Source organism: Seonamhaeicola sp. ABD4_175 (assembly GCF_056160885.1).
This window is the reverse complement of the sequence record NZ_JBSWYC010000003.1, coordinates 173014-230684: the sequence shown is the minus strand read 5'-3', so window position 1 is coordinate 230684 and position 57671 is coordinate 173014. Positions and strand designations below refer to the sequence as shown.

Genomic DNA, 57671 nt, shown 5'->3' with positions numbered 1-57671 from the left:
TTTTTTCTGCAATGTGAACTTGCCCAATACTTGCGCCACTAACTGCGTTTAAGTTAAAGGTGTCAAACAATTCATTTGGGTTTTTACCAAAGTATTTTTTGAAGGTTTTTTTTACTAAAGGAGCCGATAATGGTGGCACTGAAAACTGCGATAATGAAAATTGCTCAACATACGCTTGTGGTAAAATACCTTTTTCCATACTAAGCATTTGGGCAACTTTTAAGGCACTACCTTTAAGCTGTTTTAAGCCATCATAAATATCTTCAGCATTGTCTTTATTTAATTGTTCTTTAGCTTCATCTTCACCATTAACCAATTTACTACCGTAATATTTAAGGTAGTTTACACCAACCTTTGCTCCTGTTTGCACAAGCTTTGAAGCACGTTGTATTTTTGATGTTGGAATATTATCTATTGTTTTCATTAGTTTTTCATTTTTTCTTTAAATAGAAATTTACCTAAATCAATTACACTTTTAACAGGTGTAATATTTATGATATCAAAACTGGCATTTACTGATTTTTCAATAAACAAATCTGTTTTTTCAAAGCCAGCAGAACTATCATCTAACCAAAACTTAATAGTTAAAACCAATTGTAACCAAGCAGTTTCACTTAATGCTTTGTTTTGAATTTTTTCTAAACGCTCTTGCTTTACATCTAACTTTTCTATGTTTAAACCATCAATAAACTTTGTAAAACCGTACTTTAAACCTTTCAAGCTTTTCATGACTTCTAATTTGTTTTTTTGTTGGTTTAAAGCATACACTACGTAACTACGGTTGGCCGTAAGAATTTCGAAAAACGTGTAATAAAAACTTAAAAGCTGATTTCTGGCATCAAAACTTTCAAACTCATCACTTTTATGAAGTAAACCTAAAGTGTTTTCAAAAAAAACGGTGAATATTTCATTTTTTATGGTTTCAAATGAAGTAAAACTTTGATAAAACAATGCTTCATCAAAATTGTTGTTTTTACTGAATTTGTATACAGATTTTGGGTCTTCGTTGTGCTCTAAAACATAATCCATATACATGGAAATGATGTCTGTTTTTGTAATATTTTTTTTCTTTGCCATGATAAAACTTAATAGGTTAAAAAGGTAATCTACTTCAAAGATACAATATTTTGTTTAACTTATTTTTATTTTAGTTAAACAAAAATTATTTAGGCATAAGAAAATGTTATGGTTGCTTGATTTTGAAGTAGTGCTTGAGGATACATTACACTAAGTAACTTTAGTTTTAAACATAAAAAATCCCCACTTTAAGAATGAGGATTTATAATAATTTCACAAATATAATTACATTGAAACACAGGAAATTATTCTTTTATTATTCTAATTCCTGTGTAATTACTTTTTGTTAAGTATTCCGTACTATTTACATCAAAATAATCATAGGCGCTGTATCCGTAAATGCCATTGCTGTAAAATTCTGCTACATTACCACCTAAATCATAAATTTCAGCATTACCTATTTTAACAGCTTTAAAACTTCCTACGGGCTTTAATAATGACACTTTAACATCGTTTAATTTTTCTTGTAATTTTTCATAATCGCTTGGTATTAATTTATAACCCGCCCAATAGTTTATAATATTTTCTTTTGAAGCCACTTTTACGGCATGTTTATGTAAAGCTTTAGCTTCTTTTTTATTGGGTAATCTGTAAACATTTCCGGTTAAATTTGATAGCCACGTAATGTAATTTTTAGCTGTTTCTAAATTTACAACCGCTGGATAATTTTCATGACCAACTGCAAAAGTATGATTTTGTTTAAATGCTTTTAACTGGGCATTAGTTACTTCAAAACGACCAATGGACGTTGAATCTTTTTTAATGCTAACTGTTTCAGGGATTAATTTATTATCTTTTAATTCACCATATAAACCATTTTGAGATTTTACAGTTTGAAGCTTTAAAATATCACCCAAAGGACTTTCTTTTTTAAATGCTTCATTTTTAGTTTTAGGCTTCTTAAGTAAATAGGTTTCTATCCAAGTAATTTCTTCTTTCATTTTACGTAACTGATGCGTAATTTTACCTAAACCGTGTGGCTGATTAGGAAACCAAAGAAAACGCACTGGTGCTTTACCAACTTGTTGTAAGCCTCTGTAATACTCCCAACCTTGGTCTCTAGGCACTGCTCTATCTGCACTACCGTGAAATATTATGGTTGGTGTTTTAATTTTTTCAATTTCAAATAACGGTGATTTAAGTATGTAGTTTTCATTGTAAATTTTGCCATTAACATCATCCCAGGGTGCTCCACCAAAATAATGCTGATCAAAACTTACACCAAACCTACACGTTCCGTAATCTGATGTCCAGTTAACATCACCCGCGCCCGGAGCTGCTACTTTAAACATATCTGGATATTTTACCGTAAGCATGGTACTAAGTATAGCACCATTAGACCAGCCCATTGTTCCTAATTTATTTTTATCTATTTTACCAGCAGTGTGCAATACTTCTATACCTTTAATAATATCATCCATTTCTGGTACATAATAATTTTCTTTTATGCTCTCTACATGCGACAGCCCGTGGTTTGACGAGCCGTGATAATTAGGTTTTAAAACAAACATGCCTTTTTGGGCTAATAAATTAGGATAAGTGCTCCAACGTTCAGACCACGAATCTAAATCTTGACTTGCTGGCCCACCATGAATAGAAAGCATTAACGGATATTTTTTACCTTCAACATAGTTTTCAGGATAATAAAGAATACCTGTAACTTCTTCATCGTTATAGCCCTTCCAAACCATAACTTCACTTTTGGTAATGTGCTTTTTTAGTAAATTTTTATTCAACTTAACTAATTCTGCTTCATTTAAAATTTTATGTTCTTTTATATCTGAAATAAGAAAACTTGGTAATTTTGATGCTGTTGAATAGGTATAAACCATTTTTGAACCATCAATAGAAACTGCATTTACAGATACGTGATCATTCTTTTCATTTAAATCAATTTTTTTCTTTGTCCAAAAGTTATCATTCTTTTTATAGTATGCTAAACGTCTTGTTGCTTTATTTGCTAGAGAAACTATAACATCATTACCAACAACATTATAACCGCCTGCATGACCTAAACTCCAATCTAAATTTACTTTAGTGTGCGTCATGGTTTCTAAATTGAAATAATACAACTCATTAATTCCTGCGCCATTATATTTTGGGTTAGAACCATAGGCCGAAGAAAAATAAAAGCCTTTGGAATTATTGGTAAACTGAAAGCTATATGTTGGATATTCAAATTCTGCAAGTATTTTTTCAACCTTACCTGTTTCTAGGTTTTTTAAATACTGGAACGGATCTTTTTGCGCATCTGAAGCATAAGCAATATTACGCTGCATACCATAAATTAACCATTTTCCATTTTTAGATACTTTATAACTTGTTAGCGGTTTTTTATTAAATGTAAGCTTGCTTGTAGTTTTATTTTCAAGATTAAATGCATAAACGTGGTTAGGTTTCCAGCTTAAGGTATCTTCAACAATAATTACGTCATCTTTACTTTTTTCATTGGTAATTTCTTGCAACGTTTTTCCATCATTAGATTGAAATAATAATGTTTCATCATCTTTCCATTGTAAATTAGAAATTCCGTTTTTAAATTCTTTTACTTCTTGAGCTTCTCCTCCATAAATACTTAATTTCCAAAGTTTTTTGCCTTTATCTCTAGTTGATAAAAAATAGATATATTCCCCATCTTTTGAAAAAATTGGGCTGTAATTATTGTCTTTACCATTGGTTAATTGAATGGTTTTAAAAGCATCATTTTTCTTAATATCTAGTCTTGTTAAATAGATATCAGACACAAAATGGTCTTTTTCTTTAACGGCTTTCTTCTTTGTCCATACTACCATAGTATTATCTGGTGATATAGAAACAGAACGCATGTATTGAGTGTTTATAATATCTTCGGGCGTCCAAAGTGATGAATCTTTAGCGTTTTGACTGTAACTAAATTTAACCGAAGCCATCAATAAAAAGATGAGATAAAAATTTTTAATACGCATTTTATAAAAAACTGTAAGATTAATAAAGGATTTAATTGTTTTATGTAATTTGGTTAAATTACAAATAACTTTAGTAATTAAATAGGCTATTATAAGTTTTATGGATATAATAATTCTACTATAAAATTTATTTGAATTATTTATAAATCTGGTTTTAAAACATAAATAATTGACGTATTGTAACTTTCTGTGATAGCTTTATAGTGAAAGCTTGAGTAAAACAAAAAAATCCCCACTTAAAAAAGTGAGGATTTTTTCAGTTTATATTTTTCCTAAAAACAAATTAACTATAAATAAACCTCTAAAATTTTGGCGTTGTTTCCTTTTAAAATAACTTGACATATACTTGCTGGTAGTAAAACCGTTTCACCTTTATTTACGTTAAATTCATCTTCATTATAATTTAAACTAAAATTACCTTCAACACATATAAAAATCACAAATGAATCTAAAGTATTATAATCTAACTTTAACTCATTGGTTAATTCAATTATATTAGTTTTAAAGTAAGGTGAATGCACTAACTTTGCTGGTTTATTTTGAATGGTATTGTAATTTGTTTTGTAATTATTACATGCATTAAAATCAATAGCGTTTAATGCTAATTGCGTGTGTAACTCTCTTTGTTTTCCTGTTTTTTTATCTACACGTTCATAATCATAAATTCTATAAGTAATATCAGACGTTTGTTGTATTTCTGCCAAAACTGTACCAGCTCCTATAGCATGTACTCTACCGGTTGGTATGTAAAACACATCTCCTGTTTCAATTTTTTCTGTATTTAGAACATCTAATATTGTTCGGTTTTGTAGTGCTAAAATGTATTCATCTTTAGTAATTTGTTTATTAAATCCAACTATTAATTCGGCATCTTCTTCACAATCCATTATATACCACATTTCATTTTTTCCAAAGGAGTTATGACGCTCTTTTGCCAACTCATTATTTGGGTGTACCTGAATAGAAAGTGGTGTTTTAGCATCAATAAATTTTATTAAAACAGGGAAATTATCTTTAAACGTTTTATAAACTTTATTTCCAACAATACTGCCTTTATAAGTTTGCAGAAGCTTTTTTAATGTTTGCCCCTTTAATGGGCCATTTGCTACTATTGAAACGTCTCCCTTAACACCTGAAACCTCCCAACTTTCTCCTATATTGGTTTTATTTGAATTCTTTTTAAAAGTTGATGTTAATTTTTCTCCTCCCCAAATTCTTTCTTTTAAAATGGGTTCAAATTTAATTGGATATAATTGCTTCATTTGAGTTTTTGTAGGTATTAATTAATGTTATTATTTTTAAACTACTTTTAAATTTTTCAACATCAATTTTCTTATTAGAATTGAAATTGATGTGATATGCTTTATTTGGAATGATATCAAAATAATTATTTGAAAATTGCCCTAGTTCATCTGTAGTTAAGCGTACACTTTTAGCTAAGGTATTGGCTTTAAATTCAATTGTAATATTATTGCCTTCAACTTTTAAAACTGTAAAATCAATTTTAGGTTCTGGTAAATTTAAGTTTTTAGGTGTTTCAAAATAATGAATACTCTCATCAAAAACGTTATAATTATTTCCTATTAATTCGGCAATTATAAACGTTTTGTTTTTTTCTTCTTCGGAAACTAATGCGCTAATGTCTTTACTTAAATAAACTTTACTTGTATTTGCCTTAATGGTTACAGCCTGTGTAACTGTTTTAATCACTTTCCCTTCAAAATCTAAAACACGTAATTTAAGATATGCTTTTTTGTCTTTTACTTCATCTGAAACAATATGCACTTCTAATTTCTCTTTGTTCTCATAAAACATTACTTTAACTGCCTTATATAAATCTTTTACTTTGTAGTGAGCTGCTTTCCAATTACCATAATAATCAATGGTAGACCATGAGGCCACTGGCCAGCAGTCATTTATTTGCCAATATAAAGACCCCATACAATAAGGCATGTTTCGCCTATGTGCTTCAATAGCTATTTGCATGCCTCTTGCTTGTAATAACTGACTAACATATAAAAACGCCTCAAAATTCTTTGGTTTTTTATATAGCGGTTTCATGTAATACTCTATATTTTTATTGCCTATTGGGTGACGTTGATGGGATTTCATAACTTCTGAATACACATCCCAATCTTGTGGTTCTGTAAATTTTTCTACTGAACTAAACTCCGGAAATGACTGAAATCCGTATTCAGACATGAAACGCGGAATGTATTCATTAAAAGTTGAAAACGGTTCTTGCTGCCCCCAAACGCCCCAATAATGATAATCTCCCGATGTTAATGTGGCATCTTCTCCTCTTGCTGAAGTTGGTGATGACGCCCAATAGAATGTATCACTATCAAATTCTTCAACTACCTTGGGTAAAATTTTATGGAAAACATCGGTATACCCTTTCCATATCTTATCTACTACTTCTTTCCCTTGGCTGTTAAGAATCTCAGGAATCCACCCCCAATTTTTCCATGCGGTTAAATTTTCATTATTACCACACCAAAGTGCAATACTTGTATGATTTCTTAATCTTTTAACATTATAAATAGCCTCTTCTTTAACGCTAGTTAAAAACGCTTCATCTCCAGGGTACATGGCACATGCAAACATAAAATCTTGCCAAACTAGAATACCGTATTTATCGCATAGATTATAAAAAATCTCTTTTTCATAAATACCACCACCCCACACGCGTATCATGTTATAATTGGCATCTACCATATTTTTTATAATTGTTTCATAATCTGTTACCGTTACTCTTGTTAAAAATACATCTTGAGGAATGTAATTAGCCCCTTTCATAAAAACTGGTCTTCCGTTTAATTCAAAATAGAAGCTTTCTCCATATTCATCTTTATTTTGAACAACTTTTAATGTTTTGATACCAATATTCCGCTCTTCAAAAGACACAATTTTACTTTTGTGTTTTAACTCAACTTCAACGTTATACAACTTTTGGTTTCCTAGTCCATTTGTCCACCATAATTCAGGGCTTTCAATTGTGAAAGGAATTTCAATTTTGTTAAAACCTAAATTTAAGTTTATTTGTTTCTTTATATGTAAGTTTTGGTCAACCTTAATGTTTAAAATAGCATTAATTTTTTCTGTAGACTCAATTTCTAATTCTGCTGCTAAAAAAGCTTTCTTGTTTGTTAAACTTTCTTGTTTTATATAAACATCTCTTATAATGGCTTTGTTCCAAGACCGCAAATCAATATCTTTCCATATACCACTTGTAACGAGCCTTGGCCCCCAATCCCATCCAAAATGATACCCGGGTTTTCTACTAAATACGGCTACTTGTTTTTTGCCTAAGCCTCCATTTACTGACTGGTCATTTACCGCATTAGGCAAGTTATAACCTAAAGATTTGCGTTTTTCTAAACCTTTTTTTATTGGTGATTGAAACACTATTTTTAAATGATTTTCTCCTAATTTTAAATACGGTTTAACGTTTACTTTATACTCTAAAAACATATTATCTGTTTTTAATAACAAAGCGTTATTTAAATATATACTGGCATAAGTATCTAAACCATTAAATATTATTTCAAGGTTTTCATTATTTAGGGTAGCTTTATTTACTTCAAATTTTGTTTTGTATTCCCAGTTGTTTTTATCTATCCATTGTAAATCTTTTTCATTAATTCTGTAAAAAGGATCTGCTATAATCTTGTTTTCTAGCAAATTTGTATGCACAGTACCTGGCACACTGGCTTTTAACCAACTAGTATCTTTTTCTGTTTTAAATAGCCAATTATTATTTAAGCTTTTATGCGTACTTTTTATCGTTTTACACGAGGTTACTAGCCATAAACTGATAATAACTGTTGCAAAATGGATATATATTTTTTTCATAAAAAACTTTAAAATTACAAAAGCACTACACCAAAAGTTTTGTGCAGTGCTCTTAAACAAAACTAAAACTAACTATTTTTTTATAAACTTTTTAACACTTACCTCACCATTAGTATTTTGAATAGACAAAAAATATAACCCTGGTTTTATTGAAGATACATTGGTTACGTTGTTAGTAAATGTTTTTATTAAATTTCCTGATGTATTGTAAATTGTTCCTTTAATAAATTGAGTATTATTAACAAATAAATTATCTGTAACCGGATTTGGATAAATATTTAAATAAGTTAAAGAATTTTCCTTTACACTAAGTGCATTGTTATTAACTATAATATCATCAAAATACCAGACTTCACCTCCATCATTATCATTAACATTAAAAAAGAAAGTAAATTTATCATATGTAGCGGTATTAACATCTACTCCAGCTAGTGGTGAAAAATTAAGTGTAATTTTCTGCCAATTTGCATTTGCTGTTGGTGTTGCATAGGCCTCTGCCACACCACCAACGCCATCAAGCTCTAATTTAGAATACATTTGCGTACCAGAGGGTGCAATTATGCTAAACTCTAAATTGCTTAAATCTTTTAAATTTAAAGGTGTATTTATTATTACAACTGAAGCATTAGACCATGCATTTCCTTCAGGAATAGTGTATTTACCTACTGTAGCCGATGTGTTTATGCCTGTGGTATTAGGGTTAGCCACCACTTCTGGTGTGCCATTCCATGCTAAATGTTGATATTCTGAAGGGTTTTCAAAATCCACAACTGTTGTTTGAGAAAGTACTGTTGCCGTAATAAACAAACTTCCTAATAATAAACATAGTGATTTTTTAATTTGTGTAATTTTTTTACTCATAATTCAATGTATTAAGATTAATTGGATTTAGTAAAATTAACACTCAAAAAGAATATTCTATTCCTGTATTTTATTGATTACTTACTATTTAATGAAGTAATTAATTAGCCATAAACCACTAATTTTTAAGTTCAAGCATTTTTAAGGCATAACGTTTACCCAACGCTCTAACACCTTTAGAATTAAAATGTACATTGTCTTCTCTCACATCACAACCTTTAGACGAAATTATGTGAGAGGTTGGAATAACATTAGGCAATGTATTTATTATTGGATTCATACTGGCACAAAGTCCATTTTGATCTTCATGTACTAACTCACCAGCCAATAATGGTACCTCATCCGCTTTAAGATTTAGATCTTTTAGTATATTATTATAAACTGCCTTAACATATTGGGGCCAATTTTTATCATCTTTATTTGTTTCTCCTTGATGTAAAAGTATGCCTTTTATAACGCCATCTTTTTGAGCCAGTTTAGCCAGTTCTATAAAGTGTCTATACGGATTGCCACCGTAATCATTTATTTTCTTTTGAAACCAATCTTCTGGATAAGTTTTGGTGTAATTTTTATAAATTTCTTTATCAAACAATCTAATATCACTACCGCCAACAGCCACATTTATTACACCTATTTTAATACTATCTGGTAAATGTTTTACCATGGTTTTTCCAAAATAGTCGGCAGGAGATAATCCTGTATAGCATTGACTTAACGGTGGTGAAGCAGGATACCAAATATTCTTCTTTCTCAATAAATTATCACAATCTAGAGACTGAAGTACCAAAAACCTACTATTCTCTATTCTGTCTTGTTCTTCTATTTGAGCAGATCCTTCCATATTAGATTGCCCGAAACATAGATAAATATGAAAATTTGGATCTTGAGCTTTTGCTTTTATAGAATAGCTCGTAATGATTACTAAAATCAAAACGGAATAGGTAGTTTTTAAGGTTCTGAACATTATATTTTATTTAAAAGTTTTTTAGCTAAGGTTTCGAGTTCAACACCTTTAGTTTCTGGCATTAAGAATATTACAAAAAGTAATTGCAATACCATCATAAAAGCAAAAAACGCAAATACAGTTCCTGCTCCTACACTGGTTATTAAAACAGGAACTAAAGATGGTATTATGGCAGCCAATATCCAGTGTACTGACGAGCCAAATGCTTGTCCGCTTGCTCTTAGTTTATTGGGGAATATTTCAGAAATAAATACCCAAATAACTGCTCCTTGCCCAATAGCATGTGAGGCTATAAACAAAAACAAAAATCCGGGTACTGCCATTCCTTCCCAATTAAGAAAAAATGCCACTGCAACCATACCCAAAGAGATTATATACCCAAAAGAACCAATGTACATTAAAGTTTTTCTACCAAACTTATCAATCATGGTAACTCCTATAATGGTAAAAACAAGATTGGTAACTCCAATTCCAATACTACTTAATAGTGCTGCTTCTTCAAAAATTCTTGGAGCATAATATAAAAACGCATTAATTCCAGAAAATTGATTAAAAAATGCAATAAGAAATGCTAAAATTAAAGGTAATCTGTACTTTTTTAGAAAAATACTTTCATTTCTTTCTTCAGCTTTATCATCATTGCTTTCTGTAACAAAGTCATTGATATTGCCATTTGGATTGACCACTTGGAATATTTCCTTAGCCTCTTCAACTCTATTTTGAGATAACAACCACCTTGGGCTTTTGGGTATTGTAAAGGCTAAAATTGTATATAATAACGCGGGAATCGCTTCTACCCCAATCATCCACCTCCAAGCATTAAATGTAATTGAACTTAGTAAATAGTTAGACAAAAAAGCCATTAATATTCCCAGCACAATATTAAATTGATAAAGTGACACTAAACGACCTCTATCTTTTGCTGGTGCAATTTCTGAAACATAAGCTGGCGCTGCAACCGTAGATGCTCCAACACCCAACCCCCCTAAAAACCTAAAGAATGCAAAAGTATACGGGTCATTTACCAAAGCGGAACCTAAAGCCGAAACAAAGTAAAAAACGCCAATCCAAACCAGTGTTTTTTTTCTTCCAAGCTTATTTGTGGGTAGACTACCAAAAATAGCTCCAACAACAGTTCCCCATAAAGCCATAGCCATAACTACAGAGCCATGAAATGCATTCGAAGAATTCCAAAGCGCTTGCAATTCCTTATCTGCACCAGATATTACTACAGTATCAAACCCGAACAAAAATCCGGCCAAAGCCGCTGTAATAGACCAAGAAAGAATTTTATTCATTATTTAGAATAAGGTTATTGGTAGATGTATAAAACTAAAAAGCAGAAGAGAATGAGGATCACAGACCATACTCTAAAATTCTTATAGAATGGTACGCCTATTAAAGCTTTAGATTCTTCTTGATATATCTTTTTAGTCCAAATTAGCTCTTCAATTTCAGTTTTGTTATCAGGTTTAGATAACAAACTAACCACGATGATTATAACCGCACTAAACAAAAAGTAAAACGGTACTTTTAATAAAAAGTGAATATCTCCTAAAAGCTCATAATTAAAGGCTACTTTGGCAACAACCGTAACTACGGCAGCAAAGGCACCACCTATAAGTCCCCAGAATGCCCCGTGCTTGTTAATACGTTTCCAAAAAACACCTAAAAAGAAGACCGCCACTACAGGAGGCGCTATATACGTTAGCATTTCTTGATAGTATTTTAGCAGTGAATCAAATTTTGAAACAAAAGGCACCCATAATACGGCCAAAACCAATACAATAACTGAAACAATTTTACCAACATAAACTTGTTCTTTTTGAGATGTTTCCTTTTTCATTTTGGTATAAAAATCCATTGTAAACAAGGTCGCAACAGAATTCAAAAGTGCACTAAGCGTAGACGTTAAAGCTGCAACCATAGCTGCTAACATTAGTCCCAACAAACCTGTTGGCATAAGTTCTATTACCAACTTTGGATATACCATATCATTCTTTGGTAGTCCAGGAAATAAATGCTTCCCTATTACAGCAGGAAAAATGATGATAAAAATAAGTGACACCGTTAAAAATCCTACTAACAAGATACCTTTTCTACCATGGTCTATAGATTTTGCAGTAAGTACGCGTTGCACTAAAACTTGATTATTTCCCCAGAAGTAGAACCCTAAAATTGGAATTCCAACAATCATTCCTAACCACGGTACTGAGGCATCATCTAGTGGCCTAATTAATTTCATCATATAATCACCGTCAAGAAGTAAACTCTTTAGATAGTCTAAACCACCATTGTTCATGGCTAAAAATGTTAAGATAAATGTGCCTCCTAATAATAAAATGCCTTGTATTAAATCTACTTTTATTGCAGCAGAAAGCCCTCCTGGAATGGTATAAGCTGCCACTATTAATGCAAAAATTATAGATAAAGACATTATTGACATTGAGGGAAATACCAATTTCATTAATAATGATGCGGCATATAATGCACCTGCAGCATCAAGAAATGTAGACCCCATTAAAGTGATAAAGGAAAAATAATACCTAGAACGTTTATCAAAACGCTTTTCTAAAAATTCTGGAATGGTAAAAATGCCCGATTTAATGTAAAACGGTAAAAAGAACATGGCAAAAAACACCATGACCAATACAGATATTAAATCGTAGTTGAACACGGCAATTCCCGTGGAATAGGCATCACCACTTTTACCAATTAAAGTTGTACTAGAAATACTTGCTGCAAATAAGGAAAAACCAATAATTGGCCAAGTCATGTTTCTTCCTGCTAAAAAATAATCACTGGTAGAATCACTCCCTTTTTTAGACGCTTTAATTCCAAACCAAACTATGAATATAAAGTATACAACAAGTACCGTTACATCTACAATTCCTAAATTATATTCCATAAATTTCCTTTTATTATTTAAGTTCTATTGAACTAATAAACACTACACTATTTTCTTTTAAGCTTAACTTAAAACCTTCAGGTTTAAAATCTACACGCCTTGTTACTACAGGAAAACCTTCTGCATTTACAGGTCTGTTATCCTCTGAATATTCATATAGAAACAGCTCTTTCTTATGCCATTCTAAATCTGATTTAATTTCAATTGCTTTTGAAGTACTTGATTGATTTACAAAAGCCATAGAAAGTACATCTTTCTTTACAGAAGCAACGGCTCTAATACTATCATTCTTTTTTGAAAAATCAGGTTTAAAAATCTCAGAACCTGGTGAGAATGTATTACATAACAACGTCCATGTATAAGACCAAGGCCTTGGTGTTTTATCAGCTTTTAAATCACCAAATTCTTCTGCTAAAATATTCCACATGCCCCACTTTTTTAGTTGATTTTTTTCTCCTAAATCTCCAACTGTATGCATGGAATCATCTAAATCCCAAGCAATGGCACCACCTACCTCAGCAAGCATACTTTGTATTGCTGCATCGGCCATATCTACACCATAGAAATAATCATATACAAACATAGAAGAGTCATCTGGTCCTGCATATGGATCTTCTTCACCTCGTTTTCTGTTTTCATCTTTTAAAGCGCCACTGTATTTCATACCCAACTCACCTAAAACCATTGGTTTTTTAGTTTTGTTTATTTCTGAAGTAAAAGGTTGCAGATATGAGATGAAGTTGCCTGTTCTTATTAAATCCTGATCTGCATAAATATGAAAATCATATAAGCCCGTAATAGTATCTAAATCGGTTACAGTTGAGTATACCCAATCATGCGCTTTCTTTGGATGTTTTGGATGATCCCACTGGGTTACAGCATCAGGTCCTGAAAGTGTTACATACTTATCTAATCCAGTTGTTTCAAGCTCCTTTGCTAGTAATCTATAGCCTGTTTGCCATTGCTCCCAATCGCCATCAGTTGATGCCCAATAACCATTAGGTTCATTTACCAAGTTATAGTACTTAATACAAGTATATCCTTTTTCAATTATTAAATGATTTAAATATTTAGTAATCATTTTTATCCATCTAGGATCATCTGCTCTTTCAATTTCTGGAATAGATTCATCTAAATTCCATAAGCCTGGAGCACCCCATTCACCAAATAAAACTTGAATATTGCGTTTCTGGCAATAATCTAACAGTTTATAAAGGCTTTTTACCTCTTGGGTATTGAAATCTAAAATTGGATGTCCACTTTTATCTAACCCTTTATAGTATCTCCATGTTGAGACATCCATTACCCTAATAATATGCGGATTAACAAAATCTAGTCGTTTATAAAGTTCTTCCCACTTGTCATCGGTCATTAGGAATCCCCATTCTGCCTCGTTAGAGTCTGCATGCGGATACGCAGACCACTGCACACCATGACCAATAAAAGGAAAATTAAGTTTCCCAGATTCTCTAAACGAGATGGTTACATCTACCTCTTTATGTTTTTTATTTACACAATAGGTTAGTGTAAGCCCCAATATTATTAAAGCGCCATACGCTAGAAAATGAATACCTTTTTTTATCATTTTGATTTTTTCAATTCGTCAAGTAATTCATTAATGTTACATGTAGCCAGACCAATATATTTATCTGCTGCTCCATAATATACATAAAGTGTGTCATCAATAATCATATTACCTGTAGGGAAAACACAGCCTTTATAATACCCTTCAATTTCATAATCATGTTCTGGCTCCATAATCCAGTCTTCTAATCTACCAATAACTTTTGTTGGGTCTTCTAAATCTAAAAGTGCTGCTCCAGCGCGGTAATATCCTAATCCGCCATTTTCAACACCATGATAAATTATTAACCAACCATCTTTAGTTTTTAAAGGAGGTGTGCTTCCCCCAACCTTTTCTTCCCAAGTACCTTCTCTTCCTGCTATTAACATTGTACTTTCTTCTTCCCAAACCATTAAGTCATCTGAAAAACGAATCCAAATTGCTGGTTTGTTAGTACCATATGCCTCACCTATCCACTCTTTTGGTCTGTGCAACATGGCAAATTTGCCATTAATTTTTTCAGGAAATAAAATTACATCTCTATCATCTAAATTAGACGTGGTTATTCTTCCTAAACGTTTATAATTTTTAAAATCTTTAGTAATTGCTAATCCAGAGTTTGCAATGTTCTTTTTGTATACTAGCGGTGTATCTTCACCAGATTCTGGTAATAAAATAACATCGTGGGCAAACTTCCAGTATTGTCCTGGAGGAAAGGGCCTGTAGGCGTAGGTTATGTAATATTCGTTTCCAAATTTTACAATTCTTGGATCTTCAACTCCGCCCATATCAGGCCCATCAACACTAGGTGAAAATATAGGGTCATTAGACATTCTCTCAAAATTCACTCCATCGGTACTTTCAGCTAAGCCAAATCTTATGTAGTGCTCTTCATCATCACCAGCAGCTCTGTAAAGCATTGTAAATTTCCCATCTTCATACCAAACTCCGGGATTACATACTACAATGTTTTCCCAATGATTATTTGGATTTGGACTAAAAATTGGATTTTTTTCGTGCTTTTCTAAACGTATAACACCTACTTGCTGTTTTTCAATAGTTTTCATTCTATTTTATTTTTTTAATTACTTTGTTATGTTTTTAGTGAAAGTTTTAATCCATGTTTGTATATAGGACAAAAGATTCACCTTGTAATGTTATATTGACTCCTTGTTGAAAGTTTAATGCCACATTATTTTCTGATGGTACGGCAAATCCATTGCCATCTACTTCTCCTTCAAAAGAACCATCTGCATTGGACTTATAAGTATACTTGTTAGCAGTTAAACTACTTAATGCATCTGATTTTAAAACAATGTCATAAGTTGTATAATGTGAATTAACAATGGCTACGGTATATTTTCCATTAAAAACACCTACTACAGCTCTAACACCTTTTTTATTTGGTAATTCAACATTGAATATTACGCTACCAGCAGGAAAATATCTTGTTAACAATGATACAGGATAGAAATACGGGCGGATATTTTCATCTGCTCCGTTACCGGCTAACTCTTCGCCTAAAATATTCCAAAAACCCCAACGTTTAAGTGCAGTTGTTTGGTAATCTCCATTATCTGGACTGTTGTACATAGCATCATCCATATTCCAAACTAAAGCGCCAGAATAGCCTTCTCTCATTGTTTGAATTATTGCATCTGCCATATCAATGCCGTAAAAAGCCTCATATACCATCATATTAGAATCTTCTCCTGCAAAAGGATCATTAGCTATAGCTTCTTCGTTCTGTCTCTTTAATTCTGCATCAACCTCATCATATTTAAAGCCTATTTCTCCTAAAACAATTTGTTTTCCTTCTGGAGTTACTTTTTTGTAAGCTCTTAACATATCACTGAATTCGCCATTACGAACTAACTGTTGTTTTGGGTATACATGAATATCATAAAGCCCAACATTATCACCAAAATCGTTGTTAGTATTAGCTAACCATTCCGTTTGACTAGCCGTATTGAATACGGCAATATCTGGCCCCATTAATTTAACTTCCGATAAAGAATATTTAGCCATTTCTTGGAGATAAGCTAATTGTACATCTCTATAAATATCATAACTACCTTGTGTAGAAGCCCAATCTCCGTTAGGTTCGTTTATAATATTTATGGTTTTTATAACAGTGTATCCTTTTTCATTTACTAAATGATTTAAGAATTTTACAGAATTTGCAATCCAATTCATGTCTATTGTACTAACATTTCCAACAGATTGATGCCCCCATTCTCCGTAGGTTATTTCAATATTTCTACTTTGTGCATAGTCTAACATTTTAAATAATGATTTGGTTTTTGTAACCTCATCATAGGTACCATTATTATCGTAAGACCACCCTGCGTTTGTCATTATTCTTAAAAAAGGTGGACGCATAAAATCTATTCTTTCAAACATTTTATTCCAATCTGCGTCACTTAAAGTTTCTTGTCCTAACCATGTTTGTACTAAATCATAACCACCCCATTGAGCACCATTACCAACAAAATTGTTAGACACCACCTGAGAGGTTATATTTATTTCTCTATTTGCCTGAACCGTTTTATTTATCTCATCATCTAAATTATTATCATCACAGCTGACTAAAACCAGAATTAGAGAAAATAATACCGATATCATATATTTTGATTTATTCATTTTTAAAATGTATTTAACACCTGCAAAAGCATAAGTATGCAGGTGCGGTTTTTTATTTACTTAAGTTATACCACATTTTTTTAGACATGTGTGCAGTTTCTTCGTAGCTGTAGTTTTGCTCATTCCAATCAAACTGTTCTGCTAGGAACTCTAAATCTGAACTTAATGCAATTGTAGTCTCTGTTTTTACTTCTAAAGTTAAAACGAAGTTAGTACCACCACCATCAGTGATGGTAACTGTTTCTCCGTCTAAAATCCAAGTACCAGTTCCTGTTGGCACTTTTCTAAATCTGCTATTAAAATCTGTTTCAGGCCAACTAGTATCATCAGACACAAAATTTCCGTATGCGCCGTCTGTACCTGCGTTATTATCATAAGTTCCGTATGGTCTATCTTGAGCATCTTTTCCGGTTACAATAAAGGTTATTGTATTGTCTAGCTCTGTAGATGCGTTTGGTAAATAATTTGTTACCAATTCATTTTTATCCCAGCCCCAGCTTTCCCAAGTAAACAAATCTGCATACAAACCTATTTCATCAATTGTCCATGTTCCGGCAATAGATACATCACTAACATCTAAATCTATTTCTAGGTTAATTGTCCAAACTACGGCCTCACCTGCTTCAGAAGTAATTGTAATTTCAGAAGTATAATCTCCAGAGAAATCTAAGGTTTCTCCAACTGCTTTATCTGAAGAGGCTGAGAACGAAATTCCTAAATTTGTAATTTCAATTGCCGAAATATCTGCACCATTATCTTCAATTACAACCGTAACTGTTTTGTTACCTCCATCTATTGTAGCATCTCCTACTTGATTAGCAACCGTTAGCGATCTGATATCATTACCAGTTTGCGGCACATAGTCTCTAGTTAATCTATACCACATAGATTTAGACATGTGCGCTAATTCTTCATAAGCCCAAGCTTGTACATCCCAATCAAAGAGATCTGGCTGATATAGTAAATCTGATTTTAAGGCAACTTCCTCAGTATCAATAAACACTTCTAAATCTAGTTCATAAACCTTTCTATTCTCATCTGTAATTATAACTTTATTACGTTCAAAGTCTCTTAACCAAGTACCTGAACCTGTTGGAATTTTTCTAAACCTTTCGTTAAAATCCCACCCTTGAGCGGCATCGCCAAAGTTACCATAAAGTCCATCGTTACCAGGTTTATGTTGGTAAGTACCAAACGGATTTCCGTTTTCATCAGCACCTTCAACATTAAAACTAAGTATGTTATCTAACTCTGGTGATAATTCTGGTAGGTAATTATTAATTTTCTCGTATTTTTCCCAGCCCCAGCTTTCCCAGGTCCACATATCTGCATACAAACCTATTTCACCAATGTACCAATCTCCTTCTAAATCAGACACAAATGGTAATAAGGTAACTTCCCAGTTTAAAGTTTCTCCTGCTCCAGATACAATTGAAATTTCACTCACACCACTTGAAAAATCTAAAGTTGATCCTTCAATGTTTGGGGTTGTAGCTCCGTAAGACAATTCTATATTTTTAATTTCTACCTTGGTGATATCAGCAATATTTTCTTCTTTGGCAAATATTTTGATTTTAGCATCATCAAAATCTCTTTCAATAACGGCCGTTCCTATTTGCCCTTCAACTAAAATTGAAATGATATTACGTTCTTTTTGCCAACCAGTTCCTTCTATAGTCTCAAGAGGATTATCGTTACATGCCACCATGAATAGCGACAGGATAATTACACTTATTTGATATAACTTTTTCATTTTTCTTGTTTTTAGTTGATGTTTGGATTTAAATCTATTTCGCGTTGCGGAATTGGATAAAAAGACGCAGCATTTGGTGATAAGCCTGCGGCTTGAAACACTTGAGACTGTACCATATTTTTACGTCTTAAATCCCAAAGACGGTCACCTTCAAAAGCTAATTCTCTTTGGCGTTCTTGAATTACTAAATTTCTAAATTGATTTACATCTCCTACGCTTGCCAACTCACTTACACCTGCTCTTCTACGTATCATGTTATAATGCTGTAAACCATCAGTATTAGCTGTAGCTTCGGCATAAACCAATTGAATATCTGAATATCTAATTAAATAAGGTCTAGTACTTGTTTTATCACCTTCAAACTCTGGATCTATATATTTTCTTGTGAAAGGGTATTGTACTGCACCGTCATTAATTGTTCCTAAAGATGTTTCAGTTTCATCATAAACTTCAGAAACTATGAGTTCATTTCTGCGTTTATCATCCACTTCGTATGACGTAAATAAATCATCTGTGGTTTGGAATACGCTCCAACCATCATGCGTTGGCGAGAAAGAATCATCTGAATTTTTAAGATATACTGTTGAGCCTCCCAACCATGGAATGAAGTATTTTGATAATTTGGAATAATCGCCCTCTTTTGTTCCAGATCTATCCATTGATAAAATGAAGATATGTTCTGGTCCGTTAGGAGCATTTACATCATAAATATTCTGCAAGTTATTATCGTGATAATATTCACCTTGATTATTTAAAACAGCTCCTGAAAATTCGGCTGCTTTAGTATATAAATTATCTACACTCTCTGAAATGGTGTTATAATTTGGCACTCCACTTTCTTTAGCTGAAGCTGCAAACAAATATACTTTTGCCAATAGAGCTTGTGCTGCCACTTTATCTGCTCTTCCAACTACACGATTTACTTCTAGGTAATCTATTGCTGTGGTTAAGTCTTCAATTAAGAAACTGTAAACTTCTTCCATATTGGCAGGTAACACAGCTGTTGTTTCGTCTAATCTATCTATTAAAGATTTTTGTAAAGGCGCCAAACCAAATGCTTTAACAACATTAAAGTGATTGTAAGCTCTTAAGAATAAGGCTTCACCTAAAAGGCGTTTTTCATCGGCTTCATTAAAGCCTCTTCCTTCTACATTTTCTATTACGGCATTGGCTCTATTTATTGCAATGTAAGCTGATCTGTAGAATTGCAATAACAAATCATTTTGCGAGCTTACTTCCCAGTTTACAAATTGTTGAGCATCTGCACCTTCATCTGGTTTTACCACACAATTGTCTGAAGCTAGTTCTGTTAGATAAAATGTTATTGGTGCATAACTCACTAAAGTTAGCGCATCATAGGCGTAAAGTACAGACGCTTCGGCGTCTTCTAAACTTTTATAGAAGTTATCATCGGAGTAAAAACCTTCAGGCTCTACATCTAAACTTTCACAGGACACAAGGCCAATTGCAAAAGTTAAACCTAATATTATATTTCTAAAATTCATTTTTTTCAATTCGTTTATTGTTATAAATGCTTGTCTAGTCATAACCAAAGTTTAAAATGTAAATTCTAAACCTAATGTCCAGTTTCTCAATCTTGGGTAACCTCCCCAATAAATACCATTCTCACCTATTTCGGGGTCATAACCTTCAAAATCTGTTATTGTAAATAAGTTTGTTCCGTTAACAAACACTCTACCTCTTTTAAATAGTTTAGGTAAATCAAAGTTATACCCAACGGTTAAGTTTTGAAGTCTCACAAAACTTCCTTCTTCTATAAACCAGTCTGACATTAAAAGATTTCTACCATCACGAAGGCTTGGATAGTTGTTTGTTAAGTTATCTTGTGTCCATCTTAATGGCGTGTTATTTGGTTCTCCAAATCGTTTTGTATTGAAGATATCTTTTCCAAAAGTTCCATTAAAGAAAAGTGAAGCATCAAATTTCTTATATCTAAACTGTAGATTTAAACTTGCAGAAAAATCTGGATTAGGATTACCAATTATTGTTCTATCTCCTTCATCTATAACACCATCTTCATTTAGGTCTACATATTTAAATTCACCTGGTTGTGCTAAATCTCCTGTTAAACCAGAAGCTAATCCATCTGCTTCAGATTGTACAATGCCATCTACTCTATATCCATAAAACACATTAATAGGTTGGCCCACTGCCAAAATATTTGGTACAGCTCTAAACGCTTCAACCGTACTACCTGAGAATTCGTACTGCATTCCTGTTAAAGCATCAGTATTTAAACCAGATGATAATGCATTACCTAGGCTAACTACTTCATTTTCATTTTTAGAGAAAATAAAGGTTCCGTTTACTCCCCAATCGTCATTATTAATAATTTTTCCATCTAAAGTAATTTCAATACCTCTATTTTGAATTTCACCATCATTAACCCACATTCTATCATATGATGATGAAGGAGAAATTAACCGCTCACGCAATAAATCATCAGTATATTTATTATAGTAATCTAGTGTTACATTTAAACGACGTTTAAAAAACGAGAAGTCTGCACCTATGTTAAATTGTCTTGTTGTTTCCCATTTTAAATCTGGATTTGGGATACCACCCCAAATAAATTTTCCTGTTTGACTATCTTGACCCACTGCATAACCAGGACCAATGGTTGTTTGCCAGCCTCCGTTTACGAAGTATTGATCTTGCCCGTACCTACTGTTTATTAAGTATGGTGAAATACCTTGGTTACCAGAGATACCAAAACTTGCTCTTAATTTTAATTGATCAAATATGTTTAAGTCTTCAATAAATTTCTCATTATGCAATTTCCAACCAAGTGCTCCAGAAGGGAAATATGCCCATTGGTTATTAGAGCCAAATTTTGAAGACCCATCTGCGCGTATAGTAAATGTTACCAAATACTTATCATCATAAGTGTAATTAAAACGTCCTAAACCTGAATATAATACAGTTTCGGTAAGCCCATTTGAAACAGATTGCTGTTCTGGATTTCCTGAAGCTAAATTTCCGCTTCCTAAAGATTCGTTTAAAAAATCGAAGGCTCTTAAGTTTGAGGTTCTGGTTTCTGAATACTGATAAGAAACACCACCCATGGCTGTTACCTTGTGCTTTTCATTAAACAACTTATCAAAAGTTAGGAAAGACTCGGCTACGGTTTCGTGGTTATCCCAGTTATTTATTCCTCCAGCTCCATTATTAAAAGTACCATCTAAGGTGTATCTCTTCGGGTTATAAAATTCATTAATTGAGCGTCCGTATTTATAATTCAGCTGTGTTTTAAACTTTAATGATGGTAATAGTTGTACATCTACATATGCTGAACTTATAAAATCTAAAAATCTAGTTTCATTACTTCTATTCTCTGTTAACGCTATAGGATGAGAAAAATCTTGAACTCCAGCTAGGAAGTAATCCTTTGTTGGATCATTGTCTTGATAAACTGGAAAAATTGGATTTCGCCAATATGCTAAATCACCATTATTATTTTGCTTTCCTTTAGAGTAAATTACATTTGCACCAACTGTTACCTTATCATCAAACAATTTATGAGTTACATTTAAATTAAGGTTTAGCTTATTGTAATCATCTTCAATATAAACCCCTTCATTAGTATAATATGTTGCACTTAAACTAAATTGAGTTCTATCTGTTTGACTTCTTACAGCTAAGTTTGTATTGTTAGAAACAGGGTCTCTAAAAACAATATCATCCCATTTTGTGTAATATGGCCATGTATTATTTTTTAACTCACTTAAAGAAGGATAATATATACCGTTTGCATCTTCTGCGCCAATATACAATGGAACAAAACCACCATTAATTCTAGATTCATTACTTAATTCTGCCATTAATGCAGGATCTCTCCAAAGGTTTAAATCTGAAGTAAAACTTGAAAACGTGTTTTGTTGAGAAACGGTTACTTCGGTTGTATTTCTAGAACCTTTTTTAGTGGTAATCATAATAACACCATTAGCACCTCTAGAACCATAAATTGCAGAAGCCGAAGCATCCTTTAACACCTCCATTGAGGCAATATCTTGTGGAGAAATCTGCTTTAAGTCTCCAGCAGTTCCTATTGGAAAACCATCTACAACAACTAACGGGTCATTACCACCTCTTAAGGAACTACCTCCTCTAATTCTTATTACAGAACCTGCTCCAGGGTTATCGGATGGCGATGTTACTTGCACACCAGCAACTTGACCTTGCAGTAAACCATCAACAGAATTGGCAGGTTTAGCAGGAATATCATCCATATCTACTGAAGCTACAGAACCTGTAAGATCACTTTTTTTAACCGATCCATAACCTACAACTACAACTTCATCTAATGATGCTATGTCTTCTTTTAAAACAATATTAAAGTTGGTTTTATTTTCAACAGCTACTAATTGTGCTAAATAACCAACATACGTTAATTCTAATTTAGATGATTTATTTTTAACAGTTAAATTAAACCTACCATCAAAATCAGTAGTAGTACCATTAGAAGTACCTTGTTCAATAACATTTGCTCCTGGCAAAGGAATCCCTCCTTCATCAATAACAATACCGCTAACATTAATTTGAGCATTTAAGGTGGTTAACCCTAAAATAAACATGACGCTAGCTAGAAACCTAATTCTATTTCTTTTATTCATTTAGTTTAGCTTTAAAATTTAATTGTTTGTCAAAATTAGATAAGAAATAGTCTTAAAAATGATTATTTAATGCTCAATACTTTGCATTTTTTGAACTTTACAATTATTTATTATTAATTTTCTACTAAAAAACATTACGATATCATTAATTTATGTGAAATATATTTTTAAATTATTAATTTCACCATAAAACTTAAATACAAAAACTGTATTTATTCATGAGATCTATAAGAGAAATTACACCTATAAAAACCGATGATCCATTTGTTGTTTTAAAGCATAAAAATGCATTATTTGACTATCCGTTACATTTTCATAACGAATACGAATTAAACCTCATTTCAGGTTTTAAAGGTAGCAGAACTGTTGGAGATTCAACTGAAAAAATTAATGGTACCGATTTAACCCTTCTTGGGCCTGAACTTAAACATGTTTGGAAATCAGATAGCGCTATAAGTAAAGCCGCTGTTATAACACTGCAGTTTCAAGAACATTTTCTGCACTCAAAAATAATGAGTTATTCGGTTTCTAAAGACATCAAAAAGCTTTTAGAATTATCACAAAGAGGAATTTCATTTTCTAATCCAACAAAATCGATTATTCAAAAAAAAATGAAATTAATATCAGGAAATGATACCTTCAAATCCTTTTTAGTTTTTTTAGAAATACTTCATATATTATCTACATCAACTGACATTAAAGTGCTTAGTAGCCCACAAAGTGCCAATTATAATGAAAAAAGAGAAAGCAGAAGAGTATCCCTAATCATGAACTATGTTAAAAATAATTACAAGACACCTATAAAATTATCTAAAGTTGCCGAAATGGTTAATATGTCTGAATCTGCATTTAGTCACTACTTTAAAAAAAGAACTGGTTTAAGTTTTACCAATTACCTTATGGATTACAGACTTGGTGTTGTTACTAAATATTTAACTGAAACTAATATGCCTATAAGTGAAGTTTGTTATGAAGCTGGCTTCAACTCTCTTTCTAATTTTAATAGAGCCTTCAAAAAGAAACATAATATATCTCCCAAAGAATTTAAATATAATTATGAAAAAGAAGTTTCTAGATAATTATTGTTTATTTCAAACATTGTAAAACCTGTATGAAACAAAAAATCCTCACTTAAAAAAGTGAGGATTATTGTGATCGCGACAGGATTCGAACCTGTGACCGTCTGCTTAGAAGGCAGATGCTCTATCCAGCTGAGCTACGCGACCATTAAAGCGGTTGCAAATATAAAATTAAACATAAATCTAACAAAAGAAATTTTACAAATTTTTATACTTTATGCTTAATACGTTAAAACAAACGTTTTTACAAATGTTATAAAATTACAAAACGCCATATTTCTATGGCGTTTTATATCTATTTTAATTATTTATTACCAAAATTTAGCGTACAAAAACGCTAATATTAGCATTATTACAAACGCTCCTATGTTAAATAGTGGTGTTGTTTTGAATAAATCTTTAGAAAAGTGAATACCCTTAGCATCTTCTTTTCCTTTATTTTCCATTTGGCTCATAATCATAATTACAACCATTGAAAGCAATGTTGCAATTCCCATTTGGTGCATCCAAGGTGTTAACCATGCAAATGCTTCTACTTTTAAAGGTAACCACTTAAGTAAACCTGCAATAGGAACCGATAATAAAGCGCCCCAAATAGCTGCATTGTTGGTTGTTTTCTTCCAGAATAAACCTAATAAAAACACTGCTAAAATACCCGGACTCACTAAACCTGTATACTCTTGAATAAATTGAAAAGCCTGATCTATACCACCTAATAAAGGTGCTACAATAACTGCAATTACAAGGGCTACAGCTGCAGAAATTCTACCTACATTTACCGTTTTCTTATCACTTGCATTTTTATCAAAATATTCTTTATAAATATCCATTGTGAATATTGTAGATGTTGAATTTAGCATAGATGCCAAAGACGATACTACCGCAGCTGCTAAAGCCGCAAATGCCACTCCTTTAAGCCCTGTTGGTAAAAATTGTAATAACCAAGGATACGCTTTATCTGCTTTTTCTGCTGAAGGCATGTTTAATTGCCCTATATCACCTAATCTGGCCATAATTTCAGGGTCGTTAACCATTACGTAAGCTGCAATTCCTGGAATTACAACAATTAAAGGGATAACTAACTTTAAACCTGCTGCTAAAAGAATACCTTTTTGAGATTCTTTTAAAGATTTTGCAGCTAAAGTTCTTTGAATAATATATTGATTGAAGCCCCAATAGTAAATATTAGCAACCCATAAACCACCTATTAATACCCAAATACCTGGAAGGTTGTTATAATTATCATTAGTTTCTTCTAAAATCATATGGAATTTATCTGGCGCAGCATCCATTACTTGAGAGAAACCAGCTAATATACCTTCGCCATCAGATACGGCGTTTAAAGCTAAATACGTAGTAACAAGACCACCTAATACCAAAAATACAACTTGTATAACATCTGTCCATGCAACTGCAGATAAACCACCGTATAATGAATATGCAGCAGCAAATAATGCTAAACCAATAATAGCATACATCATATCTACACCCATAATGGTTTCAATAGCTAAACCACCCAAATAAAGTACTGATGCTAAGTTTACAAAAACATATAAAGCCAACCAAAAAACAGCTAATATTGTTTTCAAATTGGTAGAGAATCGTTTTTCAACAAATTCAGGGATGGTATAAAGTCCTTTTTCAATAAAAATTGGTAAAAAGTATTTACCAACAATAATTAAAGTTAATGCCGCCATCCATTCATATGAGGCAATTGCCAAACCAAGGGCAAACCCTGAGCCAGACATTCCTATAAATTGTTCTGCTGAAATGTTTGCGGCTATTAATGATGTACCAATAGCCCACCATGGTAAAGATTTACTTGCCAAGAAATAATCTTCGGCATTTTTTTGGTGCCCGTCTTTGTCTCTAGACACCCATAAACCTACACCTAAAATTAATATGGCGTAAGCAACAAAGACTATATAGTCCCACGTATCAAATCCTGCTGTCATTGTATAATATTTAGTTTAGTTAGTGAAAATAGAACTCAAATATAGAAATTAAATTTTAAAAACATAGTTAATTATACCAATAAAAACCAAACTGGTAGGGTCTAGTAGGTTTTTATTTAAAAATTTGTATATTTGTTACTTAAACACCATGATTAAAGTTAAAAGCAAAATAGGAATACCTAAGTACAAACAAATTATTAATTCTATTGAAGAATTGATAGTTTCTGGCACGCTACAAAAGGGTGATAAAATTCCATCTATTAACACCATAAAAGATGAACACGGTATATCTAGAGATACGGTTTTGATGGCTTTTAATGAATTGAAAAATCGTGGTATTATTCAATCTGTAGTTGGTAAAGGCTACTATGTTTCAAGCGAAAATGTTAGTGTTACTCAAAAAATATTTTTATTGTTTGATGAACTTAATGCCTTTAAAGAAGATTTGTATAATTCGTTTTTAGAGCATTTAGGAAGTAATATTCAAGTAGATATCTATTTTCATCATTTCAACAACAATTTATTTTCAAAACTCATTCAAGATAATATTGGCAGCTATAATTACTATGTTATTATGCCTGCAAATTTAAAAAATACAAATGCTGAAATTAAACATTTACCTGAAGATAAAGTGTACATTTTAGATCAAGTGCATGAAGATTTAAAACAATACCCAGCAGTGTATCAAAACTTTGAAAGTATTATTTTTAATAACCTTACAAAAACCTTGCATCTTCTAAAAAAGTATAAAAAGCTCTTTTTGGTGCTACAAGACAATAAACAACCTGAAGGCTTACAAAATGGTTTTGTTAAGTTTTGCTATAAAAATAAATTCAATTATAGCATTATTAAAACACTGAATGATAAACCTTTAAAAAAAGGAAGCGTTTACATAATGCCTGAAGATAAAAGTTTACTAACGGTAATTAAAAAACTAAAAGAAGCTAAACTTGAATTAGCTGAAGATATTGGGGTTATTTCATATAACGACGCCCTTTTAAAAGAAATAGTTGAAGGCGGTATTACCACCATTTCTACAGATTTTAATGCCATGGGCAAACGTTTAGCTGAAATGATATTAAATAAAGAAACTATACAAGTAGAAAATCCGCATAATTTAATTTTAAGAAACTCATTATAACCAACTAAATGTACAATATAAACCACAACAAGGCCACCAATGTTTTAGAAATTCAAAATGAAAAAACAAAACTTTACGGTAAAATTTACTTAAATCAAGGGGCTAGTTTACAAGAATTAACACTTAATGGTCATGAAATTATTAAAGATTTAGCACCGTTAACGTATTCAGATACTTTTGCATCATCCATCCTATTTCCTTTTGCTAATAGAATAAAAGACGGTAAATACACATTTAACAATGAAAATTTTCAGTTTGAAGCTAATCAAAAAGAAGAAAACAACGCTTTACACGGTTTAGTTTACAACAAAACTTTTGAGGTTATTAAAACCATTTCAAATGAAAAATCATCATCTATACTTCTTGAGTATACTGAAAATAACATTTCAAAAGGCTTTCCATACACCTATAAAATGCAATTAGAATATCTGTTTTCTGAAACCAATCTTTCTTTAAAAGTAACAGTAAATAACACTGATAGCAAAGCATTTCCGTTCACACTAGGTTGGCACCCATATTTTTTAAGTGCTAATTTACCAGAAAGTGCATTACGCTTTAACAGTAATGAAAAAGTAGTTTTAGGCGAGCGTAATATTACTACAGGTGTTGAGCCAACAAATACCATTGAAGATTTAAAAATTGAAAACAAACAACTTGATGATTGTTGGGCATTAAAAACTGATGAAGTACTATTTAAAACACCAAATTATAACTTAAAATTTAACGCTACGGGCAACACTAACTTTTTACAAGTTTACACGCCTCCAAAAGAAAACACCATTGCAATTGAGCCAACAACTGGGGTATCTAATAGTTTTAATAATAAAATTGGTTTACAAACCTTAAAACCAAACGAAACTTACAATATCACATGGTCTTTAAACATAGAAAACAACTAACAACAATATAAAATGAGAGATAAATTAATTAACGATGTTAAACAGGTTTTTATTAATGAATTTAATGAAGAACCAGTACTTATTTTTTCACCAGGACGCATAAATATTATTGGTGAACATACTGATTATAATGATGGTTTTGTATTCCCAGGAGCCGTAAATAAAGGTATTTACGCAGCTATACAAAAAACCAACGCCAACACATCATCTGCATACGCGCTTGATAAAGATAGTTTAGTAAGTTTCAACTTAGATACCATTAAACCTTTAAAAGAAGGTAGCTGGGAAAACTACATTTTAGGTGTTGTTGCCGAAATTAAAAACCGTAACAAAGTAATTGGCAACTTCAATATTGTTTTTAAAGGCGATATTCCTGGAGGTGCAGGTATGTCTTCATCGGCAGCACTAGAAAACAGTGTAGTTTTTGGCTTAAACAAAATATTCAACCTTGGCCTTACTAAAGAAGAAATGATATTTATATCACAAAAAGCAGAACATAATTACGTAGGTGTTAACTGTGGTATAATGGACCAATACGCTAGTATGTTTGGTATAAAAGACAATGCCCTACTTTTAGATTGCCGCACCATAAAAGCAAAACCTTTTAAAATAGATTTTAAAAATCATCAGTTAATTTTAATAAACACAAACGTAAAACACAGTTTATCAGATAGTGCTTATAATGATAGGCGTTCGGCTTGCGAAAACATCTCAAAATTACTTAATGTAAAAGCTCTTAGAGATGCTACCGAAGAAGATTTAGAAACTATTAAAAGCGAAGTAACTCCAGAAAACTACCAAAAAGCTCTATTTGTTATACAAGAAAACAACAGAGCTCGTAAAGCATCAAAAGCCATGGAAGATGATGATTTAGAAACCCTTGGCGATTTAATTTACGGCTCGCACGAAGGGCTTTCAAAACAATACAAAGTAAGTTGTGAAGAGCTTGATTTTCTAGTAGGAAAAGCTAAAACAACCAACTATGTTATTGGTGCAAGAATGATGGGTGGCGGCTTTGGTGGCTGTACTATAAACCTAATAGAAAAAGGAAAAGAAGATGCTTTTAAAGCTCTTGTATCTCAACCATACAAAGATAAATTTGGTATGGATTGTACTTTTTATTCAGTTGAATTATCAGACGGAACACACGTAGTAAAATAAACAACATAAACGCAACAAAAAATGACATCTAATTTACAAGACTATTCGCATAAAAGATTTAATATTTTAACGGGCGAATGGGTATTAGTATCACCACACAGAGCTAAAAGGCCTTGGCAAGGACAAAATGAAGCTGTTAACAATGAAGTTAGACCAAGCTATGACGAAAACTGCTATTTATGCCCAGGCAATACAAGAATTAACGGCGAAGTAAATCCAGAATATACAGATGTTTACATCTTTACCAATGATTTTGCTGCATTACAAAAAGATTCACCTGATTTTTCGGTTAACGATGGTCTTTTAATTGCTGAAAGCGAAAAAGGTATTTGTAAAGTAATTTGCTTTAGCCCAGACCACTCTAAAAGTTTAGCCGATATGTCTGCAGAAGAAATTCAAAAAGTTGTTTTTGCATGGCAAAAAGAATACAAAGAATTAGGCGAAAACGAACTCATAAACTACGTGCAAATTTTTGAAAACAAAGGCGCCGTAATGGGTTGTAGTAATCCGCACCCGCATGGTCAAATTTGGAGTCAATCTACCCTACCAAACGAAGTAGATAAAAAGAATACGCAACAATTAAACTACTTTACTAAAAACAAAAGTAGTTTGTTAGGCGATTATTTAGCGCAAGAATTAGAAAAAAACGAACGCATTATTTACCAAAATGATGCCTTTGTTGTATTAACTCCTTTTTGGGCTGTTTGGCCTTTTGAGGTAATGATAGCACCAAAAAAACACCAAACCAACATTTTAGAAATGGCTGAAAATGAAGCCTTGTTGTACGCCGATGCTATTGCGGTTTTAACCAAAGCTTATGATAAGATTTTCAATACCTCATTCCCTTATTCAAGTGGTATACATCAAGCACCAACAAATGGTGCCGATAATAGCCACTGGCATTGGCACATGAGTTTTTACCCGCCATTACTACGTAGTGCAACGGTTAAAAAATTCATGGTAGGCTATGAAATGTTTGGTACACCACAACGTGATATTACGGCCGAAAAAGCGGCACAAATGATTAGAGATTTGGTATAATACTAATCTCCCCTTTTAATAGCAACTAAAAAGCCCTTGCCAAAGCAAGGGCTTTTTTTCTAGCTTTATGTTAGAGTCGGGCATAAAACTAAAGCAATATGTAACATGCAACATATTTACCTATGTTTTAATATTTCTTAACCTAAAGTCTATAAAAAATTCACACTTAAAATACAACCTAAATACCTTGATCTTTATGACTTTTATCATACAAATGGCAAATTTTTAATAAAGCATCATAAAATAATAATTTAGATACTGCATACTAATTCATAAATTCAAAAGTTATATTTTAGCATAAATTTTAGTGTAATGAATCGCTTTTTTTATATAGTTTTTACCATATTTTTTTTAACACTTTTGAGTTCTTGCCGTAAAGATTTTGAGTTTTCACCTAGTACAGGAAACCTACAATTCTCAAAAGACACGGTTTATTTAGATACCGTTTTCACCAATATTGGTTCTAGCACATACAATTTAAAAGTATATAACAATAGTGATGATGATATCTCAATACCAACCGTAAAACTTGCTTTAGGCGAAAACTCAAATTATCGTTTAAATGTTGATGGTGTTGCTGGTAAAGTATTTGAAAATGTTCAGCTTTTAGCAAATGACAGTCTTTATATTTTTGTAGAATCTACCATAGATTTTAATGAATTTAACGCAACTAATGCTTCCTATTTATATACAGACCAAATTGAATTTGACGCTGGTGATCATTTACAAAAAGTAGAGCTAGTTACTTTAGTTAAAGATGCTATTTTTATTTACCCAAACAGAGATAATACTACAAAAGTTGTTGAAACACTAACCTTAAATATTGCAGGTGAAACCGTAGAAACTGAATTACAAGGACGCGAACTTTTAACTTCAGAATTAACTATGACTAACCAAAAACCATATGTAATCTATGGGTTTGCAGCAGTTCCAAGCGGAGAAACTTTAACTATTGAAGCTGGTGCTCGCCTACACTTTCATGAAAACTCTGGCTTAATTGTACAAAACAACGCGTCATTACAAGTAAATGGAACTTTTAGCCAAAACCAAGAACTCTTAGAAAACGAAGTTATTTTTGAAGGCGACCGTTTAGAACCAAATTTTTCAGACAGACCTGGCCAATGGGGCACCATTTGGCTTTTAGATGGTAGCATTAATAATAGTATTAATTATGCAACTATTAAAAATGCTTTAGTTGGTATTTTAAGTGATGGAAATGCAAATGCTAATACTAATAAATTAACAATAACAAACACACAAATTTACAACACAAGTAATTTTGGTATTTTAGGTAGAAACACCGCTATTCAAGGTGAAAACGTTGTAATAAACAATGCTGGCTTATCAGCATTTGCAGGTACCTTTGGCGGTAAGTATAATTTTACACATAGTACCATTGCTAACTATTGGAATACTAGTTTTAGACAATTTCCGGCGTTATTATTAAATAATTTTTTAGTAGATGAAAACGAAAATACCATTGTAACAAATTTAACCGAAGCCAGTTTTAACAACTGTATTATTTATGGCAATGATAGCAATGAAATTTTATTAGACAACGTTGAAGATGAATCTGTTAATTTTAATTTTAAGTTTACTAATTGTTTGATAAAATTTCAAAATAACAGCTCAGATTTTTCTGGAGAAAATTACAATTTTGATAATATTACGCATTATGAAAATATCATTTTTAATGAAAAACCAGATTTTAAAGATACCAGTAAAAACATGCTTATAATTGGTGAAACATCTGCGGCTATTAACCAAGGTGCTATTAATTTTGCTTCACAAGTACCAACCGATATTTTAAATGAAAACCGTATAACTTTACCCGATTTGGGGGCTTACCAGCACACAATTTTTAATGAAGACGATTAATTTTTTGTAAAAAAACACTCTAAAATATTAGTCATACTCTTTATCGATTTTGTTTGCGTTTATCTTATTTTAATCTGAAAAATTATAAATTTTAACGAATAGTTTATTCTATATTTCTTTTTAAAAATGTTTAGTTATAATTTTATAAAACATTAATTAATTCTTCCCTCAAAAAATTAATGTTAATCCTAAATTTTATAACCTACGTCTATGATTCATTTTAAGAGAAATATGAGCAGTTTTGATAGAGTTTCAAAATTTATTGTTGCTGTACTTTTATTAAGTTTATTTTTTATTGCTGGTGTTAGAGGCTTTTTAGGATTTATATTCTTAATTGTTGGCTTACTTTTTTCTTTTTCTAGCGTTACCTCTTATTGCCCATTATATAAAACATCAAAATTTCCTATAGATTATGATTTAAAAAACATTATGGGTACTAAAAGTTTTAAAAAACAATGTTAAAATAAAAAAGCCCGAAAATTAAAATTTTCAGGCCTTATATAATTTAGTAATATTTAAAAAATCTTCTTTTTAAAGCATTAATTATGCAACAAATAGAGGTTTATTTGCCATCATTGCATTTACTTTTTCTCTTACATCTTCTAAAGTAGCTTCATCTTCATAACTAACAATTACTTCATCAACTAAATTAGCTATTGCAACCATATCTTCTTCTTTTAAACCACGTGTAGTTACAGCAGCAACACCCAAACGAATTCCAGAAGTTACAAATGGAGATTTATCATCAAACGGCACCATGTTCTTGTTTACTGTAATATCTGCTTTCACCAATGCTTGTTCTGCATCTTTACCTGATATATTTTTGTTGCGTAAATCAATTAACATACAGTGGTTGTCTGTTCCGCCAGAAATAATTTTATAATCTTTAGCTACTAAAGCATCGGCTAAAGCGGCAGCATTTTTTTTAACTTGTAATTGGTAATGCAAAAATTCATCAGATAAAGCCTCACCAAAAGCAATAGCTTTAGCAGCAATAATATGCTCTAACGGGCCACCTTGGTTTCCTGGAAAAACTGCCGAATCTAATAAAGACGACATTTTACGTAAATTGCCATTTTTAAGTTTAATGCCAAATGGGTTATCAAAATCTTCGCCCATTAGTATTAAACCACCTCTTGGACCTCTTAGGGTTTTATGCGTTGTTGTTGTTACAATGTGGCAATGTGGAATTGGGTCGTTTAAAATACCCTTAGCTATTAAACCTGCAGGGTGTGAAATATCGGCCATTAAAATAGCACCAACACTATCTGCAATTACTCTAAAACGCTTAAAATCAATATCACGAGAGTATGCAGATGCTCCTGCTATAATTAATTTTGGCTGCTCTTTAGTGGCTATTTCTTGTATTTTATCATAGTTTAAAACGCCTGTTTCTTCCTCAACTCCATAAAAAACAGGATCGTATAATTTACCAGAAAAATTTACTGGCGATCCGTGAGTTAAATGTCCACCATGTGATAAATCAAAACCTAAAATTTTGTCACCTGGTTTAATACATGCTGCAAAAACAGCCGTGTTTGCCTGACTTCCAGAGTGTGGTTGTACATTTGCATATGCAGCGCCAAATAATTCTTTTGCTCTATCAATAGCTATTTGTTCTACTTCATCAACTACTTCACAACCACCATAGTAGCGTTTTCCTGGGTAGCCTTCAGCATATTTATTAGTTAAAACAGAGCCTGCAGCTTCCATTACTTGGTTGCTTACAAAATTCTCTGATGCTATAAGTTCAATACCATGTAATTGACGCTCTTTTTCAGCTTCAATAAGTTCAAAAATTTGTTCGTCGCGTTGCATAAAATTAAATTATGGTTAAATATTGTGCAAAAATATAAAATACAATAGTTTTTAGCATTAAAAAACACATATTTAAGTGTAAGTTTTAAACCAATTTATTAACCATTTACTTCACATTAAAATTTTATTTGTTTTAAGGTAATTTTTGTATGAAAATAAAAAAAAATGTGTACGTTTGAAGATAATTCAATAATTCAAATTCATATATAGTTATGCCATTATCAGCTAACAATCCAGATAGAGTTTCGTGGTTACACGTAGATAAACATTCAGATTTCCCTATACAAAACATACCATTTGGAGTATTTTTAACAAGAAATGATATTATTACCATTGGTACACGTATTGGTGATACCGCTATAGATTTAGGCGCTTTACACCAATTGGGCTATTTTGATGGTATTGCACTAACCGATGATATTTTTTTACAAGATACCTTAAACGATTTTATTGCTGATGGCCGTAAAACGTGGCGTGCTGTTAGAAACAGAATTGCTGAAATTTTTGATGCTGAAAATAATACGCTTAAAAATAACGTAAAACATAAAGAAATTGTACTGTTTCGTTTAGATGAAATTGAAATGCAATTGCCTGTACAAGTTGGTGATTATACAGATTTTTACTCAAGCAAAGAACATGCTACCAATGTAGGCACGATGTTTAGAGACCCTGATAATGCTTTGTTACCAAACTGGTTACACATTCCTGTAGGCTATCATGGCAGAAGTTCATCTATTATACCATCGGGTATTCCGGTGCACAGACCTCAAGGGCAAACGTTACCAAATGATGCTGACACTCCTGTTTTTGGGCCCAGTAAATTAGTAGATTTTGAACTTGAAATGGCTTTTATTACTACCGATGCAAACGATTTAGGAGAACCAATACCAGTAAACGAAGCCGAAGAATATATTTTTGGTTTAGTGCTGTTTAATGATTGGAGTGCCCGCGATATTCAAAAGTGGGAATATGTACCATTAGGCCCATTTTTAGCCAAAAACTTCGCATCTTCAATGTCGCCATGGATTGTAACACTTGATGCCCTAGAACCGTACAGAGTGCAAGGGCCAAAACCTATTAAACCGCAATTACCTTATTTGCAATACAAAGGCAATAAAAGTTTTGATATTAATTTAGAAGTTTCCATTCAACCTAAAGGCGCTAAAGAAACCGTGGTTAGCAAATCTAACTTTAAACACATGTATTGGAATATGGCGCAACAACTAGCACACCATACTATTAACGGTTGCCCAATAAACTCTGGTGATATGATGGGAAGCGGAACAATTTCTGGCCCTACAGAAGATAGCTACGGCTCTATGTTAGAGTTAACCTGGAAAGGTGAAAAACCACTTAAAATGGCCGATGGTAGTGAACGTAAATTTATAAACGACCACGATACTGTAATTATGCGTGGTTATTGTGAAAAAGACGGAACACGTATTGGCTTTGGTGAAGTAAAAACAGAATTACTACCCGTTTATAAGAAAAAATAACGGTTACATAAAAAAACAAACAAATAAACCTCTGTTTTTCAGGGGTTTATTTATTTAAATTAAAATTAATATACATTTGGCATTACTATTGAAATACACACCCAATAACCTAAAATTTTAACCTAATGAAAAAACTACTACTTTTATCTACTTGTTTAACCTTATTTGTGGCTTGTAGTGCTAAAAAGCAAGTAGAACAAGCTGTAAACACAGGTAATTATGACCACGCTATTACTACTGCATTACAAAAATTAAGAACCAATAAGAACAAAAAACGTAAAGCAGAATATGTTATAATGCTTCAAGATGCGTATTACAAATCTGTTGAGCGCGATTTAAACACCATAAAACATTTTAAAAAAGATAACAACCCAGAATTACTTAAAAGTATTTTTGAAATTTATAGTGATTTAGATGCAAGACAAGAAGCCATTAAACCCGTTTTACCACTATATGTAAATGGTAAAAACATAGCATTTAAATTTAACGATTACAGTGATGCTATAGCCGAAAGTAAAGAAAAACTATCTGATTATTTATATGAAAAAGGTATAGATTTATTAGAATCTGATGATAAATATACCATTAGAGAAGCTTATAATACTTTGGAATATTTAGATAATATTAACCCAAATTTTGAAACTACACGCAGTTTATTAAACGAAGCTCATGCACGAGGAACACATTACGTTTTAGTTTCAATAAACAACCAAACACCGCAAGTAATTCCAAAACGTTTAGAAGATGATTTGTTAAATTTTAACACCTACGGTTTAAACCAGTTTTGGACGGTTTATCATGCCACAGCAGATAAAAACATAGGCTATGATTTTGCCATGCAACTACAACTAAAACGCATAAACATTTCGCCAGAACGCATTAAAGAACGTGAATTTATAAGAGAACGTGATGTGGCTGATGGTTGGAAATACAAAAAAGACCGTAACGGTAACGTTATGAAAGATAGTTTAGGTAACGATATTAAAATTGATAAAATTATACGTGTAAAAGCACGTGTAAACGAAGTGATTCAAACCAAAGAATCTCAAATTATTGCTGATGTTGTTTATACCAATTTAAAAACAAAACAAATAATAGACACGTTTTCATTTGATAGCGGTTTTATTTTTGAAAATATTTTTGCCCATTACCGTGGCGATAAACGTGCATTAGAAAAAGAAGACAGACGTTTAATTGATAACAGGCGTGTGCCCTTCCCAACCAACGAACAAATGGTTTTTGATACCGGCGAAGACCTAAAAGCAAAACTTAAAAATATTATAGCCAAACAACGGTTTAATTAGAACAAAAAAACGTCCGAAAAGGGCGTTTTTTTTGTATGTTTTAAATAAACTCTTTAAAAACTACTTAATTAATAAACTGCAAAAGTAACCCCAAAAAACCAATTGTTAAGGATAATGGTGAAAACCATTTTGAATCGGCTTTTGCAAATTCAGTATCTTTAATTTTTTTAAAAAACCCTACATAATTAAAATCTCCAATAGCTCTAAAGATAAAAATTGAAGGAATAAACCAACTACCATAAATAATTAGCCAATTTGGAAATTGAAAACTTATTAAACCTGTTTTTATTAGGTATATTACCCCAAATAGAAGTAACACTATACCAACAATAGCTGTAGCTATTTTTGGTGGTTCTATGGCTTTATCTCCAAGTTGTTTTGTTGGTACCACCTCTATTAAGCCCCATTTACCACCTAGAAGCCAATAAAAATGTATACCCCCTAATGCAGTGAAAGTAATGCATAAAATTATAGATATTATTAACGCCATCATATTTTAGTCAATTTAAAAATTTGTTCATTTTGCTTTTTATTAAAAAATGTAAATCCACTATAAAATATATTTTAAATTCTTTCTCCTTGTTCAATTAACTTTTCAGAATAATCAATATCATCATTAATGTTAAAGATTTTAAATGCAACGTGCTTATAATAATATTTATTCAAATTTATTTTAATATGTTTTTTATCAATTTCAATTTGTTTATACAGTTCAATACCAATTACAAAGTATGGTTTCTGATGCTCTTCTACATTAATAAATAATGCAACGTAAGTATTCTTAATAGGAACAATATTTAAATTTGTTTTCCTAATAGCTTTTGCAATACTCTCTTTGTCAGATTTATTTACTTTTTGAAAAATATTATGCACAACTTTAATATTGACTTCTTTATTTTTAAGCTGTTCTTCCGTTAAATTTGCCAATATATCTTTTGTTATATCAATTCCACCTCTTTTATTAACCTTAAATGCATTATACGTTAAATAAGGACCTTTAAAAATAAACCAAGGACCAAATATTAGATTTAATATATTGTATTTCTTTGTAAATTTTTTAATATCCTTTTCTCTTTTTATAAATATGGCTGGTGAAAATCTTAATAAAGAAATTAACCCTAGACCAATTCTATAATTGAATAAAATAAATTTAGCTCCAGAATCAACATCTTTCTTTAGGGTTTCTAAGTCATAATCTGGTGTATTCTGTAGCTTGTAATTCATATTTAATAAGATGTTGTTGTATAAAATTAATTATGCGGTTAAGCATTAAACTCTACAAGTTCAAACCGAATGAAAAATCTGAAAAGGTATTTAGAAAGAAGTATCTACTAACGATTGAGTTTATGCGGTATTGGCTATATTTTATTATTCAAATATTAAATGTTTTTCTTTTTGAATATGTTTTAGTTGTGGTTTGTTTGGGTTTAATTTTTCGCCATTTAATACAGCATTATACTTTTCTAAATATTTTTCTGCCATTTTTTTACTGCTAAAATTTTCACATGCGTATTCATGGCATAGTTTGTTATTAAAAGCGTAATCGTTTCTAATTTTCTCGGTAATATCTTTTCTTTTATTACTTAAAAAACCAACATCACTATTAACTAATTCAGGTAAAGAACCGTAAGGTGTTCCAAAAACGGGACAACCGTAAAATAGACTTTCAATTATTGCTAATCCAAATGGTTCGTGCCATAGTACTGGAAATAATAATCCGTTTGATAATTGTAAATATTTTTCTTTTTCTTTACCGCCTAACATACCCTTAAAAGCAATTTTATTAGACAGAAAATAAGATGGCCCCATTTTAAGTACTCTTTCACTAAAACGTTTACCACCTAAAACAAATAATTCCTTGCTTTTTAATTCTTTTGTTATTTTAATTGCTCCTTTTAAATTTTTTACAGACCAAGAAGCTCTACCCAAAAAGTGATAACTGTTTTTATTTTTTTTAAAATTTGGTTTTGAATAATCACTCCAATCTAAGCCATTATACACAAATGAATTTGAGTTATATCTTTCGGCATGATTTTTAGATACAAAAACAGTATTATAATCTAAACTTGTACTGTTATTTAAATTTCCATGCATTGTAACAATATAAGGTTTGTTTAATTTAAACAAATTGGTTGGTTCATAGTTAAAATGTACAACATCAATATATTCTGGTATTTGTTTATAAATTTCTTTTTCATAATCTAAATAAATAACATTAGCAAAATCACATTCTGAACCTTTTTTTACCAAATATGAGACTTTATGACCAAGCTCTGAAAGTGCTTTACCAAGAGACCAAATAACCCTTTGTGTACCGCCGTAAAGCTTAACAGGTATTATTGAATTTTCAACTATTAAAATATTCATTATTTAATTTCTGTTTTATATTTTAAACAACCAATACATAAAAATAAAACTATCTTTATGTAGCTATTTAACAGGAAATAATAGCAGTTTTATGTTGTTGTATTTTAACTAATTATGTACAACCAAATTTAGAGTTTTCTTTCTAAAAGCAACATAGCACTTTAAGCGCATTATAAACAAGTTTTTAACAAAAAAGAGACAAATCTCTTACTAAAAAGGCGCTTTACAAACTATATTTAATTCCTTTTTAGTCACAGGATGTTCAAAAGTTAATTGTTCTGCATGTAAGTGTAAACGGTTAGCTTTGGTGCCATATAAATCGTCTCCTAGAATAGGCAAATTTAGTCCGTTACTATGGGCAGCATGCACACGTAATTGATGTGTTCGGCCCGTAATTGGATAAAAATGAATGCGAGTTTTTCCATCTTCAACCTTCACTACTTTATATTTTGTTTTTGCTGGTTTACCATGCTCATAACACACCAATTGCTGTGGGCGGTTATCTAAATCTACACGCAACGGTAAATCTATAATACCTTCTTTAGCAGCAATTTCACCATTTAAAACCGCTACATAACGCTTTTTAACCGTGCGCTTTATAAACTGTTTTTGAAGGTTTTTATGCGTTTTTTCGTTTTTTGCCACCAATAAAATACCCGATGTAGACATATCTAACCTATGCACTAACAACGGTTTAATATTAGGTAAATATTGTTGCATTTTGGTTTGCACAGACTCTAAATTGGTTTTTCCGGGAACCGATAAAAATTCGGGTGGTTTATTTACTAATAACAAATAATTGTCTTCAAACAAAATTTCTAGTGGTGCTTCATGTTTTTTAACCTTTAATATGGGGTTGTCTTCAACACTTAAGCCCTGCATCATATGCCCTAAAATAGGTTCGCATTTGCTGCGGCACGATGGGTAAAATTGTTTGTGTTTTCGTACTTCAGATTTTGGTGAAGAACCCCACCAAAATTCAGCCATGGCTATAGGTTTTAAGTTGTTTTGATATGCATATTGAAACAGTTTTGGTGCAGCACATTCTCCTGCTCCTGCGGGCGGAATTCTTACCGTGGTATTTTCAAAAATATCTAGCAAATCTTTACTTTCACCTTTGTAATTTAAAAAAGCATATTGTTGGTGTAATTGCTTTTGAAGTGACGCCGATTGTAAGCGGCGTTTTTCTTTTAAAGCGTTTAATGTTGTTTGTAATTTTTCAAATTGAGATTTAGCAGTGTCTATTTTAAGTTTCCAATCGGTTTTTAAATCTTTCAACCTAAAATGATAGTAAATACTTTCATTTTTAAGTTTTTCAAGCAAATGTTGATAAGCTTCGGGTGATAATTTTTCAGCTTCAGAATCTCTAAGTTTATTGCGTTTAGCTTTCTTTTCTTTTATGGTTTGTTTTAACGCTTGTAATTCGGTTTCATAAGTATTTAAACAAATATCTAAATTGTTTTTTGCTGAAATATATGCTTCAGAATTTTCTAAAACTTCAATATCTCTATTTATAGCATTTAATTCTTGTTCACCTATTTTGTAAAATCCTTCCGGATTCAATGTATCATAAACCGTAGGCACAAAGCCTTTATGCTGATTACTTTCGGCTAGTTTGCCAGAAAAGGCTGCTAAATATCCTAAGTTATTGGCTTTATCTTTAACCACCATTACCCCAAACATTTTCCCAATTACTAATCCTTTGGCATTGGGTTTTAATCCGAAATTATGATTAAATCTGGCTTCATTTTCAAGGTAACCTTGCAAATCTTCAGCAGCTAAAACACTTAACTCATGCGGTGTGTAATAAAACGGAAAGGTAAATTGTGATGGTAAAGCTATTTCTTTTTTTGGTTGAAGCGAATGAAAAAGGGTATCTGTAAATTTAGAATTGGGCATCTTTTAAAAAATCTCCGGAAACTATGCGGTTTTGTGGGTTTACATTTTGGTTGTAAAGATACACCCAAGCATTGTAAACACGATTATTTTTTGTAAAAACTGTAACTTTTTGACGTATAAACAAGCTTTCTTTTTGGTTATTTGGGTTAAAACCTTCATAATCATCTAAAACATCAAAAATATTATTTGTTAGTTTTACCAATGTCCCGTGAACTTTTTGGGTATTATCATTACTTAAAATAGCACCTGGAAACCACGATATTTTATATAATTGACCTGTAAAATAACCTTTTGAAATTATGGTGGCATGTGCTTTTAAAAACACCGACATTTCGTTTTCAGCATTTTGTAATAATGTGCCGTAAACAAAAAGATAGTGTGGCGCCAATTAAACAAAGGTTTCTAATTGTACATCATTAATAGCTCCGTGTGAAGCATGCGCTACGGTTTGCCCATTTTTTATAACCAATAGTTGTGGAGACTCGTGCAGCACTTGAAATTTATAACCAACCTCGTTTGATACGTCTCTGTAATTTAATAAATCTAGATAATACAAATCTAAATCAGTTTCTGTTAAACTATAAGCATCTATAAACTGGTTCATTACCATACGGCTAATACCGCAACGTGTTGAGTGTTTAAAAATAACTTGCGTTTTAGTTTCAGATTTTTCTTGAATATCTTTTAACTGCTCTAGGTTGTTTAACGCAATCCAAGGCAATACTTTTTCTTCTTTGGGTTCACCAGAACCTCCAAATATTTTATTTAAAATTCCCATTAATATTTTAACTTTATTGTTAAGTCGGCTTTATTAACATTACTTACACACTGACTAAAAGTCATTTAAAACAAGTTAAAAACCGACAATTTGTCTTACAAATCCTATTGGTAAGATTATTGACTATTACCCAATGTAAAGAAAAACAAATTTTAGCTATGAACTTTAATAATTATACAATAAAATCACAAGAGGCCATACAACAAGCGCAACAAATAGCGCAAGGTTTTGGCCACCAACAAATAGAAAATGAACACCTTTTTAAAGGTATTTTTGAAGTAGATGAAAACGTACTACCATTTATTTTAAAAAAACTAAATGTAAATGTTAGCATTTTAAAACAAGCCTTAAACAAGCAATTGGAAAGTTTTGCCAAAGTAACTGGAACCGATTTAATGTTGTCTCGCGAAGCCGGAAAAACGCTTAACGAAGCTGCTAATATTGCTAAAAGTAAAAAAGATGATTACGTATCTATTGAGCATTTAATTATGGCCGTTTTTAAATCTAAAAGCAAAATTGCCCAAATGCTAAAAGACCAAGGCGTAACTGAAGTTACATTAAACGCAGCCGTTAATGAACTTCGCAAAGGCGAAAATGTAACATCGCAAAGTCAAGAAGATACTTATAATTCTTTAAATAAATACGCCAAAAATTTAAACCAATTGGCTAAAGATGGTAAGTTAGATCCGGTTATTGGTAGAGATGAAGAAATACGACGTATACTTCAAATTTTATCGCGCCGTACCAAAAACAACCCTATTTTAGTTGGTGAACCTGGTACAGGAAAAACCGCCATTGCCGAAGGTTTAGCACATAGAATTATTGATGGTGATATTCCTGAAAACCTAAAAGACAAACAAATTTTTGCTCTAGATATGGGCGCACTCATTGCCGGCGCCAAATATAAAGGTGAATTTGAAGAGCGCTTAAAAGCTGTTATTAAAGAAGTTACAACTAGTAACGGTGATATTGTTTTGTTTATTGATGAAATACACACACTTGTAGGTGCCGGCGGTGGCCAAGGCGCCATGGATGCAGCCAATATTTTAAAACCCGCTTTAGCCCGTGGTGAATTAAGAGCCATTGGTGCAACAACTTTAGACGAGTATCAAAAATATTTTGAAAAAGACAAAGCCTTAGAGCGCAGATTCCAAAAAGTAATGGTTGATGAGCCAGATACAGAAAGCGCTATTTCAATACTACGCGGTATAAAGGAAAAGTATGAAACACATCATAAAGTACGTATTAAAGACGAAGCTATCATTGGTGCAGTTGAACTTTCAACACGCTACATTACAAACCGTTATTTACCAGATAAGGCTATTGATTTAATGGATGAAGCTGCTTCAAAATTACGTATGGAAATCAATTCTAAACCTGAAGAATTAGATGTTTTAGACAGAAAAATTATGCAGTTAGAAATTGAAATTGAAGCCATTAAACGCGAAAAAGATGAAAGTAAGTTAAAATCCCTTCGTTCAGATTTAGCCAATTTAAAAGAAACACGTAATGATATTAATGCTAAATGGAAGAGTGAAAAAGAAGTAGTTGATAATATTCAAAATACAAAACAAGATATTGAAAACTATAAACTAGAAGCCGAACGTGCAGAACGCGATGGTGATTATGGTAAAGTAGCCGAATTACGCTACGGTAAAATTAAAGAAGCCCAAGAGTTACTTGAAACATACCAAAAACAATTACAAGCTCAGGCCGATAATTCACTTATAAAAGAAGAAGTCACTTATGATGATATTGCTGAAGTTGTAGCAAAATGGACAGGTATACCGGTTACTAAAATGCTACAAAGTGAACGCGAAAAACTTTTAAAATTAGAAGATGAATTACACAAACGTGTTGTTGGCCAAGAAGAAGCCATTGAAGCCGTAAGTGATGCCGTTAGACGTAGCAGAGCAGGATTACAAAATCCGCAAAAACCTATTGGCACCTTCCTATTTTTAGGAACAACTGGTGTTGGTAAAACAGAGTTAGCTAAGGCCTTAGCCGAGTATTTATTTGATGATGAAAATGCCATGACTAGAATTGATATGAGTGAATACCAAGAGCGTCATGCAGTGAGCCGTTTGGTTGGGGCGCCTCCAGGATACGTTGGTTATGATGAAGGTGGCCAATTAACCGAAGCTGTAAGACGTAAACCTTACTCTGTTGTGCTTTTAGATGAAATTGAAAAAGCACACCCAGACACCTTTAATATTTTATTACAAGTTTTAGATGAAGGTAGATTAACGGATAATAAAGGCAGAATTGCAGATTTTAAAAACACCATTATTATCATGACATCTAACATGGGTAGTAACATTATTCAAGAGCGTTTTGAAGCCACAAAAGATATTAATTCTGCTATTGAAACAGCAAAATTAGATGTGCTAGCTTTGTTAAAACAAAGCGTGCGCCCAGAGTTTTTAAATAGAATAGATGACACCATTATGTTTACTCCTTTATCAAAAGAAAATATTGTAAACATTGTAGGCCTACAACTTAAAGCTATTACAAAAATGATAGCACAACAAGGTATTACCTTTGATGCTACAACCGAAGCTATTGCTTATTTAGCACAAAAAGGATATAATCCAGAATACGGAGCAAGACCCGTTAAAAGGGTTATTCAAAAAGAAGTTTTAAATGCTTTAAGTAAAGAAATATTAGCTGGTAAAGTAACCACAGATAGCATTATTTTATTAGATGCTTTTGATGATAATTTGGTTTTTAGAAACCAAGGCGATTTGGTTACCGAAGAGTTTTAATTTTAGTTTGGTTAGTTAGTTTAAAAGCAACCTTTAATTCAGTAAATTGAATTAAAGGTTGCTTTTTTAGCATCTACTAAAACGTGTAATAAAATTCTTTAAAATTCGATTAAAACAATCAAAACTTCGATTAAAATCTTAAAAAATAGTCAAAATACAATTTTTTGACTTTTAAGAAGTTAAAAAAAACTGATGTGTATTTCATCGAAAAACATAAAACTAAGTCCTTAAATATGGCAATAATTTATAATTTAGTGAAAATGTTTGTCCCCAACAACACATAATTTCCCTCATTTTTTAACATTAATAGCTTCTATTTTACACTAATAAAATAGAAAAAAACCTACTTATAACTATGAATTTATTTGAGCACATTGAATTTACACAACTCACCCCAAAAACTACCGAAAGAGATATTATTGATTTTTGCCTTGAAGCCAAAAAACAAAATGCCAATGCCGTTTGTGTAAACAGTTGCTACGTACCATTAGCTAAAGAATTACTTGAAAATAGTGATATAAAAATAGCGTCTACAATAGCGTTTCCTTTTGGGGCAGCCAATACTCCAACCAAAATAAAAGAAGCACAAACAGCCATAGAAAATGGTGCTAATGAAATTGATATGGTTATAAACATAGGGCTACTAAAAAGCAAAAATTATGTATCTGTTTTAAAAGACATTAGTGATGTTAAATTAGCCATTGGAGCTGTACCTTTAAAAGTTATTTTAGAAATATCTGAACTCAATAAAAACGAAATTATAAAAGCTTGCCAAATATGTTTAGATGCCAACGTAGATTATATTAAAACATCTACTGGTTTTTCAAAAGGTGGCGCCACTTTTACAGTGGTAAAAATTATAAAGAAAACCGTAAAAAACTACGTTAAAATATGTGCTTCAGGAGGCATAACTGATAGCGATATAGCCAATAAATTTTTAGACATTGGCGTAGATAGAATAAGCACAAACACTACATTTAAAATTAGTGCAATTTCAGCATAAAACTTAAAACACAACAAAATAATACAAAAGAGCTTTTTTAGGCTCTTTTTTTTGTTTTAAACTAACGTAAATCATAATTTAAACCTTTAAAAATTAGCATTTTTGTTAAAACAAGCATTATGAAGCCACTTAACACTTACATAGACCACACATTATTAAAAGCAACAGCTACAAAAAATGATATTATTGCTTTATGTGAAGAAGCCAAAACCTACCAGTTTTTTTCGGTGTGTGTTAATAGTTGCTACGTAAAATTAGCAAAAGCACAGCTAAAAAACACACCCGTTAAAGTATGTTGTGTTATTGGGTTTCCGTTAGGTGCCATGTCTACACAAGCTAAAGTTGCCGAAACTAAAGCAGCCCTAAATGATGGCGCTGATGAAATTGATATGGTTATTAATGTTGGGCTATTAAAAAGTAAAGATTTTGATGCCGTTTGGCAAGATATTGAAGCTGTAAAAGCCATCATGCCAAATAACGTTTTAAAAGTTATTTTAGAAACCTGTTACCTTAATGAGGTTGAAATAATTAAAGCCAGTGAATTAGCCATACAAAGCGGCGCCAATTTTATTAAAACTTCAACAGGATTTGGTACAGGTGGTGCTACTATTGAAGATGTAAAACTCATGAAAAGCGTTTGCAAATCATGCGTTAAAATAAAAGCGTCTGGAGGTATTAGAGATAAAAAAACTGCTTTAGAATATATAAATTCAGGTGTTGAAAGACTTGGTACATCATCAGGAATAGCTATTGTTAATAACGAAACTTCAAATTCAAAATATTAAAAAATGAGTGTACATATTGAAGCAAAAAAGGGAGATATAGCTGAAACTATTTTATTACCAGGAGATCCGTTACGCGCAAAATGGATTGCCGAAACTTTTTTTGAAAATCTGTTTTGCTTTAATAATGTTAGAGGTATGCTTGGTTACACTGGCACTTATAACGGGCAACCTATTTCTGTAATGGGTACAGGCATGGGCTTGCCTTCTATTTCAATTTATACACACGAGTTGATTACTGAATACAATGTAAAAAACTTAATACGTGTTGGTAGTGCCGGTTCATACCAAAAAGATGTTAAAGTTAGAGATGTGGTTTTAGCTATGGCTGCCTCCTCAAATTCCGGATTAAACCGCCAACGCTTTAATGGTGCCGATTATGCGCCTACAGCAAGTTTTAATTTATTTTTAAAAGCCATAAACGCCGCTAAACAAAGGCAAATAGCCGTTAAGGCTGGTAATGTTTTAACATCGGATGCTTTTTATGCCGATAATTTTGAAGATTACAAAAAATGGGCAAATTTTGGTGTGCTTTGTGTTGAAATGGAAACCGCTGGCCTATACACCATTGCTGCTAAACACAACGTTAACGCTTTGAGTATTTTAACAATTTCAGATTCTTTAGTTACTGGCGAACGTTTATCAAGTATGGAGCGCCAAACCTCATTTAAAGACATGGTTGAAATTGCTTTAGCTTTAAACTAATGTGCAATAACCTCAACGTTTTCTAATTCAATTTTTGAAAGTAGTTCTAAATCATTTTTATTAAAAGCTTCTTCCAATAATTCTAGTTTTACTGTTTCGCTTTTAGGTTTGTAATTATTATAATCTACCACCCTAACACCATTTATAAAACGCTCATTGTAAGCCTCTCTAAAACGTAAACCAACACCGTGTTCCTCTTCATATGAATACGCTAAATATGCTACTTTAAATGTTTTTGGATTTATAAAATACATAAATACATCTTCAAAATCTCCTCCTCCTCCATTTTCGTTAAAAGTTACTTTTATTTTATGAAACGTTTTACCTTTAATTTCAACATCTTTAACATACGTTTTGTTAACTGCTTTATCATTTAAACCAAACGGCAACATTGAAAAATAGTGCACAGAATTTACTGAAGCTGCATATTTTGGTACTAAGTTATTTGCAACTTTTACGGGTTTGCTATTAATAATTCTTTCAAAACCTTTATTAAATAACCAATCTGTAATTGTGTCATTTTCAGCAATAAAATGTCTTCCTAATTTAAAATTACCTAACTGCCTTATAGCGGTGTATTGTTTATTTCTAAAATTAAATTTTATGGTAGCATTTTTAATAATATTTCCTCCTGAAATTTCAATTGCTTTATTTATAATGGTGTTAGCTGATAGTTTTTCTTCTTGCTTGCAACTGAAAAATAAAATACTAATTATTAAAACGATGCCTGTATTTTTTATCATTATTTGTATTTTTAAAAGTAAGTCGTTAGTCTATAAAAATATTTACAATTATTTGAATTTAAACTGTATGTTTTGCCCTGTATATTTTTGTGAAATTGTATGAATACCCATTTCTGTAAGTTGCAAAACTCTTGGATAACCACCTGTTGTTTGGCAATCACGCATTAAAACTATAAGTTTTCCAGATGGTGTTAACTGCACTGTACCAGGCTTTACTAATGAGGTTATAATAGGTTTTAATTCATTCTTTAATGGTTCATTAAGTTGATAGGCCATTCTATTATTATCTTTTGAAACACTGAAAGTATTACTTAACAAAAACTTTTTTTGGTCTTCGGAAAGTTGATCAAATTCAGGACCTTTGTAGGCTTCAATGTTATTTGTATCTAAATACTTGTTTAATACATTTACAGAAGCATTAGCATGCGCACCAACATTATTGAAAGAAGCAATTTTTAAAACATCACCTTTTTCAACTTTACTTTTAGGAGTAATATTTTGATACATACTATAACTTCCTAAAACTTTATCTGTTTTAAAGCCACCCTGAACAGCCAAATACGCACGAAACCCTTTTTTAAGTTTTCCAAAGGAAAGCACATTGCCATTTTTAACTAAAATTGACTTGTTGTTAAAAATGGGGTTGTTATTTAGTTTTGGCGACATATCTGCCCCGGAAATGCAAATTCTAGTATTAGTTTCAAATTGTAATTTTGGCCCTAACATGGTAATTTCCATAACTGGTAAATTTAGCGTATTACCTAAAATAGCATTAGCAAATGAAGCAGATTGTGTATCCATTACTCCAGAATATGGCACACCGTAATTATGAAAACCAAACCTTCCTAAATCTTGTATGGAAGCATACATTCCTGCATTTAAAACCTTAATCATTAATCACCTCACTTTCTATTTGGTAAACACCAGCATCTACTAATGTTTTTATATTGGTATGTTGCTCTAAAGATATTGGATAAAACTGAATTTCATCTCCTGCATTGGCAAAACACGGCGTTTGTTCTTGAATATTGAAAAAGTTAATTGGTGAGTTTCCTATAATATTCCAACCTCCGGGACTTTCACTTGGATAAATACCTGTTTGCTCACCGCCAATACCTACAGCACCTTTTTCAATTTTTAATCTTGGAGACGCTTTTCTTGGTGTGTGAAGTAATTTATTTAACCCACCCAAATAAAGAAAACCAGGTAAAAAACCAATAAAATAAACAGTATAAATGGTGTTAAAATGGCATTTTACAACCTCATCAACAGTCATGTTTTTAGCATGAGCAATGGCCTCTAAATCAATACCAAATTTACTATTATAACATACTGGTATGCGCCATCTTTTAAAAGTGTGTTTTTCTATATTACCTTCAGTTTTATAAATGGTTTTTAATTCATTTATTTTTAATTCAAAATCAATATTCAAATCATTAAAGCTAACTAAAACAGAATTATACGCGTGATTAATTTCTTTAATAGTTTTTACTTTTTCTAGCTTTGTTTTAAAACTTAAAATGTCTTTAAGAATTTCTTTGCTTATAATTTGAGGCCATTCTATTAAAACAGATTGCGCACCAAATGGTTTGTATTTAAGTTGGTAAAACACTAATTATTGTACTTTAATTTGGTTTTTACGTAAATGCTTATAAAGCTGTTTTAAAAGCGCTAAAGCTTTGGGGTTATCTCCATGAACGCACACGGTTTCTGCCAAAATAGGAATTTCGGTATTATTAATGGTTTTTACTTTTTTGAAAGCCACAATATTTAATACATGGTTTACTAAAGTATCAGCATCGTGTATTACCGCATTATTTTCTTTTCTAGATACCAAACTTAAATCATCATTATAATTCCTATCTGCAAATGCTTCATAAGTTATAGAAATCCCTTGTTTTTTTGCCAAATGTGCAATAACCGATTTATAAGGTACGTATAACTGCACAGGTTTGTGCATGCTTTTAATAACTTCAATAATTACATTGGCCACCTTTTCGTTTTTTGCAGCTAAATTATAAAGTGCACCGTGTGGTTTTATATGATGAAGCGTAGCATTTTCTTTGTGCAATACTTTTTGCAAATCTGTAATTTGATGTTTTAATGTTGTGAATAACGCTGCGCATGACATATTCATATTAACACGTCCAAAATTTTCCTTATCAGGAAATGAAGGATGCGCACCAATTTTAACTTTATGTTTTTTAGCTAGTTTTACTACCTCATGCATTGAAACTTCATTACCAGCATGCCCACCACAGGCAATGTTGCAAGAAGATATGTAAGGCATTAAATAGGTTTCATTTCCAATACCTTCGCCAACATCAGCATTTATATCAACAACAAGATGATTCATTAAATTTTTATAAAAACACTTTCATTAGAGCAACCACTGAAAGTAATATTGTTATTCCTAAGATAATAAAACCTAGAATATTTTGCTTTGTATTGTTCTTATATTTTCCAAGAACCGATGCTTTATTCATTATAAAAATTAAAATTGCAGCTATAACGGGTAGTAAAATACCGTTAGTCACTTGCGCAAACTTAATAATTTCAATGGGTTTAATATTGGTTGATGACAGTACAACACCAAGTATTAAAATAAACATCCAAACACCTCGAAATTTTAATGATTTTAAGTTAGAAGTCCACCCTAAACAACCAGAGGCAACAAAAGCTGCCGCCAAAGGCGCCGTTATAGCGCTTGTTATACCTGCAGCAAATAAACCTGTTGCCAAAAAATACTTGGCAAAACTACCAAATAAGGGTTCTAGTCCTTTGGCTAAATCTGCTGCATTATTAACAGATGTATCTTGAATAGCTGAAGCGGAAATTATAATACACATTGAAACTAAACCACCTAAAACAACCGCAATAAAAGTGTCTTTTCTTGCAGTGGCTAAATTTGATGTTTTTTTCCACTTTTCTTTTACCAAAGAAGCATGTAAAAAAAGATTGTACGGTACTACGGTAGTTCCTATAAGCCCAACAACAATTAGCAAACTATTCTTTGGAAACTTTGGTATAAAGGCACCTTTTAGTATAAGTAGTATATCTGGTTTTGTTAAAATAGCACAAGTAAAAAAAGCCAAACTCATTAAAACAACAAGCATTATTAGCGCACGCTCAATAATTTTATAGTTACCTAAATAAAGTAGAACAAATGCCAATGCTCCTATTACTAGACTAAAACTTTTAAAAGAAACACCAAATAAATTAAAAGAAGCTTGCCCTAAAACAGCTTCAAAACCCAAAACACCACCAGAGATATTTCCGGCTTCGTAAGCTGCATTTCCAATTACAATAGCTGCTAAAATTAAAATTATTATTATTGTTTTGAATACAGGAATTTTAATTTCTTCTCTTATAATTTCTGAAAGCCCTTTTTGGGAAACAATACCCAATCTTGCTGCCATTTCTTGAAGAATCACCGTAGCAAAAACAGACAGTACCATTGCCCACAGCAAAGCATACCCAAAATTAACACCAGCTATAGTGCACATTGTTACGGTACCCGGACCAATAAAAGCTGCGGCAACTAACGGGCCAGGGCCAATGTTTTTAAACCACCTTTTAATCACTTTTAGCAGCATTTAACGCATAAATTGCAAAACTACCAAGCCAATGTCCGCCCATATAATCATCACCAAAAATACTTGGTAAGGAATAGTTAATATGCTTATTGGCAACATTTTTTAAGTGGTTATATTCTGGCAGCCCTTTAGTAATTTCATATAAATTCCAAGCTCTAGAAAAGTTTACACCATCTAAATGCACTAAATGCCCATCGGTTCTATCTGAAACTTCACCTGGTTTTAAGCTATAATTTTCATCCTTTAATTGAGGCAAAAATTCTTCTAACCAAATTTTATAATCTTTAAGAGGTAGTAAGCGTTTCATTAAAGCAGCTTCTTCTAAACAAGGCGATAAAAAATCACTTCCGCTAGGTTCCCAACTCATGGGACAATTTGTGTCATTCTTAAAGAAAAATAACGCTCTATCTTTAATTGCTTTTTTTAAGGCTTCATGTTTTACGGTTTCGGCATAATCAAAGGCAAAAGATAACCCAAAAGCTGTGTTAGTATGTGTTCCAACACGTAATGCGTAATTTAGTTTTGGTAAATATTCTATATACTTATTGCAAATTAAATTTGTTAGTGGTTGTAAGTTTTGCTCTAAAACTCTTGCTGTTTCATCATCCCAAGTGTGTAACTCTTCGGCTAATTTTAACAACCATGTCCAGCCGTAAGTGCGCTCATAATTTGTATTATGTTTTCCTTTGAAATAAGCCACTTCTGCTTCAATGTTTTCTTTTGAGATATTTTTAAGCAAACGTTCTTTTATATGTTCTGCTTTTTCTAAATCTGGAAACATTTTTAATAATTTAACCAAACTCCAATGCGCATGTACCGATGAATGCCAATCAAAACATCCATAAAATGCTGGGTGTAGTACTTCCGGAGATTTTAAATCTTCATCACTGCCCAATGTTTGCGATAACCTATTAGGGTATTCTATATTTATACAATGCAAAGGTAATTCGGCTAATTTATTTGCCTGAGCTAAATCTAAATCTGGCAACTGTTCAATAACAATTGGTGCTTCTTTATCTGTTTTTTCAGAAGTTTTTTTATGCGTTTGGTTACAAGCAATAAAACTCAAGATTATTAAAATAAGTATATGTTTCTTCATTTAAGTATGTTTATTATTTACTAATAATGACGTTTTAAAAGCTAAAAACCCCTATTTAACCAATTATTGCCCTTTTTTGACTATTTGTTGCATATATAAAATATGGTCAAACTTTATTAATAAATATATTTGTGTTTGAGTAAATATAAAACATCTAAACTAAATTTAACAATGAAGTACTTAAGTAGTTTTTCACTATTACTATTCTTTTTTGTTTCCCTAGCAACTGCGCAACAGAATGACTGGGAAAACCCTAACGTAAATCAAATAAACAGGCTACCTGCAAAAGCTACGTTTTATAATTTTGACAGCAAAGACCAAGCTCTTAACGGCAACCGCGAGGCTTCTAGCAATTATAAATCTTTAAACGGTAATTGGCAATTTAAATGGGTTGCAAAACCTGCCGATGCTTTAGATGATTTTAAAAATGAAAATTTTGATGCATCGAAATGGGATGCTATTGATGTGCCTTCAAACTGGGAAATGCGCGGATACGGTACTCCTATTTATACCAATTCAACCTATCCGTTTTTTAATGATTTCCCAAATATAAACCATCATGACAACCCTGTTGGGCATTATATTAAAACATTTAATATTGATGAAACTTGGGCCAATAAAGATGTTATTATACATTTTGGAGGCGTTTCATCTGCCTACTACGTATGGGTTAATGGTAAATTTGTTGGTTATAGCGAAGATACAAGGCTTCCTGCTGAATTCGATATTACAAAACATATAAAACAAGGCGAAAACAAAGTAGCGGTTAAAGTGTACCGCTGGTGCGATGGTAGTTATATGGAAGCACAAGATCACTGGCGTTTAAGTGGTATTGAACGTGAGGTATACTTACAAGCCAACCCAAAAGTACGTTTATCTGATTTTACAGTTAGAACAGATTTTGATGATAATTATGAAAATGCATTATTGCAAATAAGACCTGAAATTATTGCCAACATACCCAATAAATATGTAGCTAAAGTTGGTGAGTTTGGCAACACCAACCTAAAAACTACTGTTGATGACTGGCAACTTTTAACTGAATTGGTTGATGCTAACGGTAATACTGTTAGTAAAACTACAAGTACACCTTTTAGTAAAATATTAGGTGAAAACTATCCGCAACGTGATAATGTGTATTTTGGTTTAATTGAAACTGAAGTTGAATTACCAAAAAAATGGTCTTCTGATGATCCTTACTTATATACACTACTTTTTACAGTAAAAGACAACCAAGGTAACAGCATACAACACACGAGCACTAAAGTTGGCTTTAGAGAAGTTAAAATTGATGAACGCGGACGTTTTCTTGTTAATGGAAATCCTGTAAAAATGATTGGTGTAAACCGCCATGACCACGACCATATTAATGGAAAAACTGTAACTCGTGAAGACATGGAAACCGATGTTAAACTTATAAAACAATTTAACTTTAATGCTGTAAGAACATCGCACTACCCTAACGACCCGTATTTTTATGATTTATGTGATAAATATGGTATTTACGTTATGGATGAAGCAAATTTAGAAACACATGGCGTACGCGGGCAGCTTTCAAATGTACCAGAATGGAGCAATGCCTATTTAGAGCGTGCTGTACGTATGGTTGAGCGTGATAAAAACCACCCAAGTATTGTAATGTGGAGTTTAGGTAATGAGTCTGGTACAGGCCCAAATCATGCCGCTATGGCAGGGTGGATTAAAGATTTTGACCCAACACGCTACATACATTATGAAGGTGCTCAAGGCATACCAAACCATCCAAATTACAAAAAGAATTTCTTTCAGCATAGCAAAGGAAATCCGTCAGACAAACCATGGGTAGATATGATAAGCCGTATGTATCCACAACCACAAGAATTACAAGGCTTATTGGATGACACAAAAGAATTTCAAAATATACCCGTTTTAATGTGTGAATATGCGCATGCTATGGGTAATTCTGTTGGAAACATGAAAACCTATTGGGACATTATTCATAGCAACGACCGCGCTTTAGGTGGTTACATTTGGGATTGGATTGACCAAGGTATTTTAAGAAAAGACGAAAACGGTAAAGAATACTATGCGTACGGAGGCTCTTATGGAGACACGCCAAATGATGGAAGTTTTTGTATAAATGGTATTATTGCTTCAGATAGAACACCAAAACCTGAAATTATTGAATGTAAAAAGGTAAATCAACCGGTAGTAATTTCAAGTAAAGATGCCTTAAGCGGTAATTTTAGTATTTTAAATCGTCACCACGCCACAGATTTATCACAATATAATCTATCTTGGAATATTACTGAAAACGGAAAAGTGATTCAAAAAGGTGATTTAAAAACCCTAAACACCAAAGCTTTTAAAACTGATAATTTCAACATCAATTTTAAAAAACCAAAACTTAAAGCTGGTAGCGTATATCATTTAAATGTCTTCGGAAGTTTAAAAAACAATACGCTTTGGGCTGATGCGGGTTATGTGGTGTTTGAAGAACAATTTTCTTTAAATTATGATGTTCCGCAGCCTTCAGCATTAAAAAGCAACAATGCTTTAATTGTTAACGATACAGACAAAACAGTATCTGTAAGTAACAACATCGTTTCTGTTAAAGTTGATAAAAACACGGGTTACATTTCGTCTTATACAGCCAAAGGTGTAAACATTATGAAATCGCCTTTAAAACTAAACTTTTGGCGTGCTGAAACTGAAAACGACGAAGCTTATAGAGAGTCTATGAAATTACAGTCTGAATTAGATTGGATGCATGCTGGAAACACGTTAAAAGTTGAAAACGTTTCTGTTAATAACACTGAAAAAGGTAAAACAATTATTACTGTTACCGGTAAAATTAATAAACCTGAAACTAAGGTTAATTTAACTTACACTGTTTTAGGAACAGGTGAAATTAAAGTAGATTACAACGTAAAAATTGCCGATAATGCACCTAACGCTCCACGTATTGGTATGCAGTTTGATATTGCTAATAACTATAATAATTTAACGTATTTGGGTAAAGGTCCACAAGCCAATTATGCAGACAGAAATTATGGTGCTCACGTTGGTTTATACTCAGGAAAACCAGAAGACATCAACTATAAATACGTTTACCCCGAAGAGTATGGCAACCATACACAAACGCATTGGTTTACACTTACTAACACTGCTAAAAAGGGTGTATTAGTTAAAGGTGAACAACCAATAAACTTTAGTGTTTTAGAGTATAGTATAGATAACTTACAAGAAGCAAACTTTTTAAATGAATTAGTAGAACGTGATGTTTACACTGTAAATATAGATTTAAGCCAACAAGGAGTTGGTGGAGACAACACATGGTCTCCACGAGCACAAGCTCATGAAGAATTTAGAAATAAACCGGGCAGTTACAAATATTCATTTTATTTAGTACCCTTCAGCCCTAAGGTGAAAGCTGAAAAAATTAAATTTTAATAGATTAATAGCATATCTATAGAAAAAGCAGCTCTTTGGAGCTGCTTTTTTGTTTTGAAATTATGTTATTAGTATGCTTAATTTTATATATTAAACTTATTTCAGAGTCTATAATTTACCCCAACCAGCCATCTCTATCTAAACTTCTGTACTGTATAGCTTCACTAATGTGTGCGCCTTCAATATTTTCAGAGGCTTCTAAATCTGCAATCGTTCTAGCTACTTTTAAAATTCTATCATAAGCTCTAGCAGACAGGTTTAAGCGCTCCATAGCAGTTTTTAGTAATTGTTTTGAATCTTCATCTAAAACACAATGTTTACGAATTTGTTTGGTATTCATTTGCGCATTATAATGTACCGTATCATTAGTTGTAAAGCGTTTACTTTGAATATCTCTTGCGGCTGTAACTCGTTTTCTAATATCTACTGAAGATTCGCCTTTTCTATCATCTGAAAGTTTATCAAAAGGTACAGGCGTTACTTCAATATGAATATCTATTCTATCTAATAATGGACCAGAAATTTTACTTAAATACCGTTGCATTTCGGCAGGACTTGACGTTACAGGCGCATCAGGATCGTTAAAATAGCCACCAGGACTTGGATTCATACTGGCTACCAACATAAATGATGATGGATATGTTACTGTAAATTTAGCTCTTGAAATAGTTACCTCTCTATCTTCTAACGGTTGACGCATAACTTCTAACACATCACGTTTAAATTCTGGTAGCTCATCTAAAAACAACACACCATTATGTGATAGAGAGATTTCACCTGGTTGCGGATAACTACCACCACCTACTAAAGCCACATTTGATATGGTATGATGCGGGCTCCTAAAAGGTCTTTGAGACAGCAAACCAGCATCTTTAACCCTACCAACTACTGAGTGTATTTTGGTTGTTTCAAGCGCTTCATGCAAGGTCATTGGCGGTAAAATACTAGGTAAACGTTTGGCTAACATGGTTTTTCCTGCTCCTGGTGGACCAATTAAAATAATATTATGCCCGCCAGCTGCAGCAATTTCCATGCAGCGTTTTATACCTTCTTGCCCTTTTACATCGGCAAAATCATGCTCAGGAAAATCTAGATTTTTTTCAAACTCTTTTCTAGTATCAATAATAGTTTGCTGTAAAGCTTCGCCTTTATCAAAGTAATTTATAACTTGTTTTATGTTTTCAATTCCGTAAACTTCTAAATCGTTTACAATGGCGGCTTCTTTAGCATTGGCCGCAGGTAAAATGAAGCCTTTAAATCCTTCTTCTCTGGCTTTAATAGCTATGGGTAAGGCGCCTTTTATGGGCTGTAAACTTCCGTCTAAAGATAGTTCGCCCATAATTAAATATTGCTCTAAATTTTCGGCTTGTATTTGTTTTGAAGCTGCTAAAATTCCAATTGCTAAGGTTAAATCGTAAGCACTTCCCTCCTTTCGTAAATCGGCAGGAGCCATGTTGATTGTTATCTTTTTTCCTGGAATTTTATAACCATTATTTTGAAGCGCAGCTGCTATACGGTAGTTACTT

Annotated in this window: 43 protein-coding genes, 1 tRNA gene and 1 pseudogene (2 of these 45 only partly in view); 14 read left to right on the top strand and 31 right to left on the bottom strand. The window is 32.1% G+C overall.

Annotation, left to right across the window (positions count from 1 at the left end; all coding sequences use genetic code 11):
• The 15 genes from ACXAG4_RS10815 to ACXAG4_RS10745 form a co-directional block, all read right to left on the bottom strand.
• On the bottom strand, positions 1-424 hold the 5' portion of the coding sequence (locus tag ACXAG4_RS10815; protein ID WP_475296104.1) for an ABC1 kinase family protein. It extends 890 nt beyond the left edge of the window; 424 of the gene's 1314 nt are visible here — the first part of the coding sequence; the start codon lies at positions 422-424; the stop codon falls past the left edge of the window.
• A complete protein-coding gene (locus ACXAG4_RS10810) occupies positions 424-1077 on the bottom strand; it encodes a TetR family transcriptional regulator C-terminal domain-containing protein (RefSeq protein ID WP_475296103.1) in 654 nt (217 codons plus the stop codon). Before ACXAG4_RS10810 ends, ACXAG4_RS10815 begins: the two co-directional genes overlap by 1 nt.
• Before the next feature lie 245 nt (positions 1078-1322).
• A complete protein-coding gene (locus ACXAG4_RS10805) occupies positions 1323-3986 on the bottom strand; it encodes a prolyl oligopeptidase family serine peptidase (RefSeq protein WP_475296102.1) in 2664 nt (887 codons plus the stop codon).
• A gap of 323 nt (positions 3987-4309) precedes the next feature.
• Positions 4310-5284: a type I phosphomannose isomerase catalytic subunit gene (locus ACXAG4_RS10800; RefSeq protein ID WP_475296101.1), complete on the bottom strand. Its 975-nt coding sequence runs from the start codon at positions 5282-5284 to the stop codon at positions 4310-4312.
• Positions 5262-7877 (bottom strand): glycoside hydrolase family 2 protein, encoded by a 2616-nt coding sequence (locus ACXAG4_RS10795; protein WP_475296100.1) that lies wholly within the window; start codon positions 7875-7877, stop codon positions 5262-5264. Before ACXAG4_RS10795 ends, ACXAG4_RS10800 begins: the two co-directional genes overlap by 23 nt.
• Before the next feature lie 72 nt (positions 7878-7949).
• The gene (locus ACXAG4_RS10790; protein ID WP_475296099.1) at positions 7950-8738 is read right to left on the bottom strand and encodes a T9SS type A sorting domain-containing protein; all 789 of its coding nucleotides are present in this window, start codon (positions 8736-8738) and stop codon (positions 7950-7952) included.
• A gap of 118 nt (positions 8739-8856) precedes the next feature.
• Positions 8857-9702 (bottom strand): sialate O-acetylesterase, encoded by an 846-nt coding sequence (locus tag ACXAG4_RS10785; RefSeq protein ID WP_475296098.1) that lies wholly within the window; start codon positions 9700-9702, stop codon positions 8857-8859.
• Positions 9702-11000, bottom strand: a complete 1299-nt coding sequence (locus ACXAG4_RS10780) for a sugar porter family MFS transporter (RefSeq protein ID WP_475296097.1) — start codon at positions 10998-11000, stop codon at positions 9702-9704. The genes ACXAG4_RS10785 and ACXAG4_RS10780 overlap by 1 nt, the downstream gene beginning before the upstream one ends.
• Before the next feature lie 14 nt (positions 11001-11014).
• Entirely contained in the window at positions 11015-12610 is a 1596-nt protein-coding gene (locus ACXAG4_RS10775) for a sodium:solute symporter (RefSeq protein ID WP_475296096.1), read from the bottom strand.
• 13 nt (positions 12611-12623) lie between these two features.
• On the bottom strand, positions 12624-14195 hold the full coding sequence (locus ACXAG4_RS10770) for a hypothetical protein (RefSeq protein ID WP_475296095.1): 1572 nt from the start codon (positions 14193-14195) through the stop codon (positions 12624-12626).
• Entirely contained in the window at positions 14192-15241 is a 1050-nt protein-coding gene (locus ACXAG4_RS10765) for a glycoside hydrolase family 130 protein (protein WP_475296094.1), read from the bottom strand. The genes ACXAG4_RS10770 and ACXAG4_RS10765 overlap by 4 nt, the downstream gene beginning before the upstream one ends.
• Before the next feature lie 46 nt (positions 15242-15287).
• Positions 15288-16817 (bottom strand): hypothetical protein, encoded by a 1530-nt coding sequence (locus ACXAG4_RS10760; protein WP_475296093.1) that lies wholly within the window; start codon positions 16815-16817, stop codon positions 15288-15290.
• 52 nt (positions 16818-16869) lie between these two features.
• Entirely contained in the window at positions 16870-18570 is a 1701-nt protein-coding gene (locus ACXAG4_RS10755; protein ID WP_475296092.1) for a hypothetical protein, read from the bottom strand.
• Between the two features lie 11 nt (positions 18571-18581).
• Entirely contained in the window at positions 18582-20117 is a 1536-nt protein-coding gene (locus ACXAG4_RS10750; protein ID WP_475296091.1) for a RagB/SusD family nutrient uptake outer membrane protein, read from the bottom strand.
• 9 nt (positions 20118-20126) lie between these two features.
• Entirely contained in the window at positions 20127-23204 is a 3078-nt protein-coding gene (locus ACXAG4_RS10745; RefSeq protein ID WP_475296090.1) for a SusC/RagA family TonB-linked outer membrane protein, read from the bottom strand.
• Between the two features lie 218 nt (positions 23205-23422).
• Between ACXAG4_RS10745 and ACXAG4_RS10740 the strand changes: the two genes are divergently transcribed.
• Positions 23423-24283, top strand: coding sequence for an AraC family transcriptional regulator (locus tag ACXAG4_RS10740; RefSeq protein WP_475296089.1), 861 nt, complete (start codon positions 23423-23425; stop codon positions 24281-24283).
• Positions 24284-24356: 73 nt separating this feature from the next.
• Here the strand turns inward: ACXAG4_RS10740 and ACXAG4_RS10735 are convergent.
• Both ACXAG4_RS10735 and ACXAG4_RS10730 read right to left on the bottom strand, forming a co-directional pair.
• Positions 24357-24430: transfer RNA gene (locus ACXAG4_RS10735), tRNA-Arg, on the bottom strand.
• Between the two features lie 164 nt (positions 24431-24594).
• Positions 24595-26238 carry a sodium/sugar symporter gene (locus ACXAG4_RS10730; RefSeq protein WP_475296088.1) on the bottom strand — a complete coding sequence of 548 codons (1644 nt, stop codon included), beginning with the start codon at positions 26236-26238 and terminating at the stop codon, positions 24595-24597.
• A gap of 148 nt (positions 26239-26386) precedes the next feature.
• Here ACXAG4_RS10730 and ACXAG4_RS10725 point away from each other — a divergent pair, with 148 nt between their 5' ends.
• The 6 genes from ACXAG4_RS10725 (at position 26387) to ACXAG4_RS10700 (ending at position 32820) form a co-directional block, all read left to right on the top strand.
• Entirely contained in the window at positions 26387-27379 is a 993-nt protein-coding gene (locus ACXAG4_RS10725; protein ID WP_475296087.1) for a GntR family transcriptional regulator, read from the top strand.
• An 8-nt stretch (positions 27380-27387) separates the two neighbouring features.
• The gene (locus tag ACXAG4_RS10720; RefSeq protein WP_475296086.1) at positions 27388-28278 is read left to right on the top strand and encodes an aldose epimerase family protein; all 891 of its coding nucleotides are present in this window, start codon (positions 27388-27390) and stop codon (positions 28276-28278) included.
• Between the two features lie 12 nt (positions 28279-28290).
• The gene (gene galK, locus ACXAG4_RS10715; protein ID WP_475296085.1) at positions 28291-29439 is read left to right on the top strand and encodes a galactokinase; all 1149 of its coding nucleotides are present in this window, start codon (positions 28291-28293) and stop codon (positions 29437-29439) included.
• Between the two features lie 21 nt (positions 29440-29460).
• A complete protein-coding gene (locus ACXAG4_RS10710) occupies positions 29461-30480 on the top strand; it encodes a UDP-glucose--hexose-1-phosphate uridylyltransferase (protein WP_475296084.1) in 1020 nt (339 codons plus the stop codon).
• A gap of 312 nt (positions 30481-30792) precedes the next feature.
• On the top strand, positions 30793-32358 hold the full coding sequence (locus tag ACXAG4_RS10705) for a hypothetical protein (protein WP_475296083.1): 1566 nt from the start codon (positions 30793-30795) through the stop codon (positions 32356-32358).
• Between the two features lie 210 nt (positions 32359-32568).
• Entirely contained in the window at positions 32569-32820 is a 252-nt protein-coding gene (locus ACXAG4_RS10700; protein ID WP_475296082.1) for a YgaP family membrane protein, read from the top strand.
• Between the two features lie 81 nt (positions 32821-32901).
• On the opposite strand, the gene glyA is transcribed toward ACXAG4_RS10700, so the two are convergent.
• Complete coding sequence (gene glyA, locus ACXAG4_RS10695) at positions 32902-34176, bottom strand: serine hydroxymethyltransferase (RefSeq protein WP_475296081.1); 1275 nt, start codon at positions 34174-34176, stop codon at positions 32902-32904.
• A 212-nt stretch (positions 34177-34388) separates the two neighbouring features.
• Between glyA and fahA the strand changes: the two genes are divergently transcribed.
• Positions 34389-35672 (top strand): fumarylacetoacetase, encoded by a 1284-nt coding sequence (fahA, locus tag ACXAG4_RS10690; protein ID WP_475296080.1) that lies wholly within the window; start codon positions 34389-34391, stop codon positions 35670-35672.
• A 125-nt stretch (positions 35673-35797) separates the two neighbouring features.
• Positions 35798-36976 (top strand): hypothetical protein, encoded by a 1179-nt coding sequence (locus ACXAG4_RS10685; RefSeq protein WP_475296079.1) that lies wholly within the window; start codon positions 35798-35800, stop codon positions 36974-36976.
• 64 nt (positions 36977-37040) lie between these two features.
• On the opposite strand, the gene ACXAG4_RS10680 is transcribed toward ACXAG4_RS10685, so the two are convergent.
• The 6 genes from ACXAG4_RS10680 to ytxJ form a co-directional block, all read right to left on the bottom strand.
• Positions 37041-37469, bottom strand: coding sequence for a DUF3995 domain-containing protein (locus ACXAG4_RS10680; RefSeq protein ID WP_475296078.1), 429 nt, complete (start codon positions 37467-37469; stop codon positions 37041-37043).
• 71 nt (positions 37470-37540) lie between these two features.
• Positions 37541-38200, bottom strand: a complete 660-nt coding sequence (locus tag ACXAG4_RS10675; RefSeq protein ID WP_475296077.1) for a hypothetical protein — start codon at positions 38198-38200, stop codon at positions 37541-37543.
• Between the two features lie 144 nt (positions 38201-38344).
• Positions 38345-39343: a glycosyltransferase gene (locus ACXAG4_RS10670; protein ID WP_475296076.1), complete on the bottom strand. Its 999-nt coding sequence runs from the start codon at positions 39341-39343 to the stop codon at positions 38345-38347.
• Positions 39344-39553: 210 nt separating this feature from the next.
• Positions 39554-41242, bottom strand: a complete 1689-nt coding sequence (locus ACXAG4_RS10665) for an RluA family pseudouridine synthase (protein ID WP_475296075.1) — start codon at positions 41240-41242, stop codon at positions 39554-39556.
• Positions 41229-41630, bottom strand: a complete 402-nt coding sequence (locus tag ACXAG4_RS10660) for a gamma-glutamylcyclotransferase family protein (RefSeq protein WP_475296074.1) — start codon at positions 41628-41630, stop codon at positions 41229-41231. Before ACXAG4_RS10660 ends, ACXAG4_RS10665 begins: the two co-directional genes overlap by 14 nt.
• On the bottom strand, positions 41631-42020 hold the full coding sequence (gene ytxJ, locus ACXAG4_RS10655) for a bacillithiol system redox-active protein YtxJ (RefSeq protein WP_475296073.1): 390 nt from the start codon (positions 42018-42020) through the stop codon (positions 41631-41633). It abuts the gene before it with no gap.
• 158 nt (positions 42021-42178) lie between these two features.
• Here ytxJ and clpB point away from each other — a divergent pair, with 158 nt between their 5' ends.
• The 4 genes from clpB to deoD all read left to right on the top strand — a co-directional run bounded on the left by clpB (position 42179) and on the right by deoD (position 47275).
• Positions 42179-44785, top strand: a complete 2607-nt coding sequence (clpB, locus tag ACXAG4_RS10650; RefSeq protein ID WP_475296072.1) for an ATP-dependent chaperone ClpB — start codon at positions 42179-42181, stop codon at positions 44783-44785.
• Between the two features lie 355 nt (positions 44786-45140).
• Positions 45141-45788 carry a deoxyribose-phosphate aldolase gene (gene deoC, locus ACXAG4_RS10645; protein WP_475296071.1) on the top strand — a complete coding sequence of 216 codons (648 nt, stop codon included), beginning with the start codon at positions 45141-45143 and terminating at the stop codon, positions 45786-45788.
• Positions 45789-45907: 119 nt separating this feature from the next.
• Positions 45908-46573 (top strand): deoxyribose-phosphate aldolase, encoded by a 666-nt coding sequence (deoC, locus tag ACXAG4_RS10640; protein ID WP_475296070.1) that lies wholly within the window; start codon positions 45908-45910, stop codon positions 46571-46573.
• Positions 46574-46576: 3 nt separating this feature from the next.
• Entirely contained in the window at positions 46577-47275 is a 699-nt protein-coding gene (gene deoD, locus ACXAG4_RS10635) for a purine-nucleoside phosphorylase (RefSeq protein WP_475296069.1), read from the top strand.
• Here the strand turns inward: deoD and ACXAG4_RS10630 are convergent.
• The 6 genes from ACXAG4_RS10630 to ACXAG4_RS10605 are packed head-to-tail and all read right to left on the bottom strand — an operon-like array spanning position 47272 to position 52713.
• Positions 47272-48018, bottom strand: coding sequence for a DUF6503 family protein (locus ACXAG4_RS10630; RefSeq protein ID WP_475296068.1), 747 nt, complete (start codon positions 48016-48018; stop codon positions 47272-47274). The two genes, deoD and ACXAG4_RS10630, sit on opposite strands and share 4 nt — an antisense overlap.
• 48 nt (positions 48019-48066) lie before the next feature.
• The gene (locus ACXAG4_RS10625; protein WP_475296067.1) at positions 48067-48912 is read right to left on the bottom strand and encodes a 5-oxoprolinase subunit C family protein; all 846 of its coding nucleotides are present in this window, start codon (positions 48910-48912) and stop codon (positions 48067-48069) included.
• The gene (gene pxpB, locus ACXAG4_RS10620) at positions 48905-49630 is read right to left on the bottom strand and encodes a 5-oxoprolinase subunit PxpB (protein ID WP_475296066.1); all 726 of its coding nucleotides are present in this window, start codon (positions 49628-49630) and stop codon (positions 48905-48907) included. Before pxpB ends, ACXAG4_RS10625 begins: the two co-directional genes overlap by 8 nt.
• Before the next feature lie 3 nt (positions 49631-49633).
• Entirely contained in the window at positions 49634-50374 is a 741-nt protein-coding gene (pxpA, locus tag ACXAG4_RS10615) for a 5-oxoprolinase subunit PxpA (RefSeq protein WP_475296065.1), read from the bottom strand.
• Positions 50375-50381: 7 nt separating this feature from the next.
• The gene (locus ACXAG4_RS10610; RefSeq protein WP_475296064.1) at positions 50382-51602 is read right to left on the bottom strand and encodes an Nramp family divalent metal transporter; all 1221 of its coding nucleotides are present in this window, start codon (positions 51600-51602) and stop codon (positions 50382-50384) included.
• Complete coding sequence (locus ACXAG4_RS10605; protein WP_475296063.1) at positions 51595-52713, bottom strand: DUF2891 domain-containing protein; 1119 nt, start codon at positions 52711-52713, stop codon at positions 51595-51597. Before ACXAG4_RS10605 ends, ACXAG4_RS10610 begins: the two co-directional genes overlap by 8 nt.
• 171 nt (positions 52714-52884) lie before the next feature.
• On the opposite strand from ACXAG4_RS10605, the gene lacZ reads away from it, so the two are divergent.
• Positions 52885-56145, top strand: coding sequence for a beta-galactosidase, LacZ type (lacZ, locus tag ACXAG4_RS10600; RefSeq protein WP_475296062.1), 3261 nt, complete (start codon positions 52885-52887; stop codon positions 56143-56145).
• Between the two features lie 115 nt (positions 56146-56260).
• Here the strand turns inward: lacZ and ACXAG4_RS10595 are convergent.
• Positions 56261-57671, bottom strand: a pseudogene (locus ACXAG4_RS10595) (YifB family Mg chelatase-like AAA ATPase) (its annotated part continues 167 nt past the right edge of the window); the annotation flags it as partial.

Coding starts and splice junctions, on each gene's coding strand:
- ACXAG4_RS10810 (WP_475296103.1), bottom strand. CDS start 1,077: ATGGCAAAGAAAAAAAATATTACAAAAACAGACATCATTTCCATGTAT.
- ACXAG4_RS10805 (WP_475296102.1), bottom strand. CDS start 3,986: ATGGCTTCGGTTAAATTTAGTTACAGTCAAAACGCTAAAGATTCATCA.
- ACXAG4_RS10800 (WP_475296101.1), bottom strand. CDS start 5,284: ATGAAGCAATTATATCCAATTAAATTTGAACCCATTTTAAAAGAAAGA.
- ACXAG4_RS10795 (WP_475296100.1), bottom strand. CDS start 7,877: ATGAAAAAAATATATATCCATTTTGCAACAGTTATTATCAGTTTATGG.
- ACXAG4_RS10790 (WP_475296099.1), bottom strand. CDS start 8,738: ATGAGTAAAAAAATTACACAAATTAAAAAATCACTATGTTTATTATTA.
- ACXAG4_RS10785 (WP_475296098.1), bottom strand. CDS start 9,702: ATGTTCAGAACCTTAAAAACTACCTATTCCGTTTTGATTTTAGTAATC.
- ACXAG4_RS10780 (WP_475296097.1), bottom strand. CDS start 11,000: ATGAATAAAATTCTTTCTTGGTCTATTACAGCGGCTTTGGCCGGATTT.
- ACXAG4_RS10775 (WP_475296096.1), bottom strand. CDS start 12,610: ATGGAATATAATTTAGGAATTGTAGATGTAACGGTACTTGTTGTATAC.
- ACXAG4_RS10770 (WP_475296095.1), bottom strand. CDS start 14,195: ATGATAAAAAAAGGTATTCATTTTCTAGCGTATGGCGCTTTAATAATA.
- ACXAG4_RS10765 (WP_475296094.1), bottom strand. CDS start 15,241: ATGAAAACTATTGAAAAACAGCAAGTAGGTGTTATACGTTTAGAAAAG.
- ACXAG4_RS10760 (WP_475296093.1), bottom strand. CDS start 16,817: ATGAATAAATCAAAATATATGATATCGGTATTATTTTCTCTAATTCTG.
- ACXAG4_RS10755 (WP_475296092.1), bottom strand. CDS start 18,570: ATGAAAAAGTTATATCAAATAAGTGTAATTATCCTGTCGCTATTCATG.
- ACXAG4_RS10750 (WP_475296091.1), bottom strand. CDS start 20,117: ATGACTAGACAAGCATTTATAACAATAAACGAATTGAAAAAAATGAAT.
- ACXAG4_RS10745 (WP_475296090.1), bottom strand. CDS start 23,204: ATGAATAAAAGAAATAGAATTAGGTTTCTAGCTAGCGTCATGTTTATT.
- ACXAG4_RS10740 (WP_475296089.1), top strand. CDS start 23,423: ATGAGATCTATAAGAGAAATTACACCTATAAAAACCGATGATCCATTT.
- ACXAG4_RS10730 (WP_475296088.1), bottom strand. CDS start 26,238: ATGACAGCAGGATTTGATACGTGGGACTATATAGTCTTTGTTGCTTAC.
- ACXAG4_RS10725 (WP_475296087.1), top strand. CDS start 26,387: ATGATTAAAGTTAAAAGCAAAATAGGAATACCTAAGTACAAACAAATT.
- ACXAG4_RS10720 (WP_475296086.1), top strand. CDS start 27,388: ATGTACAATATAAACCACAACAAGGCCACCAATGTTTTAGAAATTCAA.
- galK (WP_475296085.1), top strand. CDS start 28,291: ATGAGAGATAAATTAATTAACGATGTTAAACAGGTTTTTATTAATGAA.
- ACXAG4_RS10710 (WP_475296084.1), top strand. CDS start 29,461: ATGACATCTAATTTACAAGACTATTCGCATAAAAGATTTAATATTTTA.
- ACXAG4_RS10705 (WP_475296083.1), top strand. CDS start 30,793: ATGAATCGCTTTTTTTATATAGTTTTTACCATATTTTTTTTAACACTT.
- ACXAG4_RS10700 (WP_475296082.1), top strand. CDS start 32,569: ATGATTCATTTTAAGAGAAATATGAGCAGTTTTGATAGAGTTTCAAAA.
- glyA (WP_475296081.1), bottom strand. CDS start 34,176: ATGCAACGCGACGAACAAATTTTTGAACTTATTGAAGCTGAAAAAGAG.
- fahA (WP_475296080.1), top strand. CDS start 34,389: ATGCCATTATCAGCTAACAATCCAGATAGAGTTTCGTGGTTACACGTA.
- ACXAG4_RS10685 (WP_475296079.1), top strand. CDS start 35,798: ATGAAAAAACTACTACTTTTATCTACTTGTTTAACCTTATTTGTGGCT.
- ACXAG4_RS10680 (WP_475296078.1), bottom strand. CDS start 37,469: ATGATGGCGTTAATAATATCTATAATTTTATGCATTACTTTCACTGCA.
- ACXAG4_RS10675 (WP_475296077.1), bottom strand. CDS start 38,200: ATGAATTACAAGCTACAGAATACACCAGATTATGACTTAGAAACCCTA.
- ACXAG4_RS10670 (WP_475296076.1), bottom strand. CDS start 39,343: ATGAATATTTTAATAGTTGAAAATTCAATAATACCTGTTAAGCTTTAC.
- ACXAG4_RS10665 (WP_475296075.1), bottom strand. CDS start 41,242: ATGCCCAATTCTAAATTTACAGATACCCTTTTTCATTCGCTTCAACCA.
- ytxJ (WP_475296073.1), bottom strand. CDS start 42,020: ATGGGAATTTTAAATAAAATATTTGGAGGTTCTGGTGAACCCAAAGAA.
- clpB (WP_475296072.1), top strand. CDS start 42,179: ATGAACTTTAATAATTATACAATAAAATCACAAGAGGCCATACAACAA.
- deoC (WP_475296071.1), top strand. CDS start 45,141: ATGAATTTATTTGAGCACATTGAATTTACACAACTCACCCCAAAAACT.
- deoC (WP_475296070.1), top strand. CDS start 45,908: ATGAAGCCACTTAACACTTACATAGACCACACATTATTAAAAGCAACA.
- deoD (WP_475296069.1), top strand. CDS start 46,577: ATGAGTGTACATATTGAAGCAAAAAAGGGAGATATAGCTGAAACTATT.
- ACXAG4_RS10630 (WP_475296068.1), bottom strand. CDS start 48,018: ATGATAAAAAATACAGGCATCGTTTTAATAATTAGTATTTTATTTTTC.
- ACXAG4_RS10625 (WP_475296067.1), bottom strand. CDS start 48,912: ATGATTAAGGTTTTAAATGCAGGAATGTATGCTTCCATACAAGATTTA.
- pxpA (WP_475296065.1), bottom strand. CDS start 50,374: ATGAATCATCTTGTTGTTGATATAAATGCTGATGTTGGCGAAGGTATT.
- ACXAG4_RS10605 (WP_475296063.1), bottom strand. CDS start 52,713: ATGAAGAAACATATACTTATTTTAATAATCTTGAGTTTTATTGCTTGT.
- lacZ (WP_475296062.1), top strand. CDS start 52,885: ATGAAGTACTTAAGTAGTTTTTCACTATTACTATTCTTTTTTGTTTCC.